The organism is Streptomyces jumonjinensis, from assembly GCF_009600885.1.
GTDB classification, from domain to species: Bacteria; Actinomycetota; Actinomycetes; order Streptomycetales; family Streptomycetaceae; genus Streptomyces; species Streptomyces jumonjinensis.
The window spans coordinates 115,811-173,481 of the sequence record NZ_VCLA01000191.1 but is presented as its reverse complement, the minus strand read 5'-3'; the positions used below and the strand labels follow the sequence as shown (position 1 = coordinate 173,481).

Genomic DNA, 57,671 nt, shown 5'->3' with positions numbered 1-57,671 from the left:
CTCCCCTCGGCCCCGCCCCGGAAGGATCACCACCGTCATGGCCGCCGCCCTCCTCGTCCTGGCCCACCCCCGTACCGACTCCCTGACCGCCAGGGTCGCCGCCCGCGCCCGCGACCGGCTCGCCGCCGCCGGTCACACCGTCGATGTACTCGATCTGCACACCGAGGGGTTCGACCCGCGGATGACACCCGAGGACGAACCCGACTGGGCCGACCGGGAGAAGCGGTACAGCCCCGAGGCGCGGGCGCATATGGCGCGCGTCGAAGCCGCCGATGTGATCGTGGTGGTCTTCCCGGTCTGGTGGTTCGGTCTGCCCGCGCTGCTCAAGGGCTGGGTCGACCGGGTGTGGAACTACGGCTTCGCCTACGGTCGCAGCCGCCCCCGGCTGGCGGGCAAGCGCATCCAGTGGATCGGTCTGGCGGGCTACTCGCGCGAGCATTTCACCGAGGGCGGCTGGGACGATCTGATCGACCGGCAGCTGAGGGTGGGTGTCTCCCGCTTCTGCGGCATCGAGGACGCCCGGGTGCATCTGGTGTACGACACGGTCGCCAGTGGGGCACATGACCAGGCCCTGCTGACCTCGGCCGATGACGCGCTCTCCGCGTTTCTGACCGCCACGGCCCCGGCCCCGGCGCGGGCCGCCGGGTGACCCGAGCCGGTTTACCGCGGTAAACCGGCTCGGCGGCGCGGGCCGCCTCCACCGTCCGCGGCAGCAGCCGGGTCGTTCCAGTCGCTGCCGGGGACGACCGCCCCCGACTGGTTTACCGCGGTAAACCAGTCCGCCGGGTGACCGGGCAGGCTCGGCCCGGAACCGGTCGCCGGGTGACTTCCTCGGCGGTTTACCGCGGTAAACCAGTCGGGGGTCAGTCCAATCCGCCGGGTGATCCCGGCTCGGTTTACCGCGGTAAACCGAGCCGGCCCGCGCTGGACCGGCGCGGTCGAACGCCTCCGTGGACCGGAGCGGCCGAACACCTCTGCTCGGTTTACCGCGGTAAACAGCCGAGGGCCCGCCCGCTCCGGTTTACCGCGGTAAACCGAAACAGACGGGCCCTCGGGTTCAGGACGGCCCGGACGAGAGGCGCTACGCCGGTGCGTCAGCCTGGGAGAAGGTCTCGGCCTCGGTCTCCTGGGCGTTGTAGGTGAGCAGCAGGGACGCCAGACGCCGGCGGTCGGCCCGCGACATCACCTCGATGATGTGCCCGCACAGCCGCTCCGGATCCGCCCAGAGGCCGTCCGCCCCGGCGGGCGCGGACTGATGAGGCATGGTCGCGGCGGATCCCTCCCCGGCGGGCACGCCGCCCGGAAGCTCATCGACGGTCTCACCGGCGAGCGCTGCCGCCGCCCCGGGCCGGTTTACCGCGGTAAACCGCTCCGGCTCGACCGGACCCGCAGGCGTGGGCGTGGCCCCGGCGGGACGACTCCCCCGGTCCCGCTCGCCCGCTGCCGCCCGCCGCCGGTCCCCGGGCTCCCCCGCGACCGCCTTGGGCTTCCGGGAACGCGGCACACCCTGCGTCGCCGCCCGCCGCTGCTGCTCCTCGCTCCACGCCGCCGCCTGCTCGGCGGCCGGGAGCCCCGCGATGTCCCGGGCGACCCGGATGGGGATCTCGCCGGAGCTGACCAGAGCCTGGAGCTCGGGAGTCAGAGCGAGCAGCTTCCGCTGCTGGCTGACCCATCCCTTGGACTTCTCATAGTGCTGTGCGACCTTGTCCGCGCCGCCGAGCTGGACGACCATCGTCTCGATGCCGATCGCGCGCTCGATCGGATCGAGATCCTCCCGGTCGTTGTTCTCGGAGAGGATCGCGTCGAGGAAGTCGGCGCGGCTGTTGGCCACATCCTCGTTGTGCACGACATTGAGCGTCGTCATCCCGGCGGCGAGAGAGCCCCGGTACCGGCGCTCGCCGTTGGCGATGACGAAGGAAGCCGGGCCGATGTGCTCGGCCTCCTCGGGCCAGAGCCTGAGATAGGCGGACCGGGACACCACCACGGCGGGCTGAAGCTGTCGCCTCCTCAGCTTCTCGCCGAAGTCCCTGAGATCGCCTTCGCTGCCGAAGTTCCGGCGCGGATTGAAGCGGGTCGGGACCAGCTTCTCCAGGGGGAGCGTCAGCAGCAGCGGATCGCTCTGCCCCGGTACGGAGTCGACCTTCTGGCCGGCGAGTGAGGCGAGACTGGTACGGCGTCCCATCAGGCGCGACCTCCGTAACCCATCTCCAGAGCGAGCCGGAAGAAGTCCTCACGGGCCTCCATGGCGACCCGGTTCTTCGGGTACTGGGTCACCACCCGTCCCTCGACCGACGCGCGGGTGTGCACCTTGTACCGCCGGATGACCGCCTCCGCGCGAGGCCACCCCTGTGCGTCGACATAGGACTGCGTTTCCTCCAGGTCGGCCCTGCCGTCCCGGGGATCCCAGTTGTTGATGACGACCTTGAAGGGGAGTCCTGTCGGCTCGATGACCTTCTGGACGGTCCTGGCGGTGGGGTCGAACGCGAGCCCCTCCGGGGGCATGGGGACGATCACATCGTGCGCGTACTTCAACGCCTCCAGCAGAAGGTTCTCGTCCTGAAGGCTGCCGGGGGTGTCGATGAAGACATGCTGGAGGCCGTTGCCGCCGGCCTTGAGCACATCGGCGACGACGGCCCCCAGATTGAGGGTGGTGGTGGTCTTCCCCACCCCGCCCTTCTGATTGGCGACCACATGGACCCTCGCTCCGGTGTCCTTGAGGACCTGGAGGTTCTCCGGAGACTCATGCTCCTGGGAGAAGTCGAAGGGGAGATCGGTGATGCGATTCGCCCACCAGACCGTGGAGGCCTGGGGGTCGATGGATACGACATAGACGCTTGCCGGCCTGAATGCTCCGTTTGCTTCCCGTTGGATCCGGTACTTCGGGCAGAGGGCATCATGCCAGATGAGACTGCCCTGTTTTGACCAGTACTTGGGTGTTTTGCCTCACTGGGTGGCGGTGACCGCGCCCGAGCGAAAGCGGTTTACCGCGGTAAACCAGGCCCGATGAGACCGGTTTACCGCGGTAAACCGGAGCAGGCAGGCCCTCGGCGGTTTACCGCGGTAAACCACCCTCGCTGAGCCGAGCCGAGCCGCACGGCACGCCGGGCGACCGGTTTACCGCGGTAAACCGACCCGGGCCGCCCAGCACCCGGTTCGCAGCCCCCCAGGACGACCCCGCACCCTCGCACCCGGAGTCAGCGGGCTGCCCTGGTGCCCGGACCGCCCTACCGCACCACCTGCTGACGGTCCGGGAGCGGGGGAGCGGCGGCGGTACGACAGGACCTTGCCGACAGCCGCGCACCGGCCGCCCGGGACCCGGCAGAACCTTGCCGCCATCCCGCCGCACCCCGTACCGGACCCCCGGGCAAGGGCCAGATTCCTGCTCTGGGCGGGGCGGCGGTGCCCCTGCTGGAATCGTCGCACCCGGCAGCAGTCGGGGAACCGGGCACCACACCGAGGAGCACCTATGACCACGGAAGACCTCATGGGCGGCTACGCCGCGTACACCAGCCCCAACGCCGCCGTCCAGGAGGCGTCCACCACCTCCGCGGTCGCACGGCACCCGGGACACTTGCACGCGCGGCCGGTTCAGAGCCCCGCCTCCGCCAGGGTCCGCGTCATCAGCAGCGCCACGAGCTCACGTCTGCTGCGCACCCCGGTCTTGTCGAAGACCGCTTTGAGATGGTCCTGCACGGTGACGGGCGACAGAAAGAGCTCGGCGGCGATCTCCCGGGTGGACCGGCCGCGCAGCGCGGCCAGGGCGACCTCCTGCTCACGGGGTGTCAGCCGGTGCGCCATCAAGGTGAGCGGAATGACCTCGGCGGGCGTGGCGGGCTGTGCCACCACGGCGATCGCGCCGTCGGGGCGGCCTTCGAGCAGCGAGGCGTGGAGCGTCAGCCACTGGCCGGACGCCCGCCTCAGCCGGGCCCGGACCGGCGCTCCGCCGCGCCCGGCCCCAGGCGGCCCCGGGCCTGCTCGACGATGGTGGTGAGCGCGGTCGGCAGAGCGGTGCGCGCGCTGCCGCGCGACCCCGGGAGCGCGCCGGACCTGGGGTCATCGGCGAGCTCCGCGAGGAGGGCCTCGGCCGCCGGGTCCGCGGCGGTGAGCCGTCCCGCCGCACTGATCACCGCGACCGCCGGGCCGTCCATCTTCGTTGCCGCCGCCGCCGCGGGCGCGGGCAGGGCGTAGCGGCTCAGCGCCGTGCCGATCGCCCGGGCGGCGCGCGCGGCCAGCCGCAGCTCGTCCGCGCCGTACGGCCGCTGGTCGCGCTCGCGCATCAGCGCCGCCGATCCCCATCGTCCGCCGTGGTGATCGAAGTTGATGCGCAGTTCGTCGACGAAGTGGTGGCCCGACAGCAGTTCGCGGTAGCGGACGCTGTGTTCGGGATGTCCCCGGGTGGCCCGGTGGACGGTGTCGGCCAGCCGCCCGGCCGCCCGGATCGCGGCGAAGCGGGTGGCGTCGTCCGACCAGATCTCCAGCTGAGCGGCCTGCTCGAAGCTTCCGAGATCCAGACCGTCGGACACCGTGGACGTGAGAAACCCGGTGACCGGGTCGGCGCCGTGCCAGCAGCCCGCGTCGAAGCGGAGCGCGTCGCGCAGCAGCGGGGTGAGCCCGTGGAAGAACCCTTCCGGCGTCCGCTCCGCCAGGGCGAGGTCATGGATGTCCGCCAGGACGGTGCGTTCGAGGTCCCGGGGCGCGGCCATGGGCGCACGGTAGGGCATCGCCGAAGTTCCCACCCATCTGGGATGGCGGAGCCCTGTCCGCCTCTTTCATGATCAGTGTCATGTGCGGGCAACGGCCCGGCGTACGGGGGGAGTCGGCGGATCGTCCATCGCCCATCGCCCATCGCCCTGCCGTGACCGGCCGACCGGCCGCCCCGTCCCGGTCCGCCCGGCGGCGGGCGGTGCGTGCGGAGGCCGCCGTTCGTCCGCGTGGCGCCCAAGCCGCCCCGAAGGAGGCGTTCGTGCGTGCAGGGAAGCAGGCCAGACGGATGTGGCAGCGTAACCGCCGGGCGGCTCAGACCATGGAGCTGCCCCGTCCGTTCAGCGCGGAGGCGCTGGTCGAGGCCCTCGCCGAACGGCGAGGCAGACCGATCGAGATACTGACCGCCCCGCTGTCCGCCCCGGCCCCCTGCGGGCTGCTGGTGGCCGCCGACCGGGCCGACTACATCGTGTGCACCGCGGACACCACCGCACTGCACCGGCAGCACATCCTGCCGCACGAGGTCGCCCATCTGCTCTGCGGCCACGACCGGATCGCCCCCTCCGAGGCCGCGTCGGTCCCGCTGCTGCTGCCCGGGTTCTCCGCCGAGTTCGTACGCCGGGTACTGGGCCGCACCGTCTACAGCCAGCCGCAGGAGCAGGAGCAGGAGGCGGAGCTGCTGGCCTCGCTGATCCTGCGCCGGGCGCTGCGCGAGGACGCGAGCGGCAGCGGCGGCGTGCCGCCCTGCGAGCGGGCCGGGTCGCTCATCGGCGTGCGCACCGCGGTGCCGGAATGAGCGCGCTGCCGGGGTATCTCCCGGCGGCGGTCGCCATGGGCATGGGCTGGTACGAACTGAGACTCGCCGGTCCCGGGGGCCGGAATGGGCGATACAACTGCTCTGTCTCTTCGGGCTCCTCCTCGGTGCGTCGATGGCCGTGCTGGCCCCCGCCACCATGACCGCCGCGGACCGGGTCCTGCCGGAGCTGTCGCATCTGGCGCATCTGCTGGGCCGGGAGCTGGAGATGATGGCGCCGGCGCTGCTCCCGCCGGCGGTCAGCCATCTCGCGCCGCCCGGACGGTGGGAGGCCCGCCGGGTGACGCATCGTCGGGCGACGGCCGCCGTGCTGACGGTCTGCCCCCTCCTCTTCCTGGCCGCGGGGGCCGATCTGTCCGGCGGCCGGGTCGTCGCGGACGGCCCGGGACGGCTCGCGCTCGCCGCGTTCGGCCTGGTCTTCACCTGCTTCAGCCTGTGGTGTCTGTGGGGCTTCACCCCGCAGGTCCACCGCTACGCACGGGATCTGCCGCCCGGCCCGCTGCGGACAGGGCTGCGTCTGATCACCGCGGGGGCGGTCCTCGGAGGGCTGTGGGGTCTGTGGGGTCTGTGGGGTCTGGCCGGGGTCGGCAATGTGATGCTGCATCAGGGACAGGGGGCGGGGCAGGACCCGGTGGCGGTGGCACTGGGGACCGGCTGCCTCGCGGTCTCCTCGCTGGGGGTGACGGCGGCGCGCTGGGCGCCCGCCGGGCCGGCCGTGCGGCGCTGGTGGCGTTCCGTACGCGGATACCGGGCGCTGGAGCCGCTCTGGTCGTCGTTGTACGCCGTCGTCCCGCAGACCGCCCTGGAGGTACGGCCGGGCCGGGGCCCCGGCGCCCTGCTGGTCCGGGACGCCGAACTCGCCCTGTACCGGCGGGTGATAGAGATCCGCGACGGCTATCTGACCCTGCGGCCCCACTTTCCGCCCCACTTCCCGCACTGGGCGGAGGAGGGCTTCCGCAGATTCCCCGTCGCCCCGTCCGGCGCGGCGGCCGCCACCGAAGCGGCGGCCGTCGTGGCGGCGCTGGAGTCGCTGCGCTCGGGCCGCCGGCCCGGCGACGGCCCGGACGCCCCCGCCGTGCTGCCGGTCGCGCCGGTCCAGGGCACGGTCGACGCGGAGGTGGTCTGGCTGACCCAGGTCACCCGGGAGCTGACGCGCTCGGAGGCCGTCGCCTACGTCCGCCGCCGGGCCCGCCTCGCGGCGGGGGAGCGCCAGGAGAGCCCGTAGCACCTCCCGTTCACCCCCGCGCTCTTCAGGCTCAGCCCTTCCGGCTGGTCAGGTAGGCGTCGATCACTCGCATCGCCTCCTCCGACTCGCCTCTGCGGTAGAGCCAGTGGCCCACGACGTCCATCGTGAACAGGGTCGCCTCAGGGAAGGCGCGCGCCATGCGCTGCGCGCCTGCCAGCGGGGTCGCCACGTCATCGGTGGCGTTGACCACGAGGACGGGCGGGAGGTCGCCCTTGGCCTGGGCGGGCCGGGGCTTGGGCGGCATGGTCCAGCCCTGGCAGCTGAGAATGGTGTCCAGGGCCTGGGCGTTGTAGCGGACGTACGCGGCGGCCTTGGCGACCCGCTCACGGATGGCCCGGTAGTGGGCGTAGTCGCGGATCCGGAATTCGTAGTCCCGGCACATCACGAGCCGCGCGTAGGGGTCACCGCCGCCGACGGACCAGCGGACCTCGCCCTTTCCGGTGTGCAGGGCGGCCAGCTGCCGTGCCGTCTCCTCCGGGAACCATCCGCGGGACGCATCGGTCAGAAAGCCGGACAGCTGGTCGGCGTCGACCTTGGTCCGCGTCGGCCCCTCGGGGCCCGGGTCGCGGAGCGTGCCCGCGTCGGCGCGGGCGAACAACTGGTCGATGACGGCCGTCAGGTCCTCGCCCTTCAGTGCGCAGGACGGGTCCTTCTCGCACCAGGCCGCGACTCGCTTCAGGGTGCCGTTGACGGAGACGCTGCCGTCTCTGAGATAGCGCTCGGCGTCCGGCCGGTCCGGGTCCATCGCGCTGTCGAGGGCCAGCGCACGGAGGTTGTCCGGGAACAGTCGGGCGTAACGCTCGCCGAGGAAGGTGCCGTAGGAGTGGCCGATGAAGCTGATCCGGCGTTCGCCGAGGGCGGCGCGGATCGCGTCCATGTCGCGGGCCACGCTCTCACCGTCCATATGGGCGGCGAGCGGGCCCGTCTGCCTGAGGCAGCTGTCCGCCAGCCGGCCGTTCAGGGTGCGCAGCCGCTCGAACCCGGCCGCGTCACGGGGGCGGGCCGGGAGCGAGTCGGCGATCGTCTCGTCGCAGCGGGCGCCCTGGCTGCGGCCGATGCCGCGCGGGTCGAAGCCGATCATGTCGAAGCGCTGGAGCATCTCCGGGGTGTAGCCGCTGTAGGGGTCGTCCGCGTACAGCGCGTCATCGGCCCCGGGCGCCCCGGGACCGCCCGGGTTCGACATCAGGACGCCGATCCGCCGCGCGGGGTCGGTGGCCCGGTGGCGGGCGACGAAGAGACCGATCTTCGGGCCTTTCGGCTTCGACCAGTCCAGCGGCACCTCGACCGTCGCGCACTGCGCCCTCGGGGTGGGGTCGGGGTAGGGCGGCTCGGCCTTGGGGCAGGCGCCCCAGCTGATCGGCGGGGGAGGGGCGCCGGCCCCGGACGGCTCCTGGGCGGCGGCCGTGCCGGGGACGGCCAGGGCGGCGGAGGCGGACAGGGCCAGGAGTACGGAGAGAGCCCGCCGTCTCGTGCCCGGGTCCGTGTTCATGCGCATGCTCGTGTTCACACGCGTCACTGTTCCGGCCCCGCATGGCGGTGCCTCTATGGGCACATGATGGGTACGTAACCAAGGAGGCCCGGCCCGGGTGGTGGAACCGCACCCCGCCTTCTCGGCGCGATCGCCGTGGATGAGCCCGACACCCCGTGGTTTCACGCGGCACATCCACGAGGACCGCGCATGGTTCCGCTGAGCCGCTGAGCCGCTGAGCCGCTGAGCCGCCGTGAAGCCGTGAAGCCGTGAAGCCGTGAAGCCGCGACGCCGCGCCGCCGCGACGACCGGCAGCTGAATCCCGCGCTCAGGGCAGCGCGGGCGCGGCTGCCCTGTCGGCCGACGCCGCGACGGCGGTCTGCCCCTCGACCAGCGCCCGGTAGCCGGGGCAGCCGGCCAGCAGCTCGTCATGCCGTCCCGTGCCCAGCACCCGCCCTTCCGCGACGAAGGCGATCTGGTCGGCGTGACGGACGGTGGAGAGCCGGCGGGCCACCACGACCACCGCGCGGTCCCGCGCCAGCCGGTCGACGACGGCGCGCAACAGCTGTTCGTTGATCCCGTCGAGCTGGGAGGTCGGCTCGTCCAGCAGCACCACATCGGTCTCCGTGAGCAGCGCGCGGGCCAGCGCGAGCCGCTGGCGCTCGCCGCCGGACAGATCCGTACCGCCGCCGAGCCGGGTGTCGAGCCCGTCCGGGAGCGCGGCGACCGTGCCCGCCAGGCCCACATCGGCCGGCGCGCGGCCGAGGGCGGCATCGCTCACCGGGGAGTCGCAGCCCAGCGTCAGATTCTCCCGTACCCTCCCCTCCAGCAGGGTGAACTCCTGGTCGGCATAGGTGCCTTCGCCGAGGCGCTCCACGGCCGCCCCTACGCCCGGCCCGCGTCCGCCGTCGCCGAGTACGTCGGCGCGGTGAGATCCCTGCTGCACGGCGGCCCGCCCGGCCCGGCGGGGCCGCTGTTCCCCCTTGGAGCGGCACTGCCGCCCGCCGCCGCGCCCACCCCCGAGATCGCGGCGGGAGTGCTGCGCCCGGGCATGGCCCGGGCCGCTGGCCGTACCGCCGACACGGCCGTGAGCTGGATGACACCGCCGGAGTACGTCCGGGACGTACTGCTTCCCGCGCTGGGGGAGGGGGCCCGCGCCGTGGGCCGCCCCCGACCCCGGATGGTCACCGTCCTGCACGCCGCGCTCGCCCGCCGGGGCCGCAGCCCCCTGATCCTGGCCCAGCGCGCCGCCGCCGCCCATCTCCGCGCTCCCCACTACGCCGCCATGCTCCGTCTGGCGGGCCTGGACATCGATGTCTCGGACCCCGTCAGCGGCGCCCGGGAACTGGTGGAGGAGGGAGTCTTCCTCTACGGCGGACCGGAGGAGCCGGCCGCCCGGATACGCCACTGCTTCGCGTCGGGCATCGACGAGGTGGTCCTCAACACCTCGGGCGTGACCCAGGTCCACGGCTTCGGCGAGGCGGTCGCCGACCTCCGCGACATCCTCGCCGAACTCTCGCCGAACTGCGCGACGCCCGGTCAGGTCCGGCGGCGGCGGGCCGCGATGGCCCGGGCGGCCCTCGGGGCGAGGACGCCCGCGACGACGACCGTCAGCGAGAGGGCGATCTCGGCCCAGGGGTCCCGGATCGGCTTATAGGTCGCCCGGCCGTCCCTGAGCTCGATGAAGCCCAGTGGTTTCGCCCCGCCCCCGCCGCCCCCGCCGCCGCCCTCGCTGGTCCTGGCGGCTCCCGTCTCATGTCCCGCGCCGCCGCCGAATCCGAACCCGGCGGCGGCCACCGGTATCACGGTCACCCCTTCGCCGACGATCGGCTCGCCGAACACGGCGGTCACCGACGCCTTGCCGCCGAGCCGTTCGGCCAGCCGTTCCAGCAGGTCCGTCGTGGCCCGGACGGTTCCGCCCACAGCTGTAGTGGTGTTCTCGGGATCGGTCATCGTGGCCCTGCCTGGTGAGATGGAGTAGGGGCGGCCTCCGGGACGGCACGCCCGCCCCCGGAGGCCCGGGACGGCGTGCCCGCCCCGGACCGGTCCGGCGACCCGTGCGCGCGCCGAGCGGATGCCGAGTGCTCGTCACCGCCCCCTGCGCGGGGACGCCGGGGCTACCCTTTCCCCGGAGGTGCTGCACAGTGAAGCCACCGCACGCTACGCCGGAAGGCCCTGCCCCCGCCAGTGCCTCACTGGACCTGCTCATCGAGCTCGCCGAGACGCTCGGCGCGGTCACCCGGCGCGGCGTCACCGGGCGGGGCCTGACCACGGCCCGCGCGGGCGTGCTGTGGGCCCTGCTCCACCACGGGCCGCTGACCCAGCGGGCCCTGGCGGAGCGTCTGGGGGTGACACCGCGCAATGTGACCGGGCTTCTGGACGCCATGGAGGCCGGTGAACTGGTCGTACGGGACCCCCATCCCACCGACCGCCGGGCGACCCTGGTCTCCCTCGCGGAGAAGGGCCGGTCGGACACGGCGGCACTGCTGTCCGGCCGTGCCGCCCTGGCGGCCGAGCTCTTCGGAAGCATGCCCGAGGCGGCGTCCGAAGCCTTCCGCGCCGGAGCGGAGACGCTGCTCGCCCGGCTGCGCGCGATGGACCCGGCGGACTCCTGACCCGAGAGGGCCTCTCACTCCGGCACGGCGGCACGGCGGCCCGTCCGGCCTGTTCCCTCCGGTCCAGCCATGCCAGAAGGCGTCGTTCGCATTGTTCGCTGCCGCACTTGGGCATGTACATGTTCTTAAATGTCGATAGTTTGCCGAATATTTGCCTCTCTGGGCGACGGGAGGGACAACGCCGGGACCGCCCGGGAGAGAGGGAAGCGGCGGGACGGGTTCCGCGGAAGCTCCCGGGGACCGTATGCATTCCGCCGCCGCCCCGGCAGCCCGCGGACCGTAGCTTTTCGGCTGAAGTGACGACCGTGCGGCATGGCTGGGAACGGCCCCCGCGCTACGCCGTGAACGCGGGCACGCCGCGCCGAACAGCCCCCGGAAGCCGATCCGGAGTGGTGCATACCACTTGGTGGCGACGTCGCACCGCACTTTGGGAGGTGCGGCTCCGTTCGGGCGAATGCCACATTCACATCCGTTCCGCTGGCCCGGTCCGGTACGACGACGACGTTTTTCAGCCGCGGCCGTAGCCCGCCCCGCTTCTCGGGAAGGTATGGCATGACGTCATCGACCACCAAGGACGGCCCCGCCGCTGTCCATAAGCCGACCCTGTTGCCGTCGCTGACGAGCCTGCGGTTCTTCGTAGCGGTGATCATCTTTCTCTTCCACGCCACCGGCTATGTGCTGTTCACCTCGCCCGATGTGAGCAAGCGCTTCGTCGACCTGGTCACCATGGGCGGCTGGGCCGGCATGAGCTTCTTCTTCATGCTGAGCGGCTATGTGCTGACCTGGGTGGCCCGCCCGACGGACCGGGCCGGCGGCTTCTGGCGCCGCCGGCTGGTACGCGTCTTCCCCAACCATCTGGTGATGCTCGCCGTCACCGCGATTCTCATGGTCACCGTGCTGGACCAGGTCTTCGACGAGCGGAAGGCCCTGCTCAACGTGCTGCTGCTGCAGGCATGGTCCCCGCACCTCGACGTCCGTACCGCCTTCAACTCGGTGTCCTGGTCGCTCTCCGCCGAGCTGCTGTTCTATCTCTGCTTCCCCGTGCTGCTGACGCTGGTGCGCCGGATCCGCCCCGAACGGCTGTGGACCTGGACGATCGGCCTGCTGACGCTGATCACCCTGGTCGTGCCGCTGGCCGTGAACCGGCTGCCGCACCGGGAGGTGATCCCGTTCGTCGAACTCGGCGCGGAGCAGTTCTGGATCATCTTCCACTTCCCGCCCGTGCGGATGCTGGAGTTCGTCGTCGGCATACTGCTGGCCCGGATCGTGATAACCGGCAGACGGGTGCCGGTGAGCTTCGGCGGGGCGGCGGCGCTCACCGTCGCCGCGTACGCCGTCGGCCCGCTGTTCCCGCCCGTCTTCAGAATGGTGGCGGTGATGGCGGCGCCGCTGGCCCTGCTGATCGCCGCCGCCGCCGTGTCCGATCTCCACCAGCAGCGGCCGACCCTGCTCTCCAGCCGCCCCATGGTGTATCTGGGCAATCTGTCGTACGCGTTCTATCTGGTCCATCTCCAGGTGCTCGTCTACGGCAGCTACTGGCTCGACACCACGACACCCGGCAGCACCCCGTTCGGAATCGCCGTGCTGGTGCTGCTGTTCGCGGTGGCGGTGGCGCTGTCCTGGCTGCTGTTCGCCGCGGTGGAACAGCCCATGATGCGCCGCTTCGGATCGAAGCCGCGGGCCCCGAAGACGCCCCCGCAGCCCTCCGGTCCGGAGCCGGCCGCACCCGCCGACCGGACCCCGGCGACCGCCGGAGCCGTCGCCGAATCCTCCGGCGGAATCCGCTGACCGCCGGAGCCGTCTCCGATTCCCCTGGCGGAATCCGCTGACCGCCCGTCCGCCCGCCGCCGGGGACCACCGGTCCGCGCCGATCGCCGCACGTCACCCGGCGTACCACGGGCCCTGAACCGCATCGACGCACACCGTGCCCGGCGACCGCCACGCCGCCGGGCACGGGCACAGCAATCTGAGAGTTGCCGCTCCGGATACCCCGGTGTGACGCTGACTCGGGACACGGCGTGGACACGGCGGCGCTGTTGCACGGCCCGCATGACATGAAGGATCGACCGTGACCCAGAACCTCGAAAGAACCGACGCGCCGGTCAGCACCGCACCGGCGTCGCGCGCCCCGAAGAAACCCGACCCGGCGACATCGCGCCCACTGTGGCGACGGCCGTGGATCGTACCGCTGTTCCTGGTCTCCGTCGGCTACATCATCCACACGGCGAAGCCGTACCTGGACCGGGAAACAGCCCCGCTGATGCCGCACGAAGGCTTCTCGGCGTACTACCCGACGCTGATCACGCATATCGCGTTCGCCACCGTCGCCCTGCTGACCGCCATCTTCCAGATATGGCCATGGCTGCGCCGGAACCACCCGGCGGTGCACCGGTGGGGCGGCCGGCTCTATGTGGTCACCACGATGATCGCGGGCGTGCTCGGACTGGTGATCGTGCCCTTCGCGCCGCCGGTGGGCAAACTCGGCGTCACCGTCGCGACCGTGCTGTGGCTGGCCTTCACCGTCATGGGATACATCCGGATCCGGCAGCGCCGCTACGCCGAGCACCGGCGGTTCATGCTGTACGCCTTCGCGATGGTCATGAACAACTTCTGGGGTTCGATCATCATCACCGCCGGACGCCGGCTGGAGCTTGAGATCGACCCCAATTACTACCTGGAAGCGGTGCGCTGGATCGGCTGGGTCATCAATCTGATGGCGGTGACGTGGTGGCTCAACCGCACGGCCGGCCGGCCGGTGCGCTGACCGCGGCAACACGATGGTGCCGCACCCGGAGCACGCCGCACGGCGGGCCCGGGAGCGGCACAACCCGTTCGTCGCCCTGAGAACCCGGGCGACGTCTGGTGGAAAGGAGGCCCTCTTGGCCCGGTACACGATCACGCTCTCAGCGGCGAACACCTCCCGGCGGCGCCATGCCGGACGGGCCGACGCCGGACGGGCCGGTACCGGAGTCCGGGAAGGCGTCCGGGGGATGCCCCGCGGCCGAGGCCCAGGACCCCGCCCAGGTCGCCGTGCGCGATCCAGACCTCGGCGGAAGGCATCCGACATCCCCCGGAGAAAGCGGCACTTCCGCCCCGAGAACACCCCTCATCCACATCGCAGTCCCTCAGCGGATGTGCCCTGATCGACATGTCAAGGAAGGAACTCGATGCAAACGAGCATTGAGAACGAACCGAACGCCAAGGCGACCCGCCGGGAGTGGTTAGGACTGATGGTCCTGGTCCTGCCGGCGCTTCTGCTGTCGGTGGACCTGACCGTGCTGTACCTGGCGCTCCCTCACCTGGCCGAGGATCTCCAGCCCTCCAGCAGCCAGCAGCTGTGGATCCTGGACGTCTACGGATTCATGCTCGCGGGCCTCCTCGTCACCATGGGAACCCTCGGCGACCGGATCGGCCGCCGCAAGCTGCTGCTGATCGGCGGGGCCTTCTTCGGCATCGCCTCGGTGATCGCGGCCTACTCCACCAGCCCGGAGATGCTCATCGCCTCCCGGGCGCTGCTGGGCTTCGCCGGAGCGACTCTCGCGCCGTCGACCCTGGCCCTGATCACCAACATGTTCAGGAACCCGAAGGAGCGCGCCACCGCCATCGCGGTGTGGACGAGCTGCTTCGTGGGCGGCGGCGTGATCGGCCCGGTCCTCGGCGGCTTCATGCTGTCGACGTTCTGGTGGGGCTCGGTCCTGCTGCTGGCGGTCCCGGTGATGGTGCTGCTGCTGGTCGCCGGACCGGTCCTGCTGCCGGAGTACCGCAACCCCGACGCGGGCCGGCTGGACCCGCTGAGCGTCGGGCTCTCCCTGCTGACGCTCTTCCCGTTCATCTACGGCGTCAAGGAGCTCGCCCGCGAAGGCTGGGAGCCGGTGTCCATCGGGGCGCTGGTCGTCGGCATCTTCTTCGGCGTGCTCTTCGTCCGCCGGCAGAACCATCTCGAAGACCCGCTGCTGGACCTCAGCCTCTTCAAGATCCGTGTCTACCGCGGCGCGATGATGCTGGGCCTCCTGGTCGGCACCATCACCGGCGGCAGCCTGCTGCTGGTCAACCTCCAGCTGCAGATGGTCGAAGGGCTCTCGCCGCTGAAGACGGGGCTCTGGCTGGTGCCCGGCGCGATCGGCACACTCCTCGCCATCGGGCTCAGCACCGGGCTCGCCCGGACGATCCGTCCCGCGTTCCTCATGGCCGGCGGGCTTCTGGTGTCGGCGGCGGGCTATGTCCTGCTGTCCCAGGTCCCCAGCGACGACAGCCTGGTGATGGTGGTGATCGGCTCGATCCTGATCAACGCGGGCCTCGGCCCGGCGGTGGCGCTGGGCTACGCCATGATCGTCGGCGCCGCGCCGCCGGAGAAGACCGGATCGGCGTCGGCGCTGTCGGAGACCAGCGGCGAGTTCGGTCTCGCGGCCGGCATCGCCATCCTGGGCAGCATCGGCACCTTCGTCTACCGCGATGAACTCTCGGTCCCCGCCGAGCTGTCCGGCGAAGCGGCGACCGCCGCCCGCGAGAGCATCGCCAACGCGATGGCCGTGGCTCAGGAGCTGCCCGACCCGGTCGCCGGCGATCTGATCGGCTCGGCTCGCGACGCGTTCACCTCCGGGCTCAACGTGGTGGGCGCGCTGGCCGCCGTACTGTTCATCGCACTCGCCGCGCTCGCCTGGCAGTGGTTCAAGCACATGCCGCCCACCGCCGAAGCGGAGTCCGGCGGTACGGACTCCGGATCCGAGGGAGCCCCGTCCGACGACGCGGCGGAGACGGCCGCACAGCCGCAGCCGGTCGCGTCGACCACGGCGGAGCCGGGGCCTGTCCGGTCCTGACCGGGCGGCCGGTCACACCGGAAGTTCACTGAGATCGCGATGTGCGCACGGAAGCGCGGCACGACCCGCCTTCCGCGCGCACATCGCGATCTCGGCTTTCCGGCGCCGTTCAGCGGACCCGCGACGGCAGCCGGCGGCGGGAACGTCCACGACGGATCCCGCCGCCACACGGAGGAGAGGAGCGCGGGCTCAGCGGCGCTGGTAACGCCCCGTCGTCCAGGCGATGCTGAGACCCAGAGCGGTCCCCGCAGGCCCGGCCATCAGCTCGGGCAGCACTCGCCCGCTCATCAGATGATGGATGAGCTCGCCCCGCAGCCGAGGATCGGACACCTCGGCGAGATACTCCGTCTGGTTCGCCGGCACGAGCGCCGTCATCAGGCTCTCCTCGGCGAGCAGCTCGTCGGTGCGCCGCCGGGTCCGGCCGAGGAAGTGGGGCGTCAGCGCCGCCTCGACCGACGACACGGTGCGCGCGGCAGGCAGGATACGGCGGTCCGCGCGCCGTTGCGCCTCGGCCCGTGAGGCGGGACGCACAGCGGCGACCGCCGCCCGTACCACCGGCGGCAGACCGGCCGGATCGGCGCTGTCCAGGGCCGCGAGCCAGTACCGGCGCAGCAGACGGTTCGGGTCGTGGAAGAGCACCGAGTACGGTGTCGCGGGCGCCAGATCCGGTGCGCTGAACGCCAGCAGACCGCCGGGGCGCAGCACCTCGGCTATCGACGCGGCGGCATGCCGCATGGCGTCGCCGTTCAGCAGATGGAAGACCATGTTGGCGAGCACCACGTCGGCCTGCCGGCCGCCGATGACCTCCCGCAGCCCGCGGAACCGTCCGGAGGCGTCGCGCAGCGAGTGGAACCGGGTGTACGGGACGTCGCGCAGCAGCGCGAAGCCCTGCGCGAACCAGGGCGTCGGGATGTCCACGACATGCAGCTCCAGGGCGGCGCCCCGCCCGGCGAGCCGCTCCACGACCCGGTGCTGGGCGAAGGCGCGGACCAGTTCGAGGGAGGCGAGCCCGGTGCCGGCGCCGTAGTCGAGCACCCGTACCGTCTCGCCGGGGAGGGCACGGGCGATACGGGACTCGACGGCGCGCACCGTGTCATGGACCACGACACCGGTGGCGCCCGCAGCCCAGCCGCGCGGCTGGGTCAGCTCGCCGTCGACGTACAGCAGCTCATGCAGCCGCACCCCGTCGGTGAGGTCGGCGTCCGGCGCGGGCTGCCAGGTGTCCTGGCGTACCGCCGGGGCGAACCGGGGCGCAGGCCGCACCGGCGTCAGCCGGTTGAGAGACACCGCGACGAACGGCCGGGACGTCGGATAACGGCGCTCCAGATGGCCGGTCGGCTCGAACCCGGCCAGTCGGCAGCAGCGCAGAACCGACTGATACTCCACCGGGTACTGGTGGGACAGGCCGTGGTAGGCGTCGAAGGCGACGGAGTGCAGCGCGCCGAGATGCCGCCGCGCCACCTGCGGCGCGACACAGTGCGCCTCCAGCACCACCATCCCGTGCCGGCCGACATGGGGCGTCCAGCGCCGCAGATGGGCGACGAGGTCGGTCTCCACCTCGACCGCGCTCAGCGGGGACCCGTCGGGGGCGACATACGCCCCGGTCGCCCAGCCGGGCACATCGGCGCGCGGGCCGTCGCCGAGGTAGGTGCGGTCGTGGTCGATGAACGAGCGGATGTGCAGCCCGTCCGCCATCCGCAGGCCGTGCGCGGCGAGCCGGTCGCTCAGCGCGCCGGGGTCGCCGATCTCGCCCGTCAGCAGGATCGGATCACGTACCCCGGCCGCCTCCAGCACACCGCGCGCGGTGTCCAGGGCGACGGTGCTGATGTCGATGCCGACATAGCGGATGCCGTCGCCGAACATGCTGTGCAGATGCGCCAGCCAGCTGCCGTCGCCGCACCCCATGTCGGCGATGAACGCGGGCGGCGACGGGGCGCTGAAGATATCGCGGAACACCGGATCGGCGTCGGCGAAGTACCGGCGGTGGGCCGCGGCGCTCGCCTGGACGTTGAGCTGCCGCTGACAGTGCCACTCGCCCTCGCCGGGGACGACGACCTGCTCGCCGCGGCACAGCTGCGGCAGCCGCGACACCATCGGCAGATAGGACCCCACCATGCCCAGATGGTCGACGAAGGCCCGCCCCGCGCGCCCCCACGGGGTCCAGCGGTTCTCACCGTCCAGCCACCCCAGCAGCGTCAGCAGCCGGGCGATCTCCCCGTCCGGCCGGTCCAGGCGGCCGGTGCCGCGCAGCGACAGCAGCGCGGGCACGGCGAGGCCCGCGTCCAGATGCAGGGTGACGGGGTCGGTGAGGTCCGCGCCGCTGCGCCAGGCGCCGTGGGCGTCGGCGGCGGCGGCGAACCCGGCACGGGTGACGGCGTCCCAGGGCGCCGCCCAGCAGTCCGGGTCGACGCTGTCGAAGCGGGCCAGGAAGTCACCCGCGGCGAGGTAGCGGTCGCGGTGACGCAGCGCGGCCCGCCCTGCCGCCGTCCAGGTGCCCAGCGCGCCCTCGGTGAGCCATCCGGCGGCCGTGAGGCAGCGCCAGACGACGCGCAGATAGCCGTTGTCGTCGGGGCTCCGGGGCTGCTCGCGGTCGAGCAGACCGAGCGCGTCCAGCGCCCGGACCGAGGCGGCCAGCATCACGCCGTCCTGATACAGGAACGCCGTGCGCCGCAGCGCCTCCCGGTCCACGGCGGCGCCGGGATCCGGCTCCGCCGGTGGCGCGGTCATGAGCGCGTGAGTGGACTCGAAACCCATGACAACCTCCAGGTGCAAACCCGCTGGGTGCACGGGCACCGCGCTGTTCACCGATATCGGATGCGGACCATCGTGGATCGGTGCCCCAGGTGCGGGCATCTTCGTCGTTGCGGACCATTCGGGCGCGGACCGCGCTGGACCGCGCCGGACCAGGGGAGAGGTCTCCGCACCGAAGCGCGGGACGAGAGCACCGCAGCCGCGGCGGACGACGGCGCGTCAGCGCGCCGCCCGGGCCGTCCGGGCTGCTCGGGCCCCCGGTCATGCCGCCGAATCGTGCCGGAGGGCCCCGCCCATCGAGGAGGCGATCTCCGTGAGATGCCGGCCGTAGGCAGACTGCCGCATTCCGGCGCCGAGCCGGTAACAGGCCTCGGCGTCGATGAATCCCATCTGCAGGGCGATCTCCTCCAGACAGGCCACCCGCTCGCCCCGGCGCTTCTCCATGGACTGCACATACCGGCTGGCGGCCAGCAGGGAGTCATGGGTGCCGCAGTCGTACCAGCGCTGGCCGCGGCCCAGCTCGATCAGCCGCGCCCGCCCCCGCTCCAGATACGCGCGATTGACGTCGGTGACCTCCAGCTCGCCGCGGGGCGAGGGGGAGAGGCCCCGGGCGATGTCGACGACCGCGCCGTCGTAGAGGTACAGGCCCGTGATCGCTTTGTCGGAGCGCGGGCGCGACGGCTTCTCCTCGATGGAGAGCAGTACGCCCGCGGAGTCGACCTCGCCGATGCCGTACCGCTCGGGGTCGGGCACGGGGCAGCCGAAGAGGGTGCAGCCGTCCAGGGAGTCCCGGGCGCCGCGCAGCAGTTCGGGAAAGCCGGAGCCGTGGAAGAGATTGTCGCCGAGGACCAGCGCCGTGTCGTCGCCGTCGATATGACGGGCCCCGATCAGGAAGGCGTCGGCGATGCCGCGCGGCTCGTTCTGCACGGCGTACGACAGATTCAGACCGAGCTTGGAGCCGTCGCCGAGGAGACTGCGCATGTCGGGGATGGCGGAGGGCGTCGAGATGATCAGGATGTCCCGGACCCCGGCCAGCATCAGCACGGAGAGCGGATAGTAGACCATCGGCTTGTTGTAGACGGCGAGCAGCTGCTTGGACGTCGCCAGGGTCAGCGGGAACAGCCGTGTACCGCTGCCGCCCGCGAGAACGATTCCCTTCATCGGCCGGTCCGTTCTTCGATGAGGCGCCGCACGCCCGCGCGATGGAGGGCGGACCGGTGAGAGCCCGCCCACGGTCAGATCACCCGCACTTCGGGCACGTACACGATCCACCGGCCGCCGGCCTCCCGGAACCGCTGTTCCTTCGCCATGATCTCCTCGGCGTGGTTCCAGGCGAACAGCAGCGCGTAATCCGGATACGGGTCGGAGAACGCCGCCGGCGGCTTGACCGGGATATGCATCCCCGGGGTCAGCAGATGCTGCTTGGCCGGCGTCGTGTCGCAGACATAGGGGACCAGATCGGGCCCTATGCCACAGAAATTGGTGACGGTCGCGCTCTTGGCCGTCGCGCCGTAGCCGACGACGGTTCTGCCGTCCTCGCGCAGGGAGCGCAGCAGGCCGACGAGGTCGTCGCGGATGCCGGTCACCGAGGAGGCGAAGCGCTGGAGCCCCGCGGACTCCGCCAGGCCCTGGGCGACCTCCTGCGCCAGCAGCCGGGCCACCGAGGGCGCCGGCCGCCGGGCGCCGGCCCGGGCGAGCGTGTACCGCAGCCCCCCGCCGTACGTCGGCAGCTGCACCGCGTCCACCAGCTCGAACCCGAACCGCTCGGCCATCGCCTGCACGGAACGGACCGAGAACAGATAGAAACGCTCATTGCAGATCTGGTCGAAGGACGTCTTCTCCACCATGTCCCGCAGATAGGGGTCCTCGAAGACGAAGACGCCACCGGGGCTGAGCAGCGCGTCCACACCGCGCAGCAGCGAGGCCGTGTACGGAATCTGACTGATGGTGTCCGACGAATAGATCATATCGGCCGGTCCCTCGGCCTCGCGGACGGCGGCGGCGGTCGACTCCTCGAAGAACTCGGTGCGCACCCGCACACCCCGCTCCCGCGCGATCTTCGCCACCCCTCCGGAGGGCTCGAACCCCCGATGGCGGATCCCGGACTCGGCACCGGTCCGCAGCAGCGTTCCGTCGTTGCAGCCGATCTCGACGAAGAACGGATCCGCGGTGGACAGCTCGGTCTCCACGAACCCCAGCGCGGTACGGGTGAAGTGCTCCCGCATCGCCGAGGACCCGGACGCCGAACGGTACGGATAGTCGTGGTGGAACACCTGCTCACGCGGTATCTCATCGGTCAGCTGGACCACCGTGCACGTCCCACAGCGGCCGACGGCGAGCCGGTGGAAGAACTCCGCCGCGATGCCGGCGGGGTCGTCGGGGCTCAGAAAAGCGTCGGGGAGCGGCTGAGGTCCGAGATCCAGGAACTCCTCGACCACACCGCCGCAGAGCCGGCATCCGCTCACTGGTGACTCCGCCCTTCTGCACCGGCCGCTCACGGCCGCTTGTGACAACGCATGACCTCAGCCCACGGCCCAGCATGTTCCCCGCGCGGGCGACGACGCATCTCCTGATGTGCGCCGGGAACAGCCGGGCGCCGTCGCGATCAGGCCGCCGAGAGGGACGGCAGCGGGAAGACCAGCTTCCCGCCCTGCGCGACGAACTCCTGCTCACGCTCGACGAACCCCTTGCGGTGCGCCCACGGGAGCACCAGCAGCTGATCGGGGCGGCGTGCCTTGGCTTCTTCCTCGGAGACGATGGGGATACCGGTCCCGGGGGTGGAGCAGCCGTGCTTCTCCTGGCTGACCTCGCCGATGCACGGCAGGTCCCGGGTGTCGATCCCGCAGTACTGGAGGACCACATTGCCCTTGGTCGAGGCCCCGTACCCCAGGGTGAGCTTGCCCGCCGCCCGTGAGTCGTCGAGGAAGGCGCGCAGCCCGTCGCGGTGATCGCGGACCCGGCGTGCGAAGGTCTCGTAGGTGGTCATCGTGTCCAGCTGGAGCCGGGTCTCCCGCTGACGGACCCGCTCGATCCCGGCGAGGTCGATCCGGTGCCTGCTGGGGTCCTTGACGAAGGTGAGACAGAGACTGCCGCCGTTGACGTCGGTGACCTCGGCCGTCGTCAGGGTGAGTCCGACGCGTTCGGCCATCCACTCGATCTGGCGCAGCGAGTAGTACGAGAGATTCTCCTGGCAGACCGCGTCATAGGCCAGCGCCTGGACCATGGAGGCCAGATCGCTCATCTCGACCATCCACACCCCGTCGTCCGTGAGGAGGTCGCGGATGTCGGCCATGAACCCGGTCGGGTCGGGCAGATCGTAGAACATCGCGATCGAGGTGACGATCTTGGCCTTGCGGTCGCCGTACCGCTCGGTGAAGACCTCTTTCGAGAAGAAGTCCGGAATCAGATCGATGTCGGCGGGGTAGTACTCGCGCCACTTGTCACCCGTGGGATCGATGCCCACCCGGGTGAGGCCCTCGGTCCGGTATCCGCGCAGCAGGGTGGAGTCGTTGCTGCCGATGTCGATGGTCAGATCATCGCTGTCGAGGTCGACCATGCCGGTGAGCTTCGCGACCTTGCCGTGCAGATGGTTGACCATGAACGGGCGGATGCCGGAGCGGTACCCGTAGTGGACGCCGTACATGAGCGAGAGATCGGCGGTGTGCCGCAGCTGCACCAGCCCACAGCCGTCCGGGGAGCACTTGACGAGTTCCAGCGGGGCAGTCGGCACGACTTCGCCGGGGCCGGGGAAGATACCGGTCAGAGACTGAGTCCCCAGGTCGAGCACGGGCAGCAGGGTGCGGTTGCCGCAGATGCGGCACTCGGTGCACTCGATGATGTTCATGATGCCTTCCACTCGGTCGTCATTCGAGTTCAGGGACGCGAGGTGCGGTATTCGGCGGTCAGCTTCTCCAGCGCGGGCACGATGTCGTTCGGGGTCGGCATCGCCTTCAGCTCGGTGCGCAGCTGAACGGCGTTCGCGAGATAGGAGGGGTCGTCGAGGACCAGCTGGAGACTCCTGCGCAGCGTCTCGGGAGTCAGCGTGCTGGAGTTGGCCGCGTAGACCCCGGCGCCGCGGCTCTCCAGACCGGTGCCGATGGCCACCGGGCCCCACCACTTCTCGACCCTGAAGGCGATGGGCACGATGATCTGCGGGACGCCGTTCTGAAGCGCCGTGGCGAAGCTCCCGACACCGCCTTCGTGGACGATCGCCGAACAGGACGGCAGCAGCGAGGTGAAGGGGACGAAGTCGACGGTGCGCACATTCTCCGGGATCTTCGTCACGGAATCGAGCTGCTTGGCGTCGAGGGTCGCGATCACCTCGACGTCGAGGTCGGCGACCGCGTCGAAGAGATCACGGGTCGAGGAGGACGCGCCGTCGATGGTGGCGTCCCGGTGCGAGAGCCCCTGAGTGATGCAGACCCGCCTGCGCGCCGGCTGCTCGTACACCCATCGCGGGGTGGGCGACGGGCCGTTGAACGGCACACTGCGCATCGGGAGATAGTGCGCGCCGTCCGGCTGCGGGATCCACGACGGAGTTGGGGAGATGCTCTACTGCCCGAGGACCGCCGCTTCGTCGAACTCGGAGCCGTACCGCTCCAGGATCGGCCCCAGCCACTCCCGCATCGGGTCGCCGTCCGCGCCGAGCCGGTCCCGGCACGCGGCACGCAGCTGGCCCACCCGGTCCACATTGAGCATCATCCGGGCGTGCGCCGCGCCGACGACCCGGGCCGCCACCGCTCCGGGGAAGGCGGTCGGGTCGGTGATCACCAGATCGGGACGCCACTGACGGGCGAAATCGACCAGGTCGTCGAAGGCGGAGTCCGGGAAGAACACCTCGCGTACACCGGTGGTGAGGTCCTCCAGCTCGGTGTACGCATCGCCCCAGCCGAAGTCGCTCTGCACCGACCTCCCGGTGCGGTGCCCTCTCGGGTCGCAGGCGTCCACCGTCTCGGCCGTCGCGTCGGCCGGCGGCATCTTCTCCTCCATGGCGAGCCGTTCGCCGACCGATACGCCGTTCAATCCGGTGCGTGCGACGGCGTCGGCCAGATCCGGCGGACCGGCGACGCACACCTCATGCCCAGCGGTACGCAACGCCCACGCCAACGGCACCTGCACATACAGGTGTGCCCTGAAGGGGTTGGTGACGAAGAGGATCCGCATCAGAGTCCTTCCACCTAGGTGATGAGTGATAGCGGCTGTGCCGGACATGCTCCGGCGGCGGCAGCCGGCCGCTGGGGCCCGGGTCGAGTCGCCGAGGGGCCCGGCACGCAGTCAGCCGCGGGCGAGGATCTTGCGGAGGGTGGTGATGACCTTGTCCTGGAGGTCTTCCGGCAGCGACGGATACATCGGCAGGGAGAAGATCTCGTCAGCCGCGGCCTCGGTCACGGGGAGATCACCGGCGGCATGGCCCAGATGGGCGAATCCGGTCATCGTGTGCACAGGCCACTGATAGCTGATGTTGAATTCGAAGTCGAACTCCCTCAGCGCCTGGAGAATGTCGTCCCGCTCGGGGTGGCGTACGACGTAGACGTAGTAGACATGGTCGTTGCCGGGGGCCACCTGAGGCAGGATCAGCCCGGTGTCCCCGAGGCCCTCGGCGTAACGACGCGCGATCGCACGGCGGGCGGCGATATAGCCGTCCAGCCGGCGCAGCTTGCGGCGCAGGATCTCGGCGTGCACCGTGTCCAGCCGGGCGTTGTGCCCGGGCGTGCGGACCACGTAGTAGCGGTCCTCCATCCCGTAGTACCGCAGCCGGCGCAGATCCCGCTCGGCCTGGTCGTCGGAGGTGATCACGGCGCCGGCGTCGCCGTACGCGCCGAGGACCTTGGTCGGGTAGAAGGAGAAGGCACCCGCGTCACCGGTCGTCCCGGCCAGCCGGCCGTTCCGGCGCGCCCCGTGCGCCTGGGCGCAGTCCTCCAGGATCTTCAGCCCGTGGCGCTCCGCCAGCTGCTGGAGCGGGGCGAGATCCACACACTGACCGTAGAGGTGCACCGGGATCAGACAGGTGGTCCGGTCGGTGATGGCGGCGGCCACCTGATCGGTGTTCATGAGGTAGGTGTCGGGGTGCACATCGACGAAGACGGGGGTCGCGCCCACCCCGTCGATGGCGAGCACGGTCGGCGCCGCGGTGTTGGACACGGTGATGACCTCGTCGCCTGGGCGGACGCCCAGGGCCTGCAGGCCGAGCTTGACGGCGTTGGTGCCGTTGTCGACGCCGACGCAGTGCGCGGCGCCGTGGTAGGCGGCGAACTCCTCTTCGAAGCTGCCCACGCTCTCGCCGAAGACGAGCTTGCCCGAGCGGAACACGGTGTCGACGGCGTCGAGGATGTCCTCGCGCTCGGCTTCGTACTCCCGCAGGTAGTCCCATACACGAATAGCCATCGGTGCCCTCTCGTCCTGGTCAGCTTTTCCGGTCTGGTAAGACGACGTATCCCGCGGTCCCGGGGCAGCTCTCGTCGCGTGTGCTCCGCGCTGTCTCCGCATGGTTCGAAGGCACGCCCCGTGATCGGCCGGTCGTCCGCGGGGGCGCCTTGGTCAAAGGTTGTTCAGGCAGAAGAGCAGGGTTCTGGCCTCGATGCCGAGGTAGTAGCTGTGCCGTTGCAGCGCCATCAGCTGCTCCACCGCGATCCAGCTGAAGTCGGGCGGCGCCTGGAGCGGGAAGCTGTCGTCGGCTTCCACGATGAGATAGCGGGTCTCGGCGTGGAGGAACCGCCCTCCCTCCTCGGACTGCACGACGTCGTAGCGGACGTTCTCGCGCGCCGACAGCAGATAGTCGAGGAATTCGGGGCGGCGGTCCGCAGGGGTGTCGGCGTAGTCGTTCATCATGAAGCGGGCAGTGGGTCCGAGCTCCACGGTGTCCCGGTATCCCGGCAGCACCTCGGCGCGGATCAGCGCGTGCTGTCTGCCGCCGATGCGCCGGGTCACCAGCCCCGCCAGGGCGAGTCCGTGCGGGGCCAGCAGCGGTTGCTTCCACTGGTGCACCTCACGGGTGCGGGCATGGACGCGCACGCCGACGATGCTGAAGTCTCCGCCGTCCTCGGGGAGGATTCTCCCGGCGTCCTGCCGCCATCCCACCAGGGAGTTCATCGGGACCAGCCGGGCGTTCAGCTCGTACGCGCTCTTGCGGCCGGTGAACCAGCTGAGGATCTCCGTCATGGTGTGCGTGCCGCCGGGCTCGGAGCCGCCGTCGAACACGCCGTGGCCGTCGGGGTCGTCGGCGGGGGCCGCGACGGGCAGACAGCCGAGGACCGTGCGGGCGTCCATGTTGATGATGTTGGGCTGTCGGAGCAGTCGGCGGATCTGCCCGAGAGTCAGCCAGCGGAAGTCCTCATGGACGGGCACGTCGTCGGTGACCTCGATGACGATGTTCCGGCTCCGCTTCAGATGGAACCAGGCGCCCTGTTCCGACTGGAGTACGTCGACGAGGACCCGGCCCCTGCCGGGCTCGATGAAGTACTCGACGTAGCGGGCGGGTCTTCCACGGTGCACCCGGGTGTAATTGCTGGACGTCGCCTGGACCGTGGGCGACAACTGCACCATGCCGATGTTGCCGGGCTCCATCTTGGCCTGGAGCCGAAAGTGCAGGACGCCGTCGAACTCCTTGGCGATGATTCCGAGGACGGCGATGTCCCGTTGCACGAGAATGGGCTGCCACCATTCCCTGGTGTGCCCGTGATTCGTGGTGACGTGGAGTCCCTCCACGGTGAAGAACCGGCCACTGTGATGTTCCACGTTTCCGGTGTCCGGGGCGCAGCGCCATCCCTGGGGCTCGGCCAGCTCGTCCAGTGTGATGACGGTGCTCTCGAACGGCTGCCTGCGCTTGTCGTCGAGCCAGTCGTCGAGGTCGGAGTCCATCCGTGACACGGCCGTTCGTGCCGAGGCGGTGACGCGGGCAGCGAGGTCGACGGTCATGCCCCTGCCGAGCTGATCGAGTAGCGCAGGCACCGGAGGCTCCCATGAGGTCGTATGACTACGCACATCGTCGTACGGGGTGACTATGCGATGCATCTTCTGGATTGCGGTGGGGAAGCAGGGACACGGCATCACAGGAGATGCGTCTCCGGTATGCGGATCGGCACGCTGTTCGGGTGCCGCCCTGTCGCAGCCTGGGAGAGATGGGTACCCATGAATTTCTTATCTGATCACGGGAATGGCTCCGCCGCCGTCATCGGAATGGGTTATACGGGATCGGCCATGGCGGCGGTCCATACCGGGATCGGGAGGTAGCGGTCATGGCGCGGGTCGTGGTCACCGGAGGATGCGGCTTTCTGGGCAGTCATCTGGTCGATGAGCTGGTCCGGCGGGGCGACGAGGTCACCGTGTTCGACGGCGGAACACCGCCTGACGATCAGTCACCTCCGCCGTCGGTCCGCTATGTGCCCGGTGACATCAGAGACGCGTCGCAGCTGGCCGAGGTGGTGAAGAAGGGTGTGGACACCGTCTACCACCTCGCCGCCGTCGTCGGAGTCGACCGGTATCTCGCCAGCCCGGTCGATGTCATCGACATCAATCTCCTCGGCACCCGCCATGTGCTCGACCTCGCATCGCGGGCGGGCGCCAAAGCAGTCGTCGCGAGCACCAGCGAGGTCTTCGGGAAGAACCCCGCCGTCCCGGGGCGAGAGGACGACGACCGGGTGCTGGGCAGCACCTCGGTGGACCGCTGGTGCTACTCCTCCAGCAAAGCGCTGGGCGAGCATCTCGCGTTCGCCTTCGCCCGCGACCGCGGACTCAGAACGGCGATCGTCCGCTACTTCAACGTATACGGACCACTGCAGCGGCCCGCGTTCGTCGTCAGCAGGAACATCCACCGGGCCCTGAACGGGGAACCGCCGGTGGTGTACGACGACGGTGGCCAGACACGGTGCTTCACCTATGTCCAGGATGCGATCGACGCGACGATTGCCGTCGCCACGAGCGAGGACGCGGTCGGAGAGTGCTTCAACGTCGGCAGCTCCGTCGAGACCACCGTGGGCGCTCTGAGCGCCCTGGTCGCGGAGCTGACGGGCGCGGGCGAGGCCGTGCCGGTCGACACACAGGACCGGCTCGGCGGCCGGTACCAGGACCTGCGCAGAAGGGTCCCGGACACGAACAAGATCAGAAAAGTACTCGGGTGGCAGTCCACGACGGACCTGCGCGAGGGACTCACCAGGACGATCGAATGGGCACGGGAGAACCCGTGGTGGCTCGCCCTGCCCGACAGCGGCGCGGTACCGGACAGCGGACCGGCCCACACGCCCGCCTGAAGAGCGTCCGGCTCAACCACGAGCAGCGACGGCGGACCGCACCAGCGGTCCGCCGTCGCCGCGTGTGACCGGCGGCATCCGAGACACCGCGCGTCGAACGCGTCACCCGCGGAGTCCAGCGCTCCGGGCTCCCCGACCGGACGAGGAAGCGGACGCCGTGCCGGACCGGACGGCCGGCCCGGTCACCGCCGGCGAAGCGTCCGCGACGGCCTCGGCGCCCGTCAGCTCGCCTCCAGATAGCGGGTGCTCTGCGAGCCCACCGGGACAAGTCGGCGCGTCGCCCGCGCGGCCACCGGAGTCTCGCCCCGGCCGATGCCGCGATAGACGTACCCGGCCTTGCGCAGCTCGGAGATCTTGTCCTTCGGGTAGTAGGCGCGACCGTCGAACAGCAGACACGACTCGGCCACCGGGAGAGCGGCGAAGTCGATGCCCAGGAAATCGCGGTGCAGCGCGAGCACCGCGACGCAGTCGGCGCCGCGCACCGCCTCGTCGAGGGACGTCTCCAGCTCCATGCCGAACAACCCGGCCGCGGCCTCCTGGTCGACCAGCGGGTCGTAGAGACGTACGGTGGCCCCGCTCGCGGCCAGGGCCTCGACCACACCCTGAGTCGGCGTGGCGCGCAGATCGCCGGTGTTGTTCTTGAACGCCAGGCCCAGCACCGCCACCGTGGACTTCGCCGGGTCCTTGCCCAGCCTCGCCAGCTCGTCGAAGACCAGCTCCGCCGTGTACTCCGGCATCCCGGCGTTGACCTGCCTGCCCGCCGCGGCGGTCTGGATGCGCACGCCGAACTCGTCCGCGGTACGCCACACCATCCAGGGGTCTTTGGTCAGGCACGAACCGCCGACACCGACGCTGGGCAGCAGGATGTTCACATTGCCGGTGCCCTTGGGGATCGTGTTCGCCGCGGCGATGACATCGAGCACATCCGCCCCGTACAGCCCGCACAGCTTGGCCAGCTCGTTGGCCATGGCGATATTGAGATCGATCCACCAGTTGTCGGCCAGTTTGACGATCTCGGCCGCCTCCAGGGTCTCCATCGGCAGGATGTCCACCCCCAGAGTGCGCCGCCACAGCTCGCCGACGGACGCCGCGCACTCCGGAGTCAGCCCGCTGACCACGATCGGGAAGGTACGCAGCTCCTGCAGCGCGGTCCCCTCGGCGAGCCGCTCCGGGGTGAAGGCCAGACCGAAGTCCTCGCCCGCCACCAGCCCGCCCGACTCCAACAGGGGACCGAGCAGGTTACGCGTGGTGCCGGGCGGCACCGTGGACTTGAGGACGACCAACTGGCCGGGCCGCAGATGCTTGCTCAACCCCAGCGCGGCGCCGCGCAACTGCTCGTCGGCCAGCGACCCGTCGTCACTCACCGGCGTACCGACGGTGATCAGCACGACATCAGCGGCACTGACCTCGGCGGTGTCGGCGGTCACCCGCAGCCGACCGGAATCCAGGCCCGAGAACAGCATCTCCGCGAGGCCGTGCTCGTTGAACCGGCACTCCCGCCTGCCCAGCTCCTCGACCAGCCGGGGGTCCGTGTCGATTCCGATGACGTCGAATCCGCGCTCGGCCAGGGTCGCCGCGACGCAAGAACCTACGTACCCGAAACCGATGACCGCCACGGTGGGGCTGTCATGGTCGGAGAGAAAACGCATCGTGAGTCTCCCATCGAAAAGTGGTACGGGCCCACGTCCATGGTCCTCACCACCGTGCTCGGCGGGCATCTCCTGGTTTGCCGCCGATGGAATCCAGCACCGGAGAAGTGGGGAACAGCGGAGCACGAGAGGCAGGACATGCACCAGGACGGGGTCACACAAACATGATGGACTCATACCGCAATCTGGAAGATGCGCCGCTCAACCCAGTGGTACGACAATCGACGCAGTCATGCGACCTCATGGGAGCCATTCGTTGCCTGCACGACTCAACCAGCTCGACATGAGCGTGCTAGTCGACAGCACCGCCCGCATCACCGCCTTATCCTCGTCGGGTACGGCGGGGAGCACGCCGTCGCGCGGCGCGACCCGACCGCAGGACAGCCCATCTGCCGGTGTGGACGGACCGGGCCGACAGCGCACGGCTGCGGCGGATGGATTCGCGGCGGGTACGCAGACTCCGGCGACGTGCGTGTGCTCGACGAGGTCAGCTATGGCACGTCAATGGACCACCCTTCGGCGTGCCATGGCACGACCTGCACCACAAGGACAGAACGGCTGCGGTTGCCACGGCTCAAGCGTCGACACGACTTGGGCCGTGTGTGCCGACACCTACTGCCCACCGAACCTTCGGCCGGACCGGCTGACCATCAACCCGCCGCGCTCGGCGACCCTTCGCTGGCCTCGGCGATGTATCTGTACGGGGTCGACCACGCTCTGGCGTAACCCCTGCTGCAAGACATGAGGAGAACTTTCATGGTGGAGAAGACCGATACGGTCGTCGAGCCGGGCACCGTGCCGATCGCGCAGCTGCGCGCGTTGGTCGACGGACAGGTGCTCGTGCCCGGTGACGCGGGTTACGACGAGGCGCGCGTCGTCTACCTGGGCGGGATGGACCAGCGACCGGCCGCGATCGTACAGCCGACCGACGCCGCCGCTGTGGCCCAGGTCGTCCTGCTCGCCCGTGACAGCGGGGTGCCCCTGGCGATCAAGGGTGGCGGGCACAGTGTGTTCTGTCTCTCTGACGGCGGCCTTGTGCTCGACCTGTCGTCGCTGCGCGACCTGCAGATCGACCAGGAGTCGCGCACCGCTTGGGCGGAGGCGGGCCTGACCGCTGGTGAGTACACCAACGCGGCTGCCGAGCATGGCCTCGTCACCGGTTTCGGGGACACCGGCAGCGTCGGCCTCGGGGGCATCACCGTCGGCGGCGGCATCGGCTATCTGGTCCGTAAGTACGGACTCAGCATCGACGATCTGCTGGCGGTCGAGGTGGTCACCGCCGACGGTGAGCTGCGCCGGGTCGACGCGGAGCACGAGCCCGATCTGTTCTGGGCGCTCCGAGGCGGCGGCGCCAACTTCGGTGTGGTGACGCGGATGCAGTTCCGTCTGCACGAGCTGAGCACGGTCCTCGGCGGCCTGCTGGTTCTGCCGGGCACCCCCGAGGTCATCGCCGGTTTCGTCGAGCAGTCGGAGCGGGCGCCGGAAGAACTCACCAGCATCGTCAACATCATGCCTTCGCCGCCGATGCCGTTCGTTCCCGAGGAACTGCACGGCACGCCGATCATCATGGCGATGATGGTCTACGCGGGTGAAGGCGAGGAGGCGGAGAAGGCTTTTGCGCCGTTCCGCGCCCTGGCGACGCCGATCGCGGACATGATCGCGCCCATGCCGTATCCCGGGATCTACCCGCCGGAGGAAGAGCGCTACCACCAGGTCGCGGCAGCCCGCAACATGTTCGTGGACGCCATCGACCTCGATGCGGCTGCGGAGATCCTGGAGCGGATCAAGGCGTCGACAGCCATCATGCCGGCGGTTCAGATCCGTGTCCTTGGCGGTGCCATGACTCAGGTGCCTGGGGACGCGACCGCTTTTGCCCACCGTCACCGCAAGGTGATGGTCAACGTGGCGGCTGTCTATGAGAACCCCGATGACGCGGAGACGCACACTCGCTGGGTGGACGAGTTCACCGTGGCGCTCCAAAAGGGTGTGCCTGGCGTATACGTGAACTTCCTCGCCGACGACAGCCAGGACCGCATCCGCGAAGCCTACCCGGAGGCCACCTGGAACCGCCTGCGCACCCTCAAGCGCACCTACGACCCGACCAACCTGTTCCGCGTCAACAACAACATCCCGCCCGCCGAAGAAGCCTGACAACCAACACTCGGGTGCGGCCGCTGTGCTCCACACAGCAGCCGCACCCTCTGGAGGATGTGGCCGCGGCGTTTGTAGTGGGACCGGCGGGCTCGGGCTTGGCTGTGTCTTCGGTAGCGTGACCAGTGCAGACGGTGCTCGTTGCTGTGGCAGTGGCGTGTGACGACGGCGTGGCCCATCAGCCGGCGGATCTCCGGGACGCTGAGGGGTATGAGGTCGTGCTCGGCATTCGAGGTGCCCCTTTTATGGCTTCTGCGGCGCGGACTGCGGTCAGATACGCATGCGCGGCCATGGCCAGGGTGATGTGGCGGTACCAGGCCCGGTAGAGGCGGACCTGGTAATGGTCCAGGCCGCACTCACCTTTGGCGCTTTGGAAGCATTCCTCGACTGCCCACCGCGCGGCAGCCACTCTGACCAGGTCTTTCAACCGCGAGGTGACAGGGCCGCAGCAGACGTAGTAGGCGATTTCACTCGGCTTGCCGACGGAGCGCCGGGCCAGGACCCAGTGCCCGGACCCAGTGCCCGGACCCGTTCTCCCACTCGTCGCGGACTGGGACCCGGGCCCAGTCGTGGATCCGTTCGCCGTGGGAGCCGGCTCCGCCCGAGAGACGCTTCCAGCGCTGGCGGGGCAGCGCGGCTACGAGGGCATCGACGCGGAACTCCTTGCCCCCAAGGGTGACCACGGTGTCGTTGACCTTGGTGGCCAGGACATACGCGACGCCGCGTTCCTCCAGCCAGGACCGTAGGTGCTTGACCTGTCCGTATGCCTCGTCCGCGGTGACCCATGCGAACGGCACACCGGCATCGAGGGCGCGTTGCAGCATCCAGCGGAAGTGCTCGTTCTTGGTCGCGAAGGCGACCTCGTCGCCGATCCCGGACGCCTGGCAGCGTTCGCGGTCCTCAGTCCAGGAGACGGGGACATAGAGCTCGCGGTCGATCAGGGCCCGGCCCTGGGGAGAGGCGTAGGCCAGGAAGGTGCCGATCTGGCAGTTTTCTGTGCGTCCGGCCGTTCCGCTGTACTGCCGCTGGACGCCGGCGGACTTCGTGCCCTTCTTCAGAAAGCCGGTGTCATCGCCGATCAGGACGGCGCTCTTGTCGCCGATGGTCTCCACGACGTAGTCGCGCAGGTCGTCACGGACGGCATTCTCGTCCCACTCCGAATGGTTCAGCAGGCGCTGGACGCCGTCCGGCCGGAGCTGCCCGACCTGCTCGGCCATAGTCCAGGCATTCTTCTTCTCCAACGGGGCGAGCAGGCCGGTCAGATAGTCCAGAGCCCGTTCCCGGGGCTCCGACCTGCCGAAACGATGGGCGAACCGGGCATGGAACCCGGCTATCCCCTCAGACCACGACTCGACCTGCTCCATTGTCAACGCGTCAGCACACAGTCAGACCAACGAGCACCCAAGCCCACGGATACGCCCAGCTGCGGTTGCAGTACTAGGCGTAGTGCTGGGTGGACTCCGGACGCCGGACTCCGGACTCCGGTGACCGAATCAGGCTTGCAGCTCGAAGAGCGTCATCGGCTCCTTGGCGTTGTAGAGCCGGCTGGCTGCTCGACCGGTTCCTGGCCGAAAACCCGCCAGGCCCGTGATCGGCGGATGAACCCTCCGATGCGGTGGAACTCGGTGAAGCCGCCGAGCGGGTAGGCGAACGCGGCCCACGCGGGGCCGGACCGTGTCGTCGATCCACCCGGACCAGGCGGCCTCGAACTCCTTGTGATCAGGGGCGATGAGGCGGGCCCAGTCGTCTGCCGACCACGCCCGGAACGACGTGCCGTCCTACAGACAACGCCGCAGGATCGGACCGACGGCGTCGGTGACCGAACGGCGATGGGCGGGCGTGTCCGGGCACCATCGCAGCGCGGCTCGTGCGTCATCGAGCGGGCGGAGCAGGCGGGCGATCGCCCGCCACTCGACCCGGTCGGCGTCATATCCGCGGCGCCGACGGACCTGCCGGCCCAGACGGGCCGGCGCCGTGCGCTCGCGTTCGCCGAGCCCGGGGCGACGGTCGTACTGGGTCAGGTCGATGGGCCATGGCCAGCCAGAATCCCGGCACGGTTCAGCGTCGGCGGCCGAACGGCCACCAGAGCCGACGTGGACGGCTGCGGGGCGGGGCAGCCGGTTGCGGCGGTATCGGGGGCACGGCGCCCGGTGGACGGAGTTGTCCCGCGTGGCCGGGGCGGCGGACCGCGGCGCCTGAGGAACGCGGCGGCGGAGGCTGGTTATCGGAGGGTGCGGAGGAAGATGTCCGTCTTGCCGTTGGTGTCGCCGGGCACGATGTCCTCGGCCGCGGACTCGAAGACGACGTGGCGTCCACCGGTGCTGACGGCGTCGATCCCGGCCGAGGCGGGCCGGTCGGTGACGGTCTCGTCGGTGCCCGTCTCCAGGTCGCGCAGGGTGAGCGGTGCCGGTCCGGTCGTGCCGGACGGCGTGTGCAGCAGGTAGCGGCCGGTGGGGTCGATGGCCACGCCCCTCACGCCGGGTACCGGCAGGGCGGTGCCGGAGGCGGTGTCGTGGACATAGGTGTCGGGGCCCGAGCGGTAGACGACCTTGCTGCCGTCGTCACTGAGCTGGACGAGCTCTGCCGCCTTGCCCGGACCCTCGATCGGGCCAGCGGCGGTGTTGTCGGCCCAGTCCCACAGGAAGACGTCCCGCTCCCCACCGTCCTGGTAGGCGAGACGGGTGCCGTCATTGCTGATGGACGGCCGGGACGATGCGGTGTTGTGGATGACATCGATGGTCTGCAAGCCGCCGGTGTCCGGGTCGCGGACCTCGATGCGCTGGTTGGTCTCCGGGTGCCTGAAGCTGACACTGAATGCCTGGTGGCGATCGTTCGCGCCCATGGATGCCTCGCAGCTCCGGAGCGAGCAGGTGTAGGCCGTCGACCACCCCATGCTCAGGTGGTACTGGTAGAGGGCCATGTTGTTGAACCTGGGTCCCAGATAAGCGAGGACCTGCCCGTCGCTGCTGAGCATCGGCGGCGCCAGCGGGTACCCGTCGAACTGCCTGTTCTGCCCCGTTGCCAGCTCCCGGACGAACACTTCCTCGCTCCTCCCCGTGTCGCCGGGGCTGAGGTTGTTCGCGTACGACAAGAAGACGATGCGATGGCCGGCGGGTGTGATCGACGCGTCGGAGGAATCGTCGTTGGCCTGAGTGCCGTCGGCCGCGACACTGACCCTCTCGACACCGGTCTGGCGGACGCCCCCCGCATCCGCAGGCTCGGCCGAGGCGGCTCCGGGTAGGACCGCTGTGATCGCGCAGACCACGGCCGCACTCAGGGCGGCCTGCCCACGTCTGGTGGTGCCCCGGCTCGTGTTACTTCTCATTTTCCCCCCAGGCAGCTTCCGCCTCCGGCACCTCACCGGAGAACCACCAGCATGCAACCGCGACGGCACCGCGCGGTCAATGCTTCCACGCACCACATGACCTGCCGGAAGCGCGATTTCGGTCATATGCGAGCGGTCCATGCAGAGACAGCCCCGCGCACACGGTGCGGACTCGCCGCCCGTGGCGGCAGACCCTGCTACGGGCAGACAAGTGCCCCACCTTCCATCAGGGTTCGCCGGATGCCTTGGCTCCTGTTCCGGGCTCCAGTGACGGCGGGGCAGTGGGGCGTGGAGCGGGTTTGCCTGCCGCCGGGCGCGGCGGCCGGCCCGCCTGGGAGTCCGGCCATCGTCGGTCTGTTCGGCGCGGTCCGGGGGACCTCGTCGGCGCGTGTACGGCGGCGGAAGTCCTCCGCCAACGCCTGCACATCGGGACCGGCGACATTCCGCTCGCCGAACGCGAACCAACTACCGGTGGCTGGATCCGGCCCTTTGAGTCTCTACCGATCCCGGAGCGGTTCACTCATGTGGTGTCTCCATGGCCCAAGTAGGCCATGGACGGTTTGACCAGCGGGATTCCTCTTCTGTCCATCCCCGTGCCAGGGCAGCATCGCTGTTGTCGGCACAGAGCGAACCGGTCACAGTGGGAGAGGCATGATGGTTGGCAGAACGGTTCTGGGGGCTGTCGCAGTCGGTGTGATCGTCGTGATGGGAGGCGGCGGAGGTCTGGGAGCCGAGTCCGGGTCATCCGCCGCGGCCGCGGCGTGTGCCATGACCGGGTTCAGCATGTCGCCGGAGGACGATTCGGGCTGGCAGTGAATGGGGTGCGTGCCAATCGGCCAGTTCTCACGTCGAAGCCGCCACCGCATCCCGACTTGGCTGACAACTCCCTGGGTCGAGCGTTGGCACCGGCTACCACCTGCAGCAGTCCGCCCCAGTGCGACGCTATGGCTAATGCCTGGACACCCCCGAGAACCCGTCGGGACACGCCCGTCTTCTCCTGCACCACGGAACGAGAGGATACAGCGCGATGCAACTCGCGACCCAGCTCGCCCTGTACCACGCCCGCGCCGTCGAACTCCGTACCGAGGCCGACGCGTACCGCCTCGCCACCGCAGCCCGGTACCCCCGGGACTTCCGTACACGCCTCGGCTGGACCCTCGTAAAAGTCGGCCTGCGGCTCGCCGCCCCGCCCAAGACGTACAGCCGCTGTTCCCCAGCGCTGTGAGGTTCCGCGAAGAATTGAATCTGGCATTGCGGTGTGAATCAGGCGATCCTGGCCTGTCTCTTTTGCTCAGTGATTAACTCCTGTATTGCGCAAAGGGTGGACGGGTGGAGACTGAACGCTCACTTTTTGGTGCGATGTCAGGAGAGATCGCACGGGCGGATAGCCCTGCATGAGAAATGCTGAAGGGGAGTTGGTTCGACTGCAGTCTCGTTTCGGCAGCCCGATAGGATTTTCAGCCAACCCGGGCTGGCCTCTGAATACCTGGGATCGGCCAGGTCCAAACAAGTCAAATCAGGAGAGAAAATGTTGCCACGTCGTGGACTTGCACGTACGTTGACGCTGCTCGGTGGGGCATTCTTGGCCTCTGCCTCAAGTCTTGTCGCTGGTGTCGCGCAGTCGAACTCGAATCCGGCAACGGTGTGCCCTGCCGGTGTCGTCTGTTTTTTCTCGCAGCCCAACTATCAAGGCACTCTGCATATCCTGGACTTCGCCGAGGTGCCGGGATGCCGGAATGCGTTCCAGGCTCGTTCGGTGATCAACAATCAAATCCATCCTGTAGGTCTGTATGTGGATGGAGAATGCACTCAGTATCTTGACCAGGTTGAAGCTGGAGGGTCTCGGGCGAACCTTATAGCCGGAGTCGTCACAGCAGATGGCTGATGCCGGGATTTTTCTTTAGGCGGCATGAACCAGAGGGGTGTCCCGACCGGTCAGGGGATACGTGACGGCCAGATGAGTCTTCCGCTTGTCCAGACCGATTGCTCGTCACCGATCCCCGCAGGCCTTGAGTACGAGTGGACTCCGGACGGTCTTCGCGGTCGACGGCTCATGAAAACAGGTGCTGGCCGCGTCACGTGAGTGACGGGGCCAGCACCTGTTTTCTCGTCAGCCTTCTCGTGTGAAGTGCCAGAAATTGCGTTCTGAAAAAGCTGCTGGTTTTTGGTGCTGGGCAGCTGATCTCGGTGAGGTTGCCGGCGGGGGCTGGTCCGGCTGAACGGCTTCGGATTCTCGTTCCAGATGCCGGTCCACGCGGTGCTGTTGCGCCCCAGCGCATCGGCAGAGGTGTGGACGCCTCGGCGGACGCGCTTGACCGTCAGCAGGCAGAGCCGCCGCTCGGTCTGGTTCGTCCGTCCAAGAGGAGCCGCTCGGGGTGAAGCGGATGTGGCGTTCGGGGCCTGCCCGGTGTCATCGGCGGGTACGGACCGGGAGCGGTCCGGAGCCAGGACCGCTGCCTTTCCGCCCACGCGCAGGACCACCGCCTTCCTCCGCTCGGACCGACAGAGCCTCACATCGCAACGAACGCTGAGCCAGAACCTCGGGCTGCCGTATGGCGAGGCGTCCAGCCCTCCAGCACCGCCCGCTGGGGCGTCAGTCACCGACGACGGAGTCGTGCTAGGCGGCGCTCGTGGGCAAGAAGTACGCCGACTGAGGCTGGAGACCAAGTCGGGCACTCGCCACCAGGCCGGTCCGGCCATGACCACCACACCGCGGACGGCCGTGTTCAGGTTCGGACGCGGCCGGGTATGCCGGAACCGCCTTGGTGGAAAGCGGTATTCTCTGTAAAACTGTGAGAATGACCACCACACCAGAATGGGAGCAACGCTCCGCCGACCTGTGGTCCGCGATTGGCGACTACGACGCTGCCGACTTCCGCGCGAAAGTCGGGGCGCTGGCCGACGAGCTCCCCGAGGGTCACGCGGTCGCGTACTTCGAGCGCGCGTCGGCGAACGACTCGACCGGCGAGGGAGAGGCTGCTGTACCCCTCTACCGCAAGGCGCTGGAGGCCGGGCTGACGGGGGAGCGCAGGCGGCGGGCCGTGATCCAAATGTCCAGTACGCTGCGTGCGCTGGGGCACGCCGAGACGAGCGTCGAACTGCTCACCGCGGAGCGCAACGACGCCACCGACCATCTCGATGACGCGGTCACGGCGTTTCTGGCGCTGGCACTGATCGACCTCGGACGCGAGCGGGAAGCGGCATCGATGGCCCTGGATGCCCTCTCCAAGCACCTGCCGCGCTACAACCGCTCCCTCGCGAACTACGCGAAGATCGCGATCGGTGAGGAGCCGACGGCGTAAATCCCTTCAGGAACCCAGGCCCCGCCCCAGACGTCACCGGCACTGTTGGCCGATCCAGAGCGGGGCCGTTGCTTCACCCCGCCGGTCGGTCGGCAGGGAGAAGTGCTGCGAAGTGCCTGTGCGGCCCGGGGGCCGCGGTGATGTGGGCGTCGATCCCGGTCCGCTTGGGCGCACCTTCACCGACACCCTTCCCATACGGACAGTGTCATCCAAGACCACAACCAGGTCTTGGAGACCGACGCGACGTCACGCGGGGCCCCGAAACGGCCAGCAGTGTCGGCATCGCCGACGGAGGGCCCGTCCTGCATCTCTGTCCCCGTAACAGGCGCATGCTCACGGACCTGGTGCCTGTTCAACTTACGGACCGGGCACTCGCGTCGCGAACTCGGTAGCTTGAGTGCTGGCAAGCGAGGGTGGGAAGGGGTGCAAGGGGATGGGGCAGGCGCCGCAGGCGCGGGGGGCGGTGATCCCGGCTGTGCGGCTCGGAGAGCTGCTGGCGGACATGACCACCGGACGCCCCGCCTACCGGCATCTCGCAGCCGCCATCCGCAGGCTCATCCTCGACGGCAGGATCCCTGTCAACGTCCGGCTGCCTGCGGAACGGGAGCTGGCCCCCGCACTCGCACTGAGCCGCACCACCGTCAGTGCCGCCTATGAACTGCTGCGCAAGAGCGGGTACGCACACAGCCGGCGCGGAGCCGGAACATGGACCGCGCTGTCCGATGGGACGCTTTCCGCAGCAGCGCCGGAGCCGGTCGCCACGCTCTCCCGCCCGGCGGGCGGCGGCACGCTGCTACCACCGCCCGAGAGCATCGTCGACCTTGCCACTGCCGCGATGTCGATACCCCAGGACATGCTTGCCCGAGACCTCGCCGAGGCGTCCCTGCGGCTGCCGAACCGCGCCCGCACGCCCGGCTACTACCCATACGGACTGCCCGAACTGCGAACCGCTGTCGCTGCCCGCTACACGGCGCGAGGTCTGTCGACCGACCAGGAGCAGATCCTCATCACGACGGGCGCACAACAGGCCCTGAGTCTCACCTTGTCGCTACTGTGCAGGCCCGGCGACCGGGTGCTTGTGGAGAGCCCGTCGTACCCGAACGCACTCGACGCGATCCGCCGCGCCCAGCTGCGCCCCGTTGCCGTGCCAGTCACCGAGGACGGCTGGGACGGCGAGGTTCTCGCCTCGGTCCTGGGACAAGCCTTGCCACGATTTGCGTATCTGGTCCCGGCCTTCCACAACCCAACCGGCAACCTGATGCCACCGGAGCAGTGCGCCGACGTGATCGGTGCCGCTCGTCGGCCCGGTACCTGGCTGGTCGTCGACGAGACGCTCGCAGACATGGCTCTGGACACCGGGCCGCCACCGCCGTTCGCAACGTACGGGGAGGGCACCTCATCTCCGTCGGTTCGCTCAGCAAGTGTTACTGGGGTGGGCTGAGGGTCGGTTGGCTGCGCGCCTCACCACACGTCGTCGCCGAACTAGCCGAGTTACGGGCGACGGTGGATGTCTCGGGCTCCGTGCTGGACCAGTTGCTCGCCGTGTCGCTGCTGGACCGTGCTGACGGCTGGCTGGCCGACCGGGTCGACCAGGTGCGGCGCGGGCGTCAGGCCCTCGTCACCGCGATGGAGCGCCATCTTCCGCACTGGTCCTGGCGTCTGCCGCCGGGCGGACTGTCACTGTGGGTGGACCTGAGGCGGCCCGTCGCCTCCGCCCTCGCCGAACGCGCCCTTGCGCACGGACTCCGTATCGGAGGAGGGGCGCGCTTCGGAGCGGAGCCGGGGCTCTACGAGAACCGGTTGCGCATCCCGTACACGCTGCCTCCGTCTGTGCTGGAGGAGGCCGTATGCCGCTTGGGGGCCATCTCGGCCTCCGGACCGCCGCTCGGGTCGGGCACGGCCGGATCACGCAACGAGTGGGTGGCCTGAGGCCGGCAGCGCACAGCACTACGCCGAGGAACACATCGCGTTCAACTGCGTTCGTCCGCAGTTGAACGCGATTCTTCATGTGTACACCCTGTTCACATTCGACTTGCTTGATTCCAGTCGCGGAATTCTGCGAGGTCAGTGGGCCGGTCATTCGATGAAGTGTTCAACCAGCGTGAATAGCAGTGCTGTTCAGCTTCCGATCAGTTGACGCATATGGCCCCGCCGGGTGAATATTTCATCACCGCCGGGAAACCCTGGGGAAGACAAAAAGAGGAGTGAGCAACCATGGAGAACACCGTGGAGTTCGACGACATCGAGTTCATCGAGACCTCGGCCGAGCTGCTTGCGACGTCGTACTACGTCAACATTCAGTAATTGTTAGTTGTGGTCGGAGGGGCGGAATTCAATAGCCTCGCCCCTCCGCCGCAACATACGCGGCTGACACCAGTGCCACGTTTTCGAAGCATCGGAACTCCGCCGAGCGTCGATGCTTCCTTTACGAGGCGCTGGTGTTGTTCGTTCCACGCCAACGCGCACCGGAGGGCCTGAAGATGAACAAATACACGTTCGAAGATCTGGTGGGGGACGAAAAGGTCTTCTTCGCCGAGGACTTCAACAAGAAGCCCATGCTGCGGAAGGAATCCATGCCGGGGGATGTCCGTGACATCCTCTCTATCCGCAAGCTCGACGAACTGCTTCACCTGGAAGTCGTCCGTCCGCCCTACATCAAGGTGAACCACAACGGTTCCGGCGTTCCCGAGAAGGGCTACACACGGAGCGTTGTCGTCCAGGGCGTCAACATCACCGACACGGTCGTGCCGGAGAAGATCTACGAACTCTTCCGTGCCGGTGCCACCGTCACCTGGTGCTCGCTCAACCAGATTGTTCCCGAGCTGCGCGACTTCACCCGCGTCATCAGCGACAAGATGGCGGTCAGGACCGATGTCGTCGGCTTTATGACGCCCACCGGAAAACGGGGCTACCTGCCGCACCACGACCCGGTCGACCTCTTCATCGTCCAGCTTGAGGGCACAAAGCGGTGGAAGCTGTGGAACCCGCCGGCCGAGCGCCTGGGCGACAACGCGTCCTACACCGACGAGCAGCTCGGGGACCCGGTCATCGAGGTCCTTCTGGAGCCCGGCGACGTCCTCTACCTGCCGTACAACACCCCGCACGCGGCTGCCGCCGAGGATCAGGTCTCACTGCATCTGTCGATCATGATGCGTCCCCGTATGTGGAAGGACCTGCTGCGGGAGACCTTCGAACAAGTCGCCGACGCACCCGAGTTCAACGAATACCCCCACATCGGCACTCTGAGAAATTCCACTGTGGAGTCGTTGTTCCGGCAGAAGGTCACCTCGCTTGCCGCCCGCATGGATGCTCTGGATGCCGGATCCGAGCTGGACCGACTCGCCGAACTGGGCCGCCATATGCCGGGCTCCTCGCGTGGCTCCACGTTCCAGACCATCGCCGAGACCGACGGGCTTACCCCGGATGCGCTGCTGCGCCGCACCGGCGCGTCCGTGGAGTTCGGCGCGAACGACGGCGGCCGTACAGAGATGACCGTCAACGGTCACAGGATTGCCGTACCGGCCCAGGTGGCCGAGCGGCTTGCCTCGCTCGACGAGGGGGAGCCGATCCCTGCGGGTGAGGTCTTCCCAGGTGTTCCCGCGGAGCGCTCGACGAAGGCCGCCCAAGGGCTGACCCGGCTCGGCGTGCTTGAGATGGCAGGCGCGCGCTGACTGCTTCTGGGGCGGGGAGTGCCAACACGAGAGCAAAGGAACCAACGGATGTCACCATCAAGTCTGCTGGGGGCGATGGGCGTGGACACCCCCACGGCCACCCCCGGTTTCGAAAACCTTGTCGGCGATGCTGAGGTCTTCTTCTCCGAGCACTTCAACAAGAAGCCACTGCTGCGTAGAGGGGTGCTCGAAGGCAGCGTCCGGAACCTTGTGTCGTTGCGGCAACTCGACGACGTCGTCGCCATGGAAGCCGTGTCACCCTCGTATCTGAGGATTGCGAAGGACGGCCGGGGCGTGCCGAGCAGGGCATACACCCGAACCGTCACCGACCACGGTGCGGCGCTCGCCGAGGCGGTCGTTCCGGAACAGGTGTACGAGCTGTTCCGATCCGGTGGCACCATCACCTGGAATGCGCTCAACCACTTCCTGCCGTCCGCCCGGCACCTGGTGCAGGTCTTCACCAGGATGTTCGACAGCCCCAGCGAGGTGGTCGCCTTTCTGACCCCCGCCGGCAAGGACGGCTACGCTCCCCACCACGACCCGGTCGACGTGTACGTCATCCAGATCGAGGGCACCAAGAACTGGCGGATCTGGGAGCCCATGGCCGAGCGCGGCGCGGACAAGGCGACCTACCGGTCCGAGGATCTCGGCGCGCCCGTCATCGAGACGATACTGCGTCCCGGTGATGTTCTGTACCTGCCATATGGGACGCCGCACGCGGCAGCCGCAAAGGCCGAGGTATCTCTGCATCTGTCGGTCACCGTCGAGCCACGACACTGGCGTGATGTCGTGGCCGAGACGGTGAGACACCTTCTCCAGGAGGCTGAGTTCGACGGCCTCCCCCACCTGGGCAGCGTCGCGGCATCAGATGGCGCGGGCGCGCACGGCAGCGCGGCTGCATTCGGCGGGATGCTGCGGCTGCTCGCAGACCGTCTGGAGGAGGTCGACCCGATCGCCGAGACCACGCGGCTGGCAGCAGCCGGCCGCGTCCGTGGCGGCGCGGGCCGGTCGCGCGAGTTCGAGAGGCTCGCGTCCGTGGACGTACTCGCCCCCGAGGCCCTGCTGCGGCGCAGTGCCGTGCCCCTGGAGATAGGGCCGAGCGACGGCATGAAGAGCGGACTGCTCGTCAACGGCCACAGGCTCGCCGTCCCGGACGCTGTCGCCAACACCCTGCGCGACCTGGAGAACGGCAACGCGGTCGCCGCCGCACGTTTCTTCCCGGGTGTACCCGAAGCTCGGTCCCTGCACGCAGCCCAGAGGCTCGCGCGTCTTGGGGTGCTGGAAATCGCCGACCACATGAGGAGCTGAGCCATCACCATGGCCAACACCACTCACCGGGCCCAAGCGCCCATGAGCGGCACCGCGGTCGCGCCGGTCTGGCGGGAGGTCTACCTCCTCGCCGGTCTGCGAGCCCTGTCCTTCGCTGGTGACATCGCGGCCGCTACTGCCCTGACACTGCTGCTTCAGGCGAACGGCGCCGGGTCCTACACGGTGATGGCAATGCTGCTCGCCGCAGTCCTGCCGCCCGCCCTGCTTGCGCCTGTCACGGGCGCGTTCGCCGACCGGTTCGACAGCCGCAAGCTCATCGTTACGGTCACCGCGCTCCAGGCACTCGTCTGTCTGGCGATGACGCAGACGACCTCGCCAGTCCTGCTGATCACCCTGGCCGTCCTGCTCTCCACCGGTCTCGCCTTCACCCACCCGGTGTTCGCCGGACTGCCCGCGGCGATGGTCGGCAGGGAGAACATCCCCCGCGCCTCTGCGATCTCCCAGGCCACCGCGATGACCGGCATGGTCGTCGCACCGGGCATCGCCGGCTTCCTCACCGCCCGTTTCGGCGTCAACGTCTCCCTGCTGCTCAACGCGGCGACCTTTGCGATTGTTCTGCTCGGCGCTCTGATCATCCGGACGCGGCTGCACGGGAAGGAGCCCGCGAAGACGGCGTCCGCAGGGAACGGGCCGACCGAGGACAGGCCCTCCTACCGGGTGTCCGCTGACCGTTTTCTGCGCTCTGTTCTCGTGATCAGCGGTGTCGTAATGGCGGCGGCGAGCGTCATCAACGTCCTCATCGTCTTCTACGTGCGTGACACCTTCGGCGCGTCCGAGGAGACTTATGGGTTGATCATGTCCTCCTGGATGGCAGGTCTGGTACCCGGTGCTCTGCTGGTCCGGCGGATCAAGCGGTTCAGCCACGAGGCCATCCTCATCGGATCGTTCGTGTGCATTGCGGTGGGAATCCTGGGTGCCGGGCTGGCCCCGGGTGCCTGGTGGATCGTGCCTTTCTACGTGATCGGCGGATTCGGCAACGGTGCCCAGGCGACCGTCACCCACATCGTCATCAACCTCCGGGTGCCGGACACCCACCGCGGCAGAGCGTTCGCTGCGCTCGGCGCGGTGTCCAATACCGGTCCCGCCATGGGATATCTGATGGGCGGCGTCATTCTCGGCTTCATGCAGCCGCGTTACGCCTTCTTGGTGGCGGGCGCCCTCGCACTCGTGGCCGTGCTCACCTTCCACCGGGGGCTATTGCGGACCGCCGACGACGCTGTGCAGGGGGCGGAGGGCACTCCGGTGACCGAAATGCCCTCCGGCAGCGACGAGGCTCCGTCCACCGAGGCGGCCTCCGAAGAAGAAGCCGTCCCGGAACCGGCTGCAGACACGCAGGCAGCGCTCAGTAAGCCGGCGCCGCGATGAGCAGCAGGATCACGGCGGACGACGTCGACACAGACCCGGCGACAAGACCCCAGGACGACTTCTACACCTACGCCAACGGCCACTGGACGGACACCTTCACCCTGCCCGACCACCGGGCCGAGGTCACCATGCTGTCTCTTCTCGCCGAGAAGGTGCAGGACGACGTCGTCGCGGTGATCCGCAGCTCACCGGGTCCCGCCACCGCACGGGGGGGCCCCGGCCGGCAGATCGCTGATCTCTACGCGGGCTTCATGGATGAAGCCCGCATCGAGGAGCGCGGCCCAGCCGATCTCGCCACCCTGCTCGACACCGTCCGCGCGGTCGCTGACCGCGTCGACCTGGCCCGGCTGATGGGCAGACTCCAGCGCGAAGGTGTTGGCGGCCCCGTCCAGGCGACCGTCGCCACCGACACTGCGGGTACCCGCGGATATCTGCTCACCCTCACCCAGTCCGGACTGGCCCTGCCCAGCTCGACGCAGTATCTGGGGGCCGCTCACACACTGCTGCGCGAGCAGTACGCCGAGCATCAGCGGCGCATGATGGAACTGGCCTGCCAGCCGGACCCGCAGAACGCAGCGGAGGCAGTCTTACGCACGGAGACCGCGCTCGCCGCCGCCCACACACCACCGGACACATCAGGCCGCATCAGGGCCCAGGCCCTTACGTGCACTGCGGCCGAACTGGCCTCCACCGGCGGCGCCTTCCCGTGGAACGCCTGGCTGGAAGGACTCGGCAACATCCCGCGCGGCGCGCCCGTTCAGGTCCGCCCGGGGCCGTTTCTCACGGCGCTCGACGAGTGGTGGACGTCAGCGGACCTTGAGGCTCTCAAGATCTGGCTGATCTGGATGCGGGTGCACGAGGCAGCCCCATTCGGCCCCGGCGCGGTATTCGCCGAGAACTTCCGATTTTACGGACAGGTGCTGCCCGGTTCACGTCGGCCCCGACCACGGTGGATGCGGGCCACTTCCTTTGTCCAGAGTGTCTTCGGTGATGAGGTGGGGGAGCTCTATCTTGAGGAGCACCTCGCGCCCGGCACTCTCAAGGCCGCCGAGGACCTGGTGGGTGCGCTTGTGCAGGCGTACCGCGGCTGCCTGGAGCAGGCCAGTTGGATGGCCGGGAGCACTCACGCGGCGGCGCTCGCCAAGCTCGACGCCATACACTTCGAGGTCGGTCACCCGCGGGACGCCGCCGCGAACGACGAACTGCACACCGACCCCGCCGATCTGCTGGGCAACGTCTGCCGCGGCCGGACCCGGCGTTTCGTCCGCCAGCTCCGGAGGCTGGGGGAGCCCGTTGACCGCTCGGAGTGGAAGGTCCCGCCGCAGGCGGTCACTGCCTACTATCGGCACGGACTCAACCAGGTGGTCGTCCCCGCAGCACTGCTGCAGCAGCCTCTGTTCGAAGCAGGCGGCGACATGACACGGAACTTCGCGCTGCTTGGCTCGATCGTCTGCCACGAGATGTCCCACGCCTTCGACGGCCGGGGCTCCCGCTACGACGGCGACGGCCGGACGCGCGAGTGGTGGACCGAGGCAGACCGTGCCGAGTACACACGCCGCACCGCGCTGCTCGTGGAGCAGTACGATCGTTACGTTCCCGCAGGCGCAGACGGGCAGAGCGTCAGCGGTGCCCGGACGGTGGGCGAGAACATCGCCGACATCACCGGACTCACTGTCGCGCATGCCGCGTTCGCCGCACACATGGACGCACGCGGTCTCGTCGACGCCGAACGGGTCGCTGAGACACGGCGGTTCTTCGTCCTGTGGGCCACGATGTGGCGGGCCAAGCGCACTCCAGGGCGCATGCTGGAGCGGCTTGCTCACGACCGGCACGCCCCGCCGCAGTTCCGCTGCAACGGAGTCCTCGGCCATGTCCCGGCCTTCTACGCAGCTTTCAGCGTCACCGAGAACGACCCCATGTCCATTCGGCCCAGTGCCCGGTTCACGCTGTTATGACGTGGCAGACCGACGGCCAGCGAGGAGGCAGACCATGGCCGCCATATACAAGACCCTGTCTGTGCCGGAGAACACTTCTCCGGCACAGCACGGGAATCCGTCCAAGTACGGGTCGGCCAGCCACGCGTACCACCACGCGTTTCATCTGCTGCACCTCGCGCCCGGCCCGGACATCGCGGTACCCGTAGCCGCCTCGCTGCTGGGCCTCGGCGGAGGCCGTACGGCCGCATTGCTGGATCAGTTCGTGGTCGATGGGCTGTGCGAGCGGACCGTGCCGGGCCGGTTCCGGGTCCGGCCGGGCGCCTCGCTCCGGACGGCTGCTGGCTGTGGCGACGGCGCGGCGCGGCGCCGCCTGGTCGACCACTATCTGCACACCGCGTACCAGGCGGACCGGCTGATCGCTCCGCACCACCCTGTGCTGAGTCTTGCGCCAGCGGGTGCCGGATGTGTGCCAGAGGAGCTGGCGTCCCGGGAAGCGGCGCTGGACTGGCTCGACGCGGAGTTCACCGCCCTGGTCGCTGTCCGCGCCATCGCGCGGGAGACCGGAAGGCACCTGTCGGTGTTCCATCTCGCGAGCTGTCTCAACGGGCATTTCGTGCGGCGAGGACACACTGAGGAACAAGTGGCCCAGTGGACGGATGCGGTGCACGCCGCCCACGCCCTGGGCGACCCCGAAGCGCAGATCACCTCGCACCGTTACGCGGGGCAGGCTGCCAGTCGCGCCGGCCGCCACACCGAGGCTGTAGCCCAGCTGAGCCGGGCTGCGAGGATCGCTGAGCGGCATGGCGAACCGGGCCCGCAGGCGTGGACGTACTACATCTTCGCCTGGGTCGAGGAGATGGCCGGGCGCGACAGGGAGGCGTTCGGCCACGCGGTGTGCGCCGCCGGGCTGTTTCGGCGCGCGGGCGAAGTGCGTTCCGAGGCCGATGCACTCAACGCCGCAGGCTGGTACCAGGTCCGGCTCGGCGACCTCGTGCGAGCCAAGGAGTACTGCACGCGGGCACTGGACATCGCTCATCGGCACCACTACCACGGCGGAGAGGCAGCCGCGTTGGACAGCCTCGGACTGCTCGCACAGCGAGCTGGCCGACACGACGAGGCGGTGGCGAGCTACGGCGCAGCGCTCAGCCTGTGCCGGGACCTCGGCAACACCTACCAGGAGGCTGGAATCCTGGACCGGCTCGGCGACAGCTACACGGCGGTCGGGCGGTTCGACGAGGCCCGCAACGCCTGGGAGGAGGCCGTTGACATGTACCGGCTTCAGCGACGACTGACCGAGGCCGAGGCAACCAAACAGCGCCTTAAAAAGATCCACTAATCCCTTTTCTCTGTGATTTAACATTCCCGGGAAGCGAAATCAAAGATTGGGCGTGAGGATATCCCGAAAGGGATTCCTCATGCCTTTTTGTTGGTCAAATCGCGAGATTCCCCTGTGTCGTTTCTGTTCAATTTGAATGCCATTGACTGATGGAATGCGGCAGAAATACATTTGCAGCATGAAGACCACGGACATCGACCTTCTTCCCGTCCTCGGACGGCCCACGCTGTCGGGTGACGGCCGGTTCGCGGCCGTCACCGTCACCCGGCCTGACCTCGCAGCCGAGGGGTACACCTCTGAACTGTGGCTGGCTGAGACCGACGGCAGTACGCCGGCCCGGTTGCTGACCCAGGGGCCGCACGACGCCGCTCCCGCCTTCTCCCCCGACGGCCGCCACCTCGCCTTTCTGCGCCCTGTGCCCGGCGGCCCCGGTCAGTTGCATCTGCTGCCCATGGACGGTGGCGAAGCCCGCGTCGTCACCGGTCATCCGATCGGCGCCGGCCAGCCTGTGTGGAGCCCGGACTCGAAGTTCCTCGCCTACACTGCGCGGGTGCCCGAGCCGGGCCGATACCACGATACGCCGGACCGCGAGGTGCCGCGGCGGATCACCACACTGCGCCATTGGGCCGACGGATTCGGCTTCACGCTCGACCGGCCGCGGCATGTTTTCGTCACCGACCCGTTCGCCGACGACCCCATGACCGTCACCACGCAGGTCACCGACGGAAACCACGACCACGCCGACGTCGCCTGGAGCCCTGACAGCCGACTGCTGACATTCACCGCAGCCCGTCACGCCGGGGCCGGCGACGACCTGCGGAACGACGTGTGGCTGTGCGCCCCCGACGGCACCGGGCTGCGGCCCCTGACCGACGGCGGGCTGATCCTCGGATGCCCCCGGTTCTCCCCGGACGGCAGCACGGTGTGCTTCGCCGCCGAGCCGCTGGACGAAAACAACAACACCTACGCCACGATGAGTTACGGCCTGTGGTCCGCACGGGTCGACGGCTCGGGGCCCGCCCGCAGGCTCACCGGCGAGGACTACCACCTCAGCTTCGCCAGCCAGATGATCCACCCGGTCGCCGACGGCGTGCTGTTCGCCGCGGACCACCGCGGTGAGGTCAATCTGGTCATGGTGCCTTACGACGGCGGGGCGCCGAAGCCCTTGATCACCGGGGCTCGCCAGGTGAACGGGTACGCGGCCGTGGACGGCACGGGCGGGCTGACGGTCGCGGCCGTCGTCTCAAGCGCGACCAGCGCGGGCGACCTGATCAGGCTGCGTGGGACCGAGGAGCGCGAACTGACCGACTTCGGGCGGCAGCTCGTCAAGCAGGCTGACCTTCTGCCAGCGGAAGAATTCACTGCCACCGCGCCCGACGGGTACGAGCTCCACGGCTGGATCGTCCGCCCTCGGGGCAAAGGCCCGCACCCGGTGCTGCTCCAGATCAAAGGCGGTCCCTACACCCAGTTCGGTCACACGCTCAACGGTCCTGCCGCCTTTGATGAGGCACAGGTGTACGCGAGCGCCGGTTACGCCGTGGTGCTCGGCAACCCGCGCGGCTGTTCCGGTTACGGCCAGGCACACGGCATGTACGTCGCCGACGACCTGCCTCGCAAGTCCGCCCCGGACCTGCTGGCCCTGCTCGACGAGGCGCTGAAGTCGCCGGACCTGGACGCCGACCGGGTCGGCGTGATGGGCGGCTCGTTCGGCGGATACATGTCCGCGTGGATGGCCGCCCACCACGGTGACCGATTCCGCGCGGCGATCGGCGAACGCGGTCTGTACGCGGTGGACAGCTACGCCGCCTCCAGCGACGACGGCGTCAACGTCGCCATCGCCCTGTACGGGCCCGACCCATCTCGCTGGGCGGAGAAGAGTCCTCTGACATACGCGGACTCGATCCGGATCCCCATGATGATCATTCAGTCCGAGGAGGACCGGCACTGCCCCATGGAGCAGGCCCAGCGGATGTTCGTCGCGCTCAAGTCCCGTGGTGTGCCGGTGGAGATGCTCCTGTTCCCCGGCGAAGGTCACGACATGTCGCGCACAGGTCTGCCAAGCCATCGGGTGGCAAGGTTCGAGGCGATTCTCGACTGGTGGGGCCGCCACCTCTAGGAGCTGTCCAGCTGCTCTTCGCAGGACCGGAATACCCAAACGGCATTGGCTTCTGACACGGCAGTCACACGAGGGTCGGCCCTGCGAGTGGACGGTGCAACTTCTCGAATACAGTCCAGCCCCGCGCCTTTCAGACCACTGCCGCGTGCGGCGACCGCGCCTCTTCCCGGACCCGGTCCACTCCCTGTCGGGCGGGCCCCCGCGGTGCACGGCGGAAGGGACGCCCGCTGTTGCTGTGCCTCCCAAGTGCGCGGATGCACTTATACCCAACTGACCGGTCCTGGAGGAACCATGCAACCATTAGTGACCCATCATCGGACGGCCCCGCCCACCGTCGACGGCGGTCGCCTGCTGCGCCGTGTCGAAGAACTCGGGAACATCGGCCGCGACCCGGCCACTGGGGGTATAACCCGCGAGGGCTACAGCCCTGCGGACCGGGAGGCTCGCGCGTATGTCGTCGAAGAGGCCCGCGCCGCCGGGCTTACCGTGTCGGTGGACGCGGCGGGAAACATCTTCATCCGCGCTCAACCCGCGGGGGCCGCCGCCGACCGGCCTGCCCTGCTGATGGGTTCCCACCTGGACACCGTGGTGGGCGGGGGCCGGCTGGACGGCGCCTACGGTGTTCTGGCCGCGCTGGAGGTCGTGCAGGCGTGTGCGGAGTTCGCCGCCGAGAGCCGGTACGAGCCGATGGCCGTCGCCTTCACCAACGAGGAGGGCGCGCTGTTTCCACAGCCGTTCTTCGGGGCGTCCGTGCTGTCGGGCCGCCTCGCCGACCTGCCCCGTGAACCTCTCGACCACAACGGACGCTCGCTGCGTGGCCCGCTGGCGCTGGCCGGAGGAGACCTCTATTCGCTAGGCAGTGCGGTGTGGCCAGCCGAGTCGGTGGCCGCCTATCTGGAGCTCCATATCGAGCAGGGACCTGTGCTGGAGCGGACCGGCAACCGCATCGGAGTCGTCAATGGCATTACCGGACGCACTGTCCTGACCGTCGAGATCCACGGCATGGCCGGGCACGCCGGCACGGTTCCGATGGCGGGACGATGTGACGCGCTGGCCGCAGCCTCCCGCGCGGTCCTGGCCGTTGAACGCATCGCGAGCGAGAGGGACTTGTGCCGGGTTGCCACTGTCGGTCGGCTCGTCATCCACCCCAACTCGCCGAACACCATCGCCGACAGAGTGCGGCTGACCGTCGATCTGCGGGACACGGTCGCCTCCCGGATGGACAAGGCCGAGACCGCCCTGCGGCAGGAGCTGCGGAACGTCGCCCGGCAGACCGGTGCTGAGATCGAGGTCGTCGCCCGTACGCACTCCGGGCCCGTGTCCACCAACGCGGATCTGCGAGCCCTGATCGAGGAGTCCTGCTTGAAGCTGGGCGTGCCCTACGAGTCGCTGCCCAGCGGTGCCGGACACGACGCCCAGGTCGTCGCCGACATAGCGCCCGTCGCCATGATCTTCGTGCCGAGTATCGGAGGGGCCAGCCACGTTCCACATGAGGACACCGACCCTGCTGACCTGGTCGTTGGGGCTGAGGTCCTTCTGCACACCGCGCTCACGGCCGCAGGTGTCCGAACCACCCGTTGACCGAGCGGCATCCTCGCCAGTGACCGCCGGGCCAACCATCCTGGGCACCGTTGAATGTCACTCCCTCGCATGGGGTGACCCGATCCCTGAGGATTTCGATGCATACTAAACTTAAGAAGAGTGACAAGATCGCAGTCTTCTGCGGTGCACGCCCCGGTGTACATCCGAATCACCTGGTTTTTGCCGAGGAGTTCGGCACCATCCTGGCCCGTCGGGGACTGGACCTGGTGTATGGTGCGGGCGGTGTGGGCGTGATGGGCGCGTTGGCCGACGCCGTTCTGGCAGCGGGCGGCGACGTCACCGGGGTGATCCCCCGCAGCCTCCACGAGCGTGAGCGTGCCGATAACGCCCCCGGTGCCATCTTTGTCGTCCGCTCGATGCACGAACGCAAGGCTTTGATGTACCGGCTGGCCGCCGGCTTCGCGATACTGCCTGGTGGCCTCGGTACGCTCGACGAACTGATGGAGGTAGCGACCTGGAACCAATTGTCGATCATGCGCAAGCCGATTGTTGTGGTCAACCATCGGGGCTTCTTCGACCCCATACTTCGCATGCTGGACCACTTGGTCGACGAGGGATTCCTCGGGGCCAACGAGCGGCATCTCATCCAGGTCGCGCACGACGCGGAGGAAGCGATCGACCGCCCCCGCGTCGGACACTCGTGGCCTGCCCCGGCGACCGCGTAGGCGGGTGACCCGTGCCCTGCGCACTGGACAGGGCAACGATGTGATTGATCCGGTGATCACAGGTGCAGCGGATCACTTCAGTGGTCGCATGACCCGGTGGCAAAGTGCCTCATAGCCGTCGATGGACACGTACGTTGCTACCGGAAGAGCGTCTGGCTGTGTCTTCACACCGATCACCGGGCCCCTTGCCGTGGTCGCGACCGGCACGCCTGTCAAGCCACCCACTCATCCAGGTTCTGTCCAGTCCTAGTGAGCTGAGTCCGAGGTGCGGCCTTAATTCGGTACGAGTCGTCCCGCTCCGAAGACGTTGCAGGTGGCCGATTACCAGCAGACTGGTCTGGAAGACGGCTGCCTCGTTTTCTGCGGCGCCGACACCGAACCTGCAAGTTCAAGAAGTTCCTCGCGAAGCTCAACAGGGAAGTACCCGATGAACTCCAAGTCCATCTGACTGAACGACCACGTAACCCGCAAGACGCATGAGGTGAAGAAGTGGCTCCTGGCACACCCGCGTTTCCACCTGTGCTTCGCGCCCACGAGTGCGTCGCAGCTGAACCTTGTGGAAGGGTATTCCGCCGAGCTCGCGCAGAAGAGGCTCAAGCTCGGCGTCAACCGTTCCGTCTAGGCCCTCGAACGCGGCATCCGCAACTAGCCCGCCAACATGAACAATCAATCCCAGCCCTTTATATGGACCAAGACGGCCGAAGAAATACTCGACAAGGCCGCCACCTGCTGCTAGCGGATCTGCGACTCACGCCAGGGTCTGTTGCGAAAGCAGCGCCGTTCGCCTGCAGGGCGGGACCTGAGGCGGCCGGCGCGTACGATCGTAAAACGGTGAGTCGCCCGCATACTGGCGGTGCTCGGGTGGTTCTGACAGAGCCCGTTGGCGCGGGCCAGGCGAGGCTCTCACAACACGCCTTAGTCGGGCATCGGCGGGAGATAGCCGTACCCCACCGCGTGAACTCCGGCCTGAAAGCGACTGCGGGCATGGAGATGCGCCATCAGCGTGTTGGCGATACGCCGCGCCGTGCGGGTAGAGACTCCAAGGCTGCGGGCGATCGACTCGTCCGTGCGGCCCTCCGCCAGCAGCCGCAGGGCTTCAGCCTGCTGGGCGGTCAGTCCCGCTTTCTGTTGCGGCGGAACGCCCCTCAACGGCTCGGCGTGCTTCCACAGGCTGTCGAACAGGGTACAGAGCGTGGAGATCATTCCGGCTGTGCTCAGGACGACCGCACCTACGGATGTGTCATCGTTGTCGGCGGCGATGATCGCGACCCGCCGGTCCCCGCTGATCATTCTGTTGGGCAACGAGGGCGCGACGCGCACCTGGGCGCCCCGCTCTGTCAGCCACTCGGCGTGGACCAGCGTCGCAGGGTCGTTGCGGATGCTGCAGAGATAGATGGTCCGCATCCGCACGCCTCGTTCCAGCAGCCGTTGGTTGAGAGGGCGGGACGCCCTCATGTTTGTCGGTGTCTGCGGGCCACCCGGCGCGAAGGTCAGAAACTCCTCCTGCACTTTGTCGTTGAGCGCCAGCAAGTAATCGCGGATGGACTCCAGACCGGTGAGGTACTGCACTCCGGCTTCGGCTGTGTCTCTTCGGTAGTGGGTGAACTCCGAGATCAGCCGAGCAGCGGCGACCCGGCTCGTCTCGATCCGCTGTTGCTGTGCGGCGATTTCGGCCTGCTGACGAGCGAGCAGGATCTCCATCCCGATGTGCGGGCTGACCGCGTGCATTCGGGTGGAGTCTTCTGTGGAGACGCGGACGAGGGCGAGTTCGCTGAGCTTGGTCAGGGCCTCACGCACCTCGTGTTCGGACAGCGCCAGACGGGTTGCCAGCGCGGCCACTCCGCTGTCTGGCGATGCGAGCAACTCCCGGTACACGGACTCTGCGGCCGGATCGAGGCCGAGTTGGTCGAGCATGCAGATTCCATCCCCTGTCGAGCCCTGTCGGGCGAGCGGATGCGACTAGATTCCGATCGCGCAAGTGGTTCCGCAAGGAAGATCGGAGCATAACCAACTCCCTTCGACTAATGGGAGAGGCAGGACATATTTCGTCTGATCGACGTGTGATGTGCTCGATTTCGACTATTCCACTACTCGGAACGTTATCTTCCACTTGGCAGGTGATCCCATCGCCTGCACCTCCACAAGGCAACGAGGGTCGGCATGTATCTCGTTCACATCCATCTACGGTCGCCCGCCAACGGCGAGGCCTTGACGCGCGACATCGCCGCCGTTGTCATGGCGGCCGGGCTGGAAGCAGGACTCGAACATGTCACCGTACACACGGGAGGTATCCCGTGCCCGGTGATCGGCATCTATGTCCGGGCGGCGACACTGCGGGCGGCTGAAGCCTTGGCTAAGGAGATTTGGTCGCGCGCAAGCGCCACTGATCGTCGCCTCAGCCGATGGGTGCCGCTGCGAATAGAGGTCCCGTTGCTGGTGCCGCCGGAGTGGCTCACGTAGTGACTCCGTGGCCCAAGTAGGCCATGGACGGTTTGACCAGCCGGAATCCTCTTCTGTCCATCCCTGTGGCACGGCAGCATCACTTTCGTCGGCACAGACCAAACCGGTCACAGGGGGAGACATGATGGTTGGCAGGATAATCCTGAGCACTATCGCAGCCGGCGTGATCGTCATGCCGGGGAGCGGCAAGGCTCTGGCGCCCGACTCTGCATCACCCGTTGCGGTCGCTACGTTCGCCCCGACAGCGGCCATCATGTCGCCGGAGGACGATTCGGGCTGGCAGTGAAGGGACTCCGTCCAAAACGGCCAGTTCTCACGTCGAGGATGAGGAGTCATGTGGGCACCAACGAACAGCCTCAGCTGAACGACGGCGAGAGTTCAGACTACCTAATAAGGCTGAGGGACAGCGAACTTGAGAGCGTGCCCGTGGAACTCGTCCCTACCAGCAAACTGATCGTGGCCTACACACCTCGCATCGCCAGCGAGGACGAAGAGTACGTGCGCATTCTCGCGGAGTCGGTGACGCCGCGGCCTCCGATTCTTGTGCACCGGCCGACGATGACCGTCATCGACGGTGTCCATCGGCTGAAGGCAGCCCGGTACAGAAGTGAGGAACTGACCGCCGTCAGATTCTTTGACGGGAGCGTCCAGGACCCCCACTTGCTGGCTGTGGCGACTAACGTGACGCATGGACGGTCCCTTTCCGTGGCAGACCGCGCGGTCGCGGCGGAACGCATCTTTGTCGCACGTCCGCAGTGGTCGGATCGAGCCGTCGCGGCTGTAGCCGGCCTGTCGGCAAAGAAGGTGGCGCAGATCCGGCGCGGGTTCTCGGCGCACGCTCCGGAACTCGGACATCGAATCGGGCGGGACGGCCGTACCAGACCTGTCAGTTCGGCACAGGGCCGCAAGCTGGCGAGCGAACTCATACGCCAGGACCCAGGGGCCTCACTGCGGCAGATCGCCCGGCGCGCCGGAATCTCTCCGGCGACGGTCGCCGACGTACGGGAACGGATGAGCAGAGGAGAGGACCCGCTGCCGCCGCGACAGCGTCTCACGGCGGCTGGCCAACTGGACGGCACCGTGGAGGGTCCGGGAGGCACACCTATGGTGAGTATCGTCGACGGAGCCCCGGGACCACCACGTGGAACGGCTGTGGGCGTCAGGCCTGAAGAGGCTACCGGCGTTGCGCCCACACCGTGTGCCGAAGCGTCGGCAGGCACATCCGTCAGACCGATTCCGCAGACCGGGGCCAAGCCTCTGCTGCACTCGTCGGCAGGGCCGCACAGTCTTGGAAACGGACCGAGACGGTGCAAAGGTCCCTTCGAACTACTTGCGATCTTCGACTCGTTGCGCCGTGATCCATCGCTACGACTCAATGAGGCAGGCCGCAATGTGCTGCGGATGCTGGATGCGTGTGCCTCCGTTGTGCGGGACCGACGGCAGATCGTCGACACTGTCCCGGCTCACTGCAAGGAGCCGATGTCCCAACTCGCGGACGGCTACGCCGAGATCTGGCAGTTGCTGGCCGATGACCTTCGCCGGGACGGAATCGGAGCCCCGATATGGTGAAGCGATCCTCGCTTGGTGCTTGATTGTTCCTCCCTGGTGCCGCAGTCAGGTGCGGATGGCCTTCGAGCTGTATCCCTTGTCGCCGATGACGTGCGCGGGGCGGGTCCGGGGACGTCCGGGCCCGCTCCTGGGCACCCGGATGGCTTCCATCACGGCGGTGAACTGCGTGCAGTCGTTGGTGTTCCCGCCGGTGACAACGGGGGCGAGCGGTCGCCCGGCGGCGTCGCAGGCCAGGTGGATCTTGCTGGTCAGCCTGCCTCTGGACCGGCCGAGGGCCGGGGTCCGGAGCCCTCTTTTCGGGCTCCGGCGGCGTGCTGGTGGGCGCGGACGAGGGTGGAGTCGACTGACACCAGCCACTCGATGTCCCCGGCGGCGTCGGTCCCGGCCTGCGCCGCCCGCAGCATCCGCTTGAACGTGCCGTCCAGGGTCCACCGGCGGAAACGGGTGTGCAGCGTCGCCCAGGGCCCGTAACGCTCAGGCACGTCCCGCCAGGCTACCCCGGTCCGGAACTTCCACACGATCCCGTTGAGGACCGTCCGGTCGTCCAGCGGCCTGCGGCCCCGGTCCTCCCGGGGAAGCAACGGCTGCACGAAGGCCCACTCCACATCGGACAGCTCATGACGACGTATCACCCCACCGTGATCCATCACCCAAGATCATTTGATGACACCCCCTGGCCGTTTCTTAGGGGAGTGTCCAATAGACGGCGGATCCGATGATCAAGGAGACGCCTGATGAGCGGGACCATCGCCGAGCACGAGGCCGTGGAAGAGATGGCTGTCGAGTCGGCTGCGGAGGCGGTGTCGGACGAGCAGTTGATCGCGATGCTGGTCGACCGTGCCCGTACCGACGGACTGCAACTGACCGGGGAGGGCGGGCTGCTGCAGCAGCTGACCAAGCGGGTGCTGGAGTCCGCCCTGGAAGGCGAGATCACCGATCACGTCGGCTATGACAAGCACGACGCGACGGGCCGCAACAGCGGCAACAGCCGCAACGGGACCCGGTCGAAGACGGTGCTGACTGACGTCGGTCCGGTCGAGGTGAAGGTGCCCCGTGACACCGCCGGGACCTTCGAACCGCAGATCGTAAAGAAGCGTCAGCGACGTCTGACGGGCATCGACGAGATGGTGCTCTCGCTGTCCGCGAAGGGCCTCACGCACGGGGAGATATCGGCCCACCTGGCCGAGGTCTACGGGGCGAGCGTGTCCAAGCAGACAATCACCACGATCACGGACAAGGTGATGGAGGGCATGGCCGAATGGCAGTCGCGTCCGCTCGACCGCGTCTATCCGGTGGTCTTCGTGGACGCCATCAACGTGAAGATCCGCGACGGCCAGGTCGCCAACCGCCCCATCTACCTCGCCATGGCCGTGACCGTCGAGGACAAGGGGGCGTCCGCCCCAACGGATGCCCTTCTCGCTTCGGATGCGGGCGCGTTCCTTGCGTTCGGCGGCCAGGACGTCGCGGTGGCGGGCGTTGGCGTTGCGCCAGCGTAGACAGGCGTGCAGGGCTCGTGTCCGCACGGTGTGGTTGGGGC

General features: G+C 68.8%; 42 protein-coding genes and 5 pseudogenes. 26 read left to right on the top strand and 21 right to left on the bottom strand.

Features of this window, described 5'->3' with window-relative positions; genetic code table 11:
- The first annotated feature begins 37 nt into the window (after positions 1-37).
- Positions 38-649, top strand: coding sequence for an NAD(P)H oxidoreductase (locus FF041_RS30700; RefSeq protein ID WP_153525800.1), 612 nt, complete (start codon positions 38-40; stop codon positions 647-649).
- A gap of 432 nt (positions 650-1,081) precedes the next feature.
- Here FF041_RS30700 and FF041_RS30695 read toward each other — a convergent pair whose 3' ends face one another.
- From FF041_RS30695 to FF041_RS30685, 4 genes are all read right to left on the bottom strand, one after another.
- Positions 1,082-2,182: a ParB/RepB/Spo0J family partition protein gene (locus FF041_RS30695; protein WP_153525799.1), complete on the bottom strand. Its 1,101-nt coding sequence runs from the start codon at positions 2,180-2,182 to the stop codon at positions 1,082-1,084.
- A complete protein-coding gene (locus FF041_RS30690; protein ID WP_323393181.1) occupies positions 2,182-2,691 on the bottom strand; it encodes a ParA family protein in 510 nt (169 codons plus the stop codon). Before FF041_RS30690 ends, FF041_RS30695 begins: the two co-directional genes overlap by 1 nt.
- A gap of 897 nt (positions 2,692-3,588) precedes the next feature.
- On the bottom strand, positions 3,589-3,843 hold the full coding sequence (locus FF041_RS39565) for a response regulator transcription factor (RefSeq protein ID WP_323393179.1): 255 nt from the start codon (positions 3,841-3,843) through the stop codon (positions 3,589-3,591).
- Positions 3,844-3,917: 74 nt separating this feature from the next.
- On the bottom strand, positions 3,918-4,703 hold the full coding sequence (locus FF041_RS30685) for a hypothetical protein (protein WP_228388734.1): 786 nt from the start codon (positions 4,701-4,703) through the stop codon (positions 3,918-3,920).
- Positions 4,704-4,963: 260 nt separating this feature from the next.
- Here FF041_RS30685 and FF041_RS30680 point away from each other — a divergent pair, with 260 nt between their 5' ends.
- Both FF041_RS30680 and FF041_RS30675 read left to right on the top strand, forming a co-directional pair.
- Positions 4,964-5,497, top strand: a complete 534-nt coding sequence (locus tag FF041_RS30680) for a ParH-like protein (RefSeq protein ID WP_323393176.1) — start codon at positions 4,964-4,966, stop codon at positions 5,495-5,497.
- A 46-nt stretch (positions 5,498-5,543) separates the two neighbouring features.
- Positions 5,544-6,740, top strand: coding sequence for an MAB_1171c family putative transporter (locus tag FF041_RS30675; protein WP_323393192.1), 1,197 nt, complete (start codon positions 5,544-5,546; stop codon positions 6,738-6,740).
- A gap of 31 nt (positions 6,741-6,771) precedes the next feature.
- On the opposite strand, the gene FF041_RS30670 is transcribed toward FF041_RS30675, so the two are convergent.
- Positions 6,772-8,268, bottom strand: coding sequence for an alpha/beta fold hydrolase (locus FF041_RS30670; protein WP_323393174.1), 1,497 nt, complete (start codon positions 8,266-8,268; stop codon positions 6,772-6,774).
- A gap of 289 nt (positions 8,269-8,557) precedes the next feature.
- Positions 8,558-9,175, bottom strand: a complete 618-nt coding sequence (locus FF041_RS30665) for an ATP-binding cassette domain-containing protein (RefSeq protein WP_323393190.1) — start codon at positions 9,173-9,175, stop codon at positions 8,558-8,560.
- Here FF041_RS30665 and FF041_RS30660 point away from each other — a divergent pair.
- On the top strand, positions 9,071-9,886 hold the full coding sequence (locus FF041_RS30660) for an LLM class flavin-dependent oxidoreductase (RefSeq protein ID WP_323393189.1): 816 nt from the start codon (positions 9,071-9,073) through the stop codon (positions 9,884-9,886). The genes FF041_RS30665 and FF041_RS30660 overlap by 105 nt on opposite strands.
- On the opposite strand, the gene FF041_RS30655 is transcribed toward FF041_RS30660, so the two are convergent.
- A complete protein-coding gene (locus tag FF041_RS30655; protein WP_153525798.1) occupies positions 9,769-10,182 on the bottom strand; it encodes a spore germination protein GerW family protein in 414 nt (137 codons plus the stop codon). The genes FF041_RS30660 and FF041_RS30655 overlap by 118 nt on opposite strands.
- A 191-nt stretch (positions 10,183-10,373) precedes the next feature.
- Here FF041_RS30655 and FF041_RS30650 point away from each other — a divergent pair, with 191 nt between their 5' ends.
- From FF041_RS30650 to FF041_RS30635, 4 genes are all read left to right on the top strand, one after another.
- Entirely contained in the window at positions 10,374-10,844 is a 471-nt protein-coding gene (locus tag FF041_RS30650; protein WP_323371061.1) for a MarR family winged helix-turn-helix transcriptional regulator, read from the top strand.
- A gap of 552 nt (positions 10,845-11,396) precedes the next feature.
- On the top strand, positions 11,397-12,632 hold the full coding sequence (locus FF041_RS30645; protein ID WP_153525797.1) for an acyltransferase family protein: 1,236 nt from the start codon (positions 11,397-11,399) through the stop codon (positions 12,630-12,632).
- 280 nt (positions 12,633-12,912) lie between these two features.
- Entirely contained in the window at positions 12,913-13,608 is a 696-nt protein-coding gene (locus FF041_RS30640) for a DUF2306 domain-containing protein (protein WP_323371060.1), read from the top strand.
- 403 nt (positions 13,609-14,011) lie between these two features.
- Entirely contained in the window at positions 14,012-15,661 is a 1,650-nt protein-coding gene (locus FF041_RS30635) for an MFS transporter (protein ID WP_153525796.1), read from the top strand.
- A gap of 189 nt (positions 15,662-15,850) precedes the next feature.
- Here FF041_RS30635 and FF041_RS30630 read toward each other — a convergent pair whose 3' ends face one another.
- The 8 genes and pseudogenes from FF041_RS30630 to FF041_RS30600 all read right to left on the bottom strand — a co-directional run bounded on the left by FF041_RS30630 (position 15,851) and on the right by FF041_RS30600 (position 26,359).
- Positions 15,851-18,388, bottom strand: a complete 2,538-nt coding sequence (locus tag FF041_RS30630; protein WP_153525795.1) for a class I SAM-dependent methyltransferase — start codon at positions 18,386-18,388, stop codon at positions 15,851-15,853.
- A gap of 285 nt (positions 18,389-18,673) precedes the next feature.
- Positions 18,674-19,573 (bottom strand): glucose-1-phosphate thymidylyltransferase RfbA, encoded by a 900-nt coding sequence (rfbA, locus tag FF041_RS30625; RefSeq protein WP_153525794.1) that lies wholly within the window; start codon positions 19,571-19,573, stop codon positions 18,674-18,676.
- A 74-nt stretch (positions 19,574-19,647) separates the two neighbouring features.
- The gene (locus tag FF041_RS30620; RefSeq protein WP_323393171.1) at positions 19,648-20,877 is read right to left on the bottom strand and encodes a class I SAM-dependent methyltransferase; all 1,230 of its coding nucleotides are present in this window, start codon (positions 20,875-20,877) and stop codon (positions 19,648-19,650) included.
- Positions 20,878-21,017: 140 nt separating this feature from the next.
- Positions 21,018-22,256 carry a class I SAM-dependent methyltransferase gene (locus FF041_RS30615; protein ID WP_153525792.1) on the bottom strand — a complete coding sequence of 413 codons (1,239 nt, stop codon included), beginning with the start codon at positions 22,254-22,256 and terminating at the stop codon, positions 21,018-21,020.
- 29 nt (positions 22,257-22,285) lie between these two features.
- Positions 22,286-22,795: a glycosyltransferase gene (locus tag FF041_RS39560; protein WP_323393187.1), complete on the bottom strand. Its 510-nt coding sequence runs from the start codon at positions 22,793-22,795 to the stop codon at positions 22,286-22,288.
- A gap of 33 nt (positions 22,796-22,828) precedes the next feature.
- Positions 22,829-23,575: pseudogene (locus FF041_RS39555) on the bottom strand (hypothetical protein); the annotation flags it as partial.
- Positions 23,576-23,686: 111 nt separating this feature from the next.
- Positions 23,687-24,796, bottom strand: a complete 1,110-nt coding sequence (locus tag FF041_RS30605; protein ID WP_153525791.1) for a DegT/DnrJ/EryC1/StrS family aminotransferase — start codon at positions 24,794-24,796, stop codon at positions 23,687-23,689.
- A gap of 153 nt (positions 24,797-24,949) precedes the next feature.
- Complete coding sequence (locus FF041_RS30600; protein ID WP_323393169.1) at positions 24,950-26,359, bottom strand: NDP-hexose 2,3-dehydratase family protein; 1,410 nt, start codon at positions 26,357-26,359, stop codon at positions 24,950-24,952.
- A 287-nt stretch (positions 26,360-26,646) separates the two neighbouring features.
- Between FF041_RS30600 and FF041_RS30595 the strand changes: the two genes are divergently transcribed.
- Positions 26,647-27,657 (top strand): NAD-dependent epimerase/dehydratase family protein, encoded by a 1,011-nt coding sequence (locus FF041_RS30595; RefSeq protein ID WP_153525789.1) that lies wholly within the window; start codon positions 26,647-26,649, stop codon positions 27,655-27,657.
- 221 nt (positions 27,658-27,878) lie between these two features.
- On the opposite strand, the gene FF041_RS30590 is transcribed toward FF041_RS30595, so the two are convergent.
- Positions 27,879-29,306: a nucleotide sugar dehydrogenase gene (locus FF041_RS30590; protein WP_153525788.1), complete on the bottom strand. Its 1,428-nt coding sequence runs from the start codon at positions 29,304-29,306 to the stop codon at positions 27,879-27,881.
- Between the two features lie 756 nt (positions 29,307-30,062).
- Here FF041_RS30590 and FF041_RS30585 point away from each other — a divergent pair.
- On the top strand, positions 30,063-31,457 hold the full coding sequence (locus tag FF041_RS30585; RefSeq protein ID WP_153525787.1) for an FAD-binding oxidoreductase: 1,395 nt from the start codon (positions 30,063-30,065) through the stop codon (positions 31,455-31,457).
- A gap of 178 nt (positions 31,458-31,635) precedes the next feature.
- On the opposite strand, the pseudogene FF041_RS30580 reads toward FF041_RS30585, so the two are convergent.
- Positions 31,636-32,821, bottom strand: a pseudogene (locus FF041_RS30580) (IS701 family transposase).
- Positions 32,822-33,678: 857 nt separating this feature from the next.
- A complete protein-coding gene (locus tag FF041_RS30570; RefSeq protein ID WP_153525785.1) occupies positions 33,679-34,782 on the bottom strand; it encodes a TolB-like translocation protein in 1,104 nt (367 codons plus the stop codon).
- Positions 34,783-35,809: 1,027 nt separating this feature from the next.
- Here FF041_RS30570 and FF041_RS30565 point away from each other — a divergent pair.
- From FF041_RS30565 to FF041_RS30510, 13 genes are all read left to right on the top strand, one after another.
- On the top strand, positions 35,810-36,007 hold the full coding sequence (locus tag FF041_RS30565; RefSeq protein WP_153525784.1) for a hypothetical protein: 198 nt from the start codon (positions 35,810-35,812) through the stop codon (positions 36,005-36,007).
- A 303-nt stretch (positions 36,008-36,310) separates the two neighbouring features.
- A complete protein-coding gene (locus FF041_RS40635) occupies positions 36,311-36,667 on the top strand; it encodes a peptidase inhibitor family I36 protein (protein ID WP_153525783.1) in 357 nt (118 codons plus the stop codon).
- A 913-nt stretch (positions 36,668-37,580) separates the two neighbouring features.
- The gene (locus tag FF041_RS30555) at positions 37,581-38,084 is read left to right on the top strand and encodes a tetratricopeptide repeat protein (RefSeq protein ID WP_153525782.1); all 504 of its coding nucleotides are present in this window, start codon (positions 37,581-37,583) and stop codon (positions 38,082-38,084) included.
- Positions 38,085-38,517: 433 nt separating this feature from the next.
- The gene (locus tag FF041_RS40165; protein ID WP_323393166.1) at positions 38,518-39,525 is read left to right on the top strand and encodes an aminotransferase-like domain-containing protein; all 1,008 of its coding nucleotides are present in this window, start codon (positions 38,518-38,520) and stop codon (positions 39,523-39,525) included.
- Entirely contained in the window at positions 39,483-40,013 is a 531-nt protein-coding gene (locus FF041_RS40160) for an aminotransferase class I/II-fold pyridoxal phosphate-dependent enzyme (protein ID WP_323393185.1), read from the top strand. Before FF041_RS40165 ends, FF041_RS40160 begins: the two co-directional genes overlap by 43 nt.
- A 509-nt stretch (positions 40,014-40,522) precedes the next feature.
- Complete coding sequence (locus tag FF041_RS30545; RefSeq protein ID WP_194292238.1) at positions 40,523-41,755, top strand: JmjC domain-containing protein; 1,233 nt, start codon at positions 40,523-40,525, stop codon at positions 41,753-41,755.
- 48 nt (positions 41,756-41,803) lie between these two features.
- A complete protein-coding gene (locus tag FF041_RS30540; RefSeq protein WP_153525780.1) occupies positions 41,804-43,063 on the top strand; it encodes a cupin domain-containing protein in 1,260 nt (419 codons plus the stop codon).
- A 9-nt stretch (positions 43,064-43,072) separates the two neighbouring features.
- Positions 43,073-44,449 carry an MFS transporter gene (locus tag FF041_RS30535; RefSeq protein ID WP_153525779.1) on the top strand — a complete coding sequence of 459 codons (1,377 nt, stop codon included), beginning with the start codon at positions 43,073-43,075 and terminating at the stop codon, positions 44,447-44,449.
- The gene (locus FF041_RS30530) at positions 44,446-46,404 is read left to right on the top strand and encodes a M13-type metalloendopeptidase (RefSeq protein WP_153525778.1); all 1,959 of its coding nucleotides are present in this window, start codon (positions 44,446-44,448) and stop codon (positions 46,402-46,404) included. Before FF041_RS30535 ends, FF041_RS30530 begins: the two co-directional genes overlap by 4 nt.
- 34 nt (positions 46,405-46,438) lie before the next feature.
- Positions 46,439-47,722, top strand: a complete 1,284-nt coding sequence (locus tag FF041_RS30525) for a tetratricopeptide repeat protein (RefSeq protein WP_194292237.1) — start codon at positions 46,439-46,441, stop codon at positions 47,720-47,722.
- A 178-nt stretch (positions 47,723-47,900) separates the two neighbouring features.
- On the top strand, positions 47,901-49,838 hold the full coding sequence (locus FF041_RS30520; protein WP_153525776.1) for a S9 family peptidase: 1,938 nt from the start codon (positions 47,901-47,903) through the stop codon (positions 49,836-49,838).
- A 303-nt stretch (positions 49,839-50,141) separates the two neighbouring features.
- Complete coding sequence (locus FF041_RS30515) at positions 50,142-51,419, top strand: Zn-dependent hydrolase (protein WP_194292236.1); 1,278 nt, start codon at positions 50,142-50,144, stop codon at positions 51,417-51,419.
- Between the two features lie 98 nt (positions 51,420-51,517).
- Complete coding sequence (locus FF041_RS30510; RefSeq protein ID WP_153525774.1) at positions 51,518-52,105, top strand: LOG family protein; 588 nt, start codon at positions 51,518-51,520, stop codon at positions 52,103-52,105.
- A 915-nt stretch (positions 52,106-53,020) separates the two neighbouring features.
- Here the strand turns inward: FF041_RS30510 and FF041_RS30505 are convergent.
- A complete protein-coding gene (locus tag FF041_RS30505) occupies positions 53,021-54,019 on the bottom strand; it encodes a helix-turn-helix domain-containing protein (protein ID WP_153525773.1) in 999 nt (332 codons plus the stop codon).
- 246 nt (positions 54,020-54,265) lie between these two features.
- On the opposite strand from FF041_RS30505, the gene FF041_RS30500 reads away from it, so the two are divergent.
- Positions 54,266-54,565, top strand: a complete 300-nt coding sequence (locus FF041_RS30500) for a hypothetical protein (RefSeq protein WP_153525772.1) — start codon at positions 54,266-54,268, stop codon at positions 54,563-54,565.
- Positions 54,566-54,901: 336 nt separating this feature from the next.
- Positions 54,902-56,134: a hypothetical protein gene (locus FF041_RS30495; protein ID WP_153525771.1), complete on the top strand. Its 1,233-nt coding sequence runs from the start codon at positions 54,902-54,904 to the stop codon at positions 56,132-56,134.
- 51 nt (positions 56,135-56,185) lie between these two features.
- Here the strand turns inward: FF041_RS30495 and FF041_RS39550 are convergent.
- Positions 56,186-56,781 (bottom strand): annotated as a pseudogene (locus FF041_RS39550) (IS5 family transposase); the annotation flags it as partial.
- Between the two features lie 177 nt (positions 56,782-56,958).
- Here FF041_RS39550 and FF041_RS30480 point away from each other — a divergent pair.
- A pseudogene (locus FF041_RS30480) lies at positions 56,959-57,516 on the top strand (IS256 family transposase); the annotation flags it as partial.
- Positions 57,517-57,519: 3 nt separating this feature from the next.
- On the opposite strand, the pseudogene FF041_RS39545 reads toward FF041_RS30480, so the two are convergent.
- Positions 57,520-57,671 (bottom strand): annotated as a pseudogene (locus FF041_RS39545) (IS630 family transposase); the annotation flags it as partial.

Coding starts and splice junctions, on each gene's coding strand:
- FF041_RS30700 (WP_153525800.1), top strand. CDS start 38: ATGGCCGCCGCCCTCCTCGTCCTGGCCCACCCCCGTACCGACTCCCTG.
- FF041_RS30695 (WP_153525799.1), bottom strand. CDS start 2,182: ATGGGACGCCGTACCAGTCTCGCCTCACTCGCCGGCCAGAAGGTCGAC.
- FF041_RS30685 (WP_228388734.1), bottom strand. CDS start 4,703: ATGGCCGCGCCCCGGGACCTCGAACGCACCGTCCTGGCGGACATCCAT.
- FF041_RS30655 (WP_153525798.1), bottom strand. CDS start 10,182: ATGACCGATCCCGAGAACACCACTACAGCTGTGGGCGGAACCGTCCGG.
- FF041_RS30645 (WP_153525797.1), top strand. CDS start 11,397: ATGACGTCATCGACCACCAAGGACGGCCCCGCCGCTGTCCATAAGCCG.
- FF041_RS30635 (WP_153525796.1), top strand. CDS start 14,012: ATGCAAACGAGCATTGAGAACGAACCGAACGCCAAGGCGACCCGCCGG.
- FF041_RS30630 (WP_153525795.1), bottom strand. CDS start 18,388: ATGACCGCGCCACCGGCGGAGCCGGATCCCGGCGCCGCCGTGGACCGG.
- rfbA (WP_153525794.1), bottom strand. CDS start 19,573: ATGAAGGGAATCGTTCTCGCGGGCGGCAGCGGTACACGGCTGTTCCCG.
- FF041_RS30615 (WP_153525792.1), bottom strand. CDS start 22,256: ATGAACATCATCGAGTGCACCGAGTGCCGCATCTGCGGCAACCGCACC.
- FF041_RS30605 (WP_153525791.1), bottom strand. CDS start 24,796: ATGGCTATTCGTGTATGGGACTACCTGCGGGAGTACGAAGCCGAGCGC.
- FF041_RS30595 (WP_153525789.1), top strand. CDS start 26,647: ATGGCGCGGGTCGTGGTCACCGGAGGATGCGGCTTTCTGGGCAGTCAT.
- FF041_RS30590 (WP_153525788.1), bottom strand. CDS start 29,306: ATGCGTTTTCTCTCCGACCATGACAGCCCCACCGTGGCGGTCATCGGT.
- FF041_RS30585 (WP_153525787.1), top strand. CDS start 30,063: ATGGTGGAGAAGACCGATACGGTCGTCGAGCCGGGCACCGTGCCGATC.
- FF041_RS30570 (WP_153525785.1), bottom strand. CDS start 34,782: ATGAGAAGTAACACGAGCCGGGGCACCACCAGACGTGGGCAGGCCGCC.
- FF041_RS30565 (WP_153525784.1), top strand. CDS start 35,810: ATGCAACTCGCGACCCAGCTCGCCCTGTACCACGCCCGCGCCGTCGAA.
- FF041_RS40635 (WP_153525783.1), top strand. CDS start 36,311: ATGTTGCCACGTCGTGGACTTGCACGTACGTTGACGCTGCTCGGTGGG.
- FF041_RS30555 (WP_153525782.1), top strand. CDS start 37,581: ATGACCACCACACCAGAATGGGAGCAACGCTCCGCCGACCTGTGGTCC.
- FF041_RS40165 (WP_323393166.1), top strand. CDS start 38,518: ATGGGGCAGGCGCCGCAGGCGCGGGGGGCGGTGATCCCGGCTGTGCGG.
- FF041_RS30540 (WP_153525780.1), top strand. CDS start 41,804: ATGTCACCATCAAGTCTGCTGGGGGCGATGGGCGTGGACACCCCCACG.
- FF041_RS30535 (WP_153525779.1), top strand. CDS start 43,073: ATGGCCAACACCACTCACCGGGCCCAAGCGCCCATGAGCGGCACCGCG.
- FF041_RS30530 (WP_153525778.1), top strand. CDS start 44,446: ATGAGCAGCAGGATCACGGCGGACGACGTCGACACAGACCCGGCGACA.
- FF041_RS30525 (WP_194292237.1), top strand. CDS start 46,439: ATGGCCGCCATATACAAGACCCTGTCTGTGCCGGAGAACACTTCTCCG.
- FF041_RS30520 (WP_153525776.1), top strand. CDS start 47,901: ATGAAGACCACGGACATCGACCTTCTTCCCGTCCTCGGACGGCCCACG.
- FF041_RS30510 (WP_153525774.1), top strand. CDS start 51,518: ATGCATACTAAACTTAAGAAGAGTGACAAGATCGCAGTCTTCTGCGGT.
- FF041_RS30505 (WP_153525773.1), bottom strand. CDS start 54,019: ATGCTCGACCAACTCGGCCTCGATCCGGCCGCAGAGTCCGTGTACCGG.
- FF041_RS30500 (WP_153525772.1), top strand. CDS start 54,266: ATGTATCTCGTTCACATCCATCTACGGTCGCCCGCCAACGGCGAGGCC.